At 34.8% G+C, this 57,671-nt stretch carries 59 protein-coding genes and 1 riboswitch (1 of these 60 only partly in view); of the genes, 13 read left to right on the top strand and 46 right to left on the bottom strand.

What is annotated here, in order from left to right; genetic code table 11:
• Positions 1 to 2,030, top strand: partial view of a PepSY-associated TM helix domain-containing protein gene (locus tag ACJRPK_RS05895; protein ID WP_407138947.1) — the 3' portion only. 7 nt of this gene lie to the left of the window's left edge; only the last 2,030 of its 2,037 coding nucleotides appear in the window; its start codon lies off the left edge, out of view; it ends in the stop codon at positions 2,028 to 2,030.
• A gap of 85 nt (positions 2,031 to 2,115) precedes the next feature.
• Here ACJRPK_RS05895 and ACJRPK_RS05890 read toward each other — a convergent pair whose 3' ends face one another.
• The 27 genes from ACJRPK_RS05890 to ACJRPK_RS05760 form a co-directional block, all read right to left on the bottom strand.
• On the bottom strand, positions 2,116 to 2,460 hold the full coding sequence (locus ACJRPK_RS05890) for a hypothetical protein (RefSeq protein ID WP_148782284.1): 345 nt from the start codon (positions 2,458 to 2,460) through the stop codon (positions 2,116 to 2,118).
• Between the two features lie 115 nt (positions 2,461 to 2,575).
• On the bottom strand, positions 2,576 to 3,082 hold the full coding sequence (locus ACJRPK_RS05885; protein WP_407138946.1) for a GreA/GreB family elongation factor: 507 nt from the start codon (positions 3,080 to 3,082) through the stop codon (positions 2,576 to 2,578).
• Positions 3,083 to 3,190: 108 nt separating this feature from the next.
• Positions 3,191 to 5,332, bottom strand: coding sequence for a catalase (locus tag ACJRPK_RS05880; RefSeq protein ID WP_407138945.1), 2,142 nt, complete (start codon positions 5,330 to 5,332; stop codon positions 3,191 to 3,193).
• Positions 5,333 to 5,788: 456 nt separating this feature from the next.
• Positions 5,789 to 5,920: a M57 family metalloprotease gene (locus ACJRPK_RS05875; RefSeq protein ID WP_407138943.1), complete on the bottom strand. Its 132-nt coding sequence runs from the start codon at positions 5,918 to 5,920 to the stop codon at positions 5,789 to 5,791.
• A 16-nt stretch (positions 5,921 to 5,936) separates the two neighbouring features.
• The gene (locus tag ACJRPK_RS05870) at positions 5,937 to 6,224 is read right to left on the bottom strand and encodes a type II toxin-antitoxin system RelE/ParE family toxin (protein WP_407138942.1); all 288 of its coding nucleotides are present in this window, start codon (positions 6,222 to 6,224) and stop codon (positions 5,937 to 5,939) included.
• Positions 6,217 to 6,456 carry a type II toxin-antitoxin system ParD family antitoxin gene (locus tag ACJRPK_RS05865; protein WP_407138941.1) on the bottom strand — a complete coding sequence of 80 codons (240 nt, stop codon included), beginning with the start codon at positions 6,454 to 6,456 and terminating at the stop codon, positions 6,217 to 6,219. Before ACJRPK_RS05865 ends, ACJRPK_RS05870 begins: the two co-directional genes overlap by 8 nt.
• Before the next feature lie 217 nt (positions 6,457 to 6,673).
• Complete coding sequence (locus ACJRPK_RS05860) at positions 6,674 to 7,546, bottom strand: M57 family metalloprotease (RefSeq protein ID WP_407138939.1); 873 nt, start codon at positions 7,544 to 7,546, stop codon at positions 6,674 to 6,676.
• 624 nt (positions 7,547 to 8,170) lie between these two features.
• The gene (locus ACJRPK_RS05855; protein ID WP_407138938.1) at positions 8,171 to 8,623 is read right to left on the bottom strand and encodes a GNAT family N-acetyltransferase; all 453 of its coding nucleotides are present in this window, start codon (positions 8,621 to 8,623) and stop codon (positions 8,171 to 8,173) included.
• Positions 8,623 to 9,084: a hypothetical protein gene (locus ACJRPK_RS05850; RefSeq protein ID WP_407138937.1), complete on the bottom strand. Its 462-nt coding sequence runs from the start codon at positions 9,082 to 9,084 to the stop codon at positions 8,623 to 8,625. The genes ACJRPK_RS05855 and ACJRPK_RS05850 overlap by 1 nt, the downstream gene beginning before the upstream one ends.
• A gap of 1,664 nt (positions 9,085 to 10,748) precedes the next feature.
• Complete coding sequence (gene arsB / locus ACJRPK_RS05845) at positions 10,749 to 11,798, bottom strand: ACR3 family arsenite efflux transporter (RefSeq protein ID WP_407138936.1); 1,050 nt, start codon at positions 11,796 to 11,798, stop codon at positions 10,749 to 10,751.
• Between the two features lie 3 nt (positions 11,799 to 11,801).
• The gene (locus ACJRPK_RS05840) at positions 11,802 to 12,434 is read right to left on the bottom strand and encodes a low molecular weight phosphatase family protein (RefSeq protein WP_407138935.1); all 633 of its coding nucleotides are present in this window, start codon (positions 12,432 to 12,434) and stop codon (positions 11,802 to 11,804) included.
• Positions 12,435 to 12,456: 22 nt separating this feature from the next.
• Positions 12,457 to 12,924, bottom strand: coding sequence for a DUF6428 family protein (locus ACJRPK_RS05835; protein WP_407138934.1), 468 nt, complete (start codon positions 12,922 to 12,924; stop codon positions 12,457 to 12,459).
• Positions 12,925 to 12,971: 47 nt separating this feature from the next.
• Positions 12,972 to 13,304, bottom strand: coding sequence for an ArsR/SmtB family transcription factor (locus tag ACJRPK_RS05830; protein WP_407138933.1), 333 nt, complete (start codon positions 13,302 to 13,304; stop codon positions 12,972 to 12,974).
• A gap of 386 nt (positions 13,305 to 13,690) precedes the next feature.
• Positions 13,691 to 15,052, bottom strand: a complete 1,362-nt coding sequence (locus ACJRPK_RS05825) for a pyridoxal phosphate-dependent decarboxylase family protein (protein ID WP_407138932.1) — start codon at positions 15,050 to 15,052, stop codon at positions 13,691 to 13,693.
• A gap of 213 nt (positions 15,053 to 15,265) precedes the next feature.
• A complete protein-coding gene (locus ACJRPK_RS05820; RefSeq protein ID WP_407138931.1) occupies positions 15,266 to 15,958 on the bottom strand; it encodes a hypothetical protein in 693 nt (230 codons plus the stop codon).
• Positions 15,959 to 16,044: 86 nt separating this feature from the next.
• Complete coding sequence (locus ACJRPK_RS05815) at positions 16,045 to 16,878, bottom strand: SIR2 family NAD-dependent protein deacylase (protein WP_407138930.1); 834 nt, start codon at positions 16,876 to 16,878, stop codon at positions 16,045 to 16,047.
• A 978-nt stretch (positions 16,879 to 17,856) separates the two neighbouring features.
• Entirely contained in the window at positions 17,857 to 18,306 is a 450-nt protein-coding gene (locus ACJRPK_RS05810) for a YybH family protein (protein ID WP_407138928.1), read from the bottom strand.
• Positions 18,303 to 19,697: a serine hydrolase gene (locus ACJRPK_RS05805; RefSeq protein ID WP_407138927.1), complete on the bottom strand. Its 1,395-nt coding sequence runs from the start codon at positions 19,695 to 19,697 to the stop codon at positions 18,303 to 18,305. Before ACJRPK_RS05805 ends, ACJRPK_RS05810 begins: the two co-directional genes overlap by 4 nt.
• Before the next feature lie 65 nt (positions 19,698 to 19,762).
• Positions 19,763 to 20,785 (bottom strand): serine hydrolase domain-containing protein, encoded by a 1,023-nt coding sequence (locus ACJRPK_RS05800; protein ID WP_407138926.1) that lies wholly within the window; start codon positions 20,783 to 20,785, stop codon positions 19,763 to 19,765.
• Between the two features lie 12 nt (positions 20,786 to 20,797).
• Positions 20,798 to 21,877: a serine hydrolase domain-containing protein gene (locus ACJRPK_RS05795; protein ID WP_407138924.1), complete on the bottom strand. Its 1,080-nt coding sequence runs from the start codon at positions 21,875 to 21,877 to the stop codon at positions 20,798 to 20,800.
• Between the two features lie 4 nt (positions 21,878 to 21,881).
• Entirely contained in the window at positions 21,882 to 22,301 is a 420-nt protein-coding gene (locus tag ACJRPK_RS05790; protein WP_407138923.1) for a nuclear transport factor 2 family protein, read from the bottom strand.
• A 17-nt stretch (positions 22,302 to 22,318) separates the two neighbouring features.
• Positions 22,319 to 23,089: a type 1 glutamine amidotransferase domain-containing protein gene (locus tag ACJRPK_RS05785; protein ID WP_407138922.1), complete on the bottom strand. Its 771-nt coding sequence runs from the start codon at positions 23,087 to 23,089 to the stop codon at positions 22,319 to 22,321.
• Between the two features lie 105 nt (positions 23,090 to 23,194).
• Complete coding sequence (locus ACJRPK_RS05780; RefSeq protein ID WP_407138921.1) at positions 23,195 to 24,232, bottom strand: helix-turn-helix domain-containing protein; 1,038 nt, start codon at positions 24,230 to 24,232, stop codon at positions 23,195 to 23,197.
• Positions 24,233 to 24,451: 219 nt separating this feature from the next.
• Positions 24,452 to 25,444: a UDP-3-O-(3-hydroxymyristoyl)glucosamine N-acyltransferase gene (gene lpxD / locus ACJRPK_RS05775; protein ID WP_407138920.1), complete on the bottom strand. Its 993-nt coding sequence runs from the start codon at positions 25,442 to 25,444 to the stop codon at positions 24,452 to 24,454.
• A 221-nt stretch (positions 25,445 to 25,665) separates the two neighbouring features.
• Positions 25,666 to 26,976 (bottom strand): DEAD/DEAH box helicase, encoded by a 1,311-nt coding sequence (locus ACJRPK_RS05770; protein ID WP_407138919.1) that lies wholly within the window; start codon positions 26,974 to 26,976, stop codon positions 25,666 to 25,668.
• A gap of 16 nt (positions 26,977 to 26,992) precedes the next feature.
• The gene (locus tag ACJRPK_RS05765) at positions 26,993 to 28,339 is read right to left on the bottom strand and encodes a DEAD/DEAH box helicase (protein ID WP_407138918.1); all 1,347 of its coding nucleotides are present in this window, start codon (positions 28,337 to 28,339) and stop codon (positions 26,993 to 26,995) included.
• 70 nt (positions 28,340 to 28,409) lie between these two features.
• Positions 28,410 to 28,859 carry a KTSC domain-containing protein gene (locus ACJRPK_RS05760; RefSeq protein WP_407138917.1) on the bottom strand — a complete coding sequence of 150 codons (450 nt, stop codon included), beginning with the start codon at positions 28,857 to 28,859 and terminating at the stop codon, positions 28,410 to 28,412.
• 263 nt (positions 28,860 to 29,122) lie between these two features.
• Positions 29,123 to 29,219: riboswitch (SAM-I-IV-variant riboswitch) on the top strand.
• A 51-nt stretch (positions 29,220 to 29,270) separates the two neighbouring features.
• Between ACJRPK_RS05760 and ACJRPK_RS05755 the strand changes: the two genes are divergently transcribed.
• Positions 29,271 to 30,566: a Na+/H+ antiporter NhaC family protein gene (locus ACJRPK_RS05755; RefSeq protein ID WP_407138916.1), complete on the top strand. Its 1,296-nt coding sequence runs from the start codon at positions 29,271 to 29,273 to the stop codon at positions 30,564 to 30,566.
• 71 nt (positions 30,567 to 30,637) lie between these two features.
• On the opposite strand, the gene ACJRPK_RS05750 is transcribed toward ACJRPK_RS05755, so the two are convergent.
• The 5 genes from ACJRPK_RS05750 to ACJRPK_RS05730 all read right to left on the bottom strand — a co-directional run bounded on the left by ACJRPK_RS05750 (position 30,638) and on the right by ACJRPK_RS05730 (position 35,378).
• Positions 30,638 to 32,035, bottom strand: coding sequence for an NAD-dependent succinate-semialdehyde dehydrogenase (locus tag ACJRPK_RS05750; RefSeq protein WP_407138915.1), 1,398 nt, complete (start codon positions 32,033 to 32,035; stop codon positions 30,638 to 30,640).
• A 354-nt stretch (positions 32,036 to 32,389) separates the two neighbouring features.
• Positions 32,390 to 33,439 carry an NAD(P)-dependent alcohol dehydrogenase gene (locus tag ACJRPK_RS05745; RefSeq protein WP_148783324.1) on the bottom strand — a complete coding sequence of 350 codons (1,050 nt, stop codon included), beginning with the start codon at positions 33,437 to 33,439 and terminating at the stop codon, positions 32,390 to 32,392.
• Between the two features lie 237 nt (positions 33,440 to 33,676).
• Entirely contained in the window at positions 33,677 to 33,889 is a 213-nt protein-coding gene (locus ACJRPK_RS05740) for a hypothetical protein (RefSeq protein WP_407138913.1), read from the bottom strand.
• Between the two features lie 65 nt (positions 33,890 to 33,954).
• Positions 33,955 to 34,215: a hypothetical protein gene (locus tag ACJRPK_RS05735; RefSeq protein ID WP_407138911.1), complete on the bottom strand. Its 261-nt coding sequence runs from the start codon at positions 34,213 to 34,215 to the stop codon at positions 33,955 to 33,957.
• Positions 34,216 to 34,271: 56 nt separating this feature from the next.
• On the bottom strand, positions 34,272 to 35,378 hold the full coding sequence (locus tag ACJRPK_RS05730; protein WP_407138910.1) for a trypsin-like serine peptidase: 1,107 nt from the start codon (positions 35,376 to 35,378) through the stop codon (positions 34,272 to 34,274).
• A 359-nt stretch (positions 35,379 to 35,737) separates the two neighbouring features.
• On the opposite strand from ACJRPK_RS05730, the gene ACJRPK_RS05725 reads away from it, so the two are divergent.
• On the top strand, positions 35,738 to 36,022 hold the full coding sequence (locus tag ACJRPK_RS05725; RefSeq protein ID WP_407138908.1) for a hypothetical protein: 285 nt from the start codon (positions 35,738 to 35,740) through the stop codon (positions 36,020 to 36,022).
• On the opposite strand, the gene ACJRPK_RS05720 is transcribed toward ACJRPK_RS05725, so the two are convergent.
• Positions 36,019 to 36,387 (bottom strand): DoxX family protein, encoded by a 369-nt coding sequence (locus ACJRPK_RS05720; protein WP_407138907.1) that lies wholly within the window; start codon positions 36,385 to 36,387, stop codon positions 36,019 to 36,021. The two genes, ACJRPK_RS05725 and ACJRPK_RS05720, sit on opposite strands and share 4 nt — an antisense overlap.
• A gap of 236 nt (positions 36,388 to 36,623) precedes the next feature.
• Here ACJRPK_RS05720 and ACJRPK_RS05715 point away from each other — a divergent pair, with 236 nt between their 5' ends.
• Positions 36,624 to 37,514: a hypothetical protein gene (locus ACJRPK_RS05715; protein WP_407138906.1), complete on the top strand. Its 891-nt coding sequence runs from the start codon at positions 36,624 to 36,626 to the stop codon at positions 37,512 to 37,514.
• Between the two features lie 57 nt (positions 37,515 to 37,571).
• On the opposite strand, the gene ACJRPK_RS05710 is transcribed toward ACJRPK_RS05715, so the two are convergent.
• Positions 37,572 to 37,925: a hypothetical protein gene (locus ACJRPK_RS05710; protein ID WP_407138905.1), complete on the bottom strand. Its 354-nt coding sequence runs from the start codon at positions 37,923 to 37,925 to the stop codon at positions 37,572 to 37,574.
• 115 nt (positions 37,926 to 38,040) lie between these two features.
• Here ACJRPK_RS05710 and ACJRPK_RS05705 point away from each other — a divergent pair, with 115 nt between their 5' ends.
• The 4 genes from ACJRPK_RS05705 to ACJRPK_RS05690 all read left to right on the top strand — a co-directional run bounded on the left by ACJRPK_RS05705 (position 38,041) and on the right by ACJRPK_RS05690 (position 40,361).
• A complete protein-coding gene (locus ACJRPK_RS05705; protein ID WP_148783331.1) occupies positions 38,041 to 38,238 on the top strand; it encodes a hypothetical protein in 198 nt (65 codons plus the stop codon).
• Between the two features lie 97 nt (positions 38,239 to 38,335).
• The gene (locus tag ACJRPK_RS05700; protein WP_407138904.1) at positions 38,336 to 38,632 is read left to right on the top strand and encodes a hypothetical protein; all 297 of its coding nucleotides are present in this window, start codon (positions 38,336 to 38,338) and stop codon (positions 38,630 to 38,632) included.
• A gap of 169 nt (positions 38,633 to 38,801) precedes the next feature.
• Positions 38,802 to 39,251 carry a DUF2147 domain-containing protein gene (locus ACJRPK_RS05695; RefSeq protein WP_407138903.1) on the top strand — a complete coding sequence of 150 codons (450 nt, stop codon included), beginning with the start codon at positions 38,802 to 38,804 and terminating at the stop codon, positions 39,249 to 39,251.
• Positions 39,252 to 39,281: 30 nt separating this feature from the next.
• Positions 39,282 to 40,361 carry an endonuclease/exonuclease/phosphatase family protein gene (locus ACJRPK_RS05690; RefSeq protein ID WP_407138902.1) on the top strand — a complete coding sequence of 360 codons (1,080 nt, stop codon included), beginning with the start codon at positions 39,282 to 39,284 and terminating at the stop codon, positions 40,359 to 40,361.
• Positions 40,362 to 41,016: 655 nt separating this feature from the next.
• On the opposite strand, the gene ACJRPK_RS05685 is transcribed toward ACJRPK_RS05690, so the two are convergent.
• The 4 genes from ACJRPK_RS05685 to ACJRPK_RS05670 form a co-directional block, all read right to left on the bottom strand.
• Positions 41,017 to 41,667 carry a CatA-like O-acetyltransferase gene (locus tag ACJRPK_RS05685; protein WP_407138901.1) on the bottom strand — a complete coding sequence of 217 codons (651 nt, stop codon included), beginning with the start codon at positions 41,665 to 41,667 and terminating at the stop codon, positions 41,017 to 41,019.
• On the bottom strand, positions 41,664 to 42,356 hold the full coding sequence (locus ACJRPK_RS05680; RefSeq protein WP_407138900.1) for an HAD family hydrolase: 693 nt from the start codon (positions 42,354 to 42,356) through the stop codon (positions 41,664 to 41,666). The genes ACJRPK_RS05685 and ACJRPK_RS05680 overlap by 4 nt, the downstream gene beginning before the upstream one ends.
• A 1-nt stretch (position 42,357) precedes the next feature.
• Entirely contained in the window at positions 42,358 to 44,049 is a 1,692-nt protein-coding gene (gene ettA / locus ACJRPK_RS05675) for an energy-dependent translational throttle protein EttA (protein ID WP_407138899.1), read from the bottom strand.
• 112 nt (positions 44,050 to 44,161) lie between these two features.
• A complete protein-coding gene (locus ACJRPK_RS05670) occupies positions 44,162 to 44,344 on the bottom strand; it encodes a CAL67264 family membrane protein (RefSeq protein ID WP_101449145.1) in 183 nt (60 codons plus the stop codon).
• 316 nt (positions 44,345 to 44,660) lie between these two features.
• Between ACJRPK_RS05670 and ACJRPK_RS05665 the strand changes: the two genes are divergently transcribed.
• Positions 44,661 to 46,289 carry an acyl-CoA carboxylase subunit beta gene (locus ACJRPK_RS05665; RefSeq protein WP_407138898.1) on the top strand — a complete coding sequence of 543 codons (1,629 nt, stop codon included), beginning with the start codon at positions 44,661 to 44,663 and terminating at the stop codon, positions 46,287 to 46,289.
• A gap of 7 nt (positions 46,290 to 46,296) precedes the next feature.
• Here the strand turns inward: ACJRPK_RS05665 and ACJRPK_RS05660 are convergent, their stop codons facing one another.
• From ACJRPK_RS05660 to ACJRPK_RS05630, 7 genes are all read right to left on the bottom strand, one after another.
• Positions 46,297 to 47,613, bottom strand: coding sequence for a M24 family metallopeptidase (locus ACJRPK_RS05660; protein WP_407138897.1), 1,317 nt, complete (start codon positions 47,611 to 47,613; stop codon positions 46,297 to 46,299).
• 76 nt (positions 47,614 to 47,689) lie between these two features.
• On the bottom strand, positions 47,690 to 48,790 hold the full coding sequence (locus tag ACJRPK_RS05655) for an AMP-binding protein (RefSeq protein WP_407138895.1): 1,101 nt from the start codon (positions 48,788 to 48,790) through the stop codon (positions 47,690 to 47,692).
• Between the two features lie 55 nt (positions 48,791 to 48,845).
• Positions 48,846 to 49,796, bottom strand: coding sequence for a CPBP family intramembrane glutamic endopeptidase (locus ACJRPK_RS05650; protein WP_407138893.1), 951 nt, complete (start codon positions 49,794 to 49,796; stop codon positions 48,846 to 48,848).
• A gap of 3 nt (positions 49,797 to 49,799) precedes the next feature.
• On the bottom strand, positions 49,800 to 50,843 hold the full coding sequence (locus tag ACJRPK_RS05645) for an o-succinylbenzoate synthase (protein WP_407138892.1): 1,044 nt from the start codon (positions 50,841 to 50,843) through the stop codon (positions 49,800 to 49,802).
• Positions 50,844 to 51,524 (bottom strand): metal-dependent hydrolase, encoded by a 681-nt coding sequence (locus tag ACJRPK_RS05640; protein ID WP_407138891.1) that lies wholly within the window; start codon positions 51,522 to 51,524, stop codon positions 50,844 to 50,846.
• Positions 51,525 to 51,550: 26 nt separating this feature from the next.
• A complete protein-coding gene (menA, locus tag ACJRPK_RS05635; RefSeq protein WP_407138890.1) occupies positions 51,551 to 52,504 on the bottom strand; it encodes a 1,4-dihydroxy-2-naphthoate octaprenyltransferase in 954 nt (317 codons plus the stop codon).
• A 72-nt stretch (positions 52,505 to 52,576) separates the two neighbouring features.
• Entirely contained in the window at positions 52,577 to 54,097 is a 1,521-nt protein-coding gene (locus ACJRPK_RS05630) for a hypothetical protein (RefSeq protein ID WP_407138889.1), read from the bottom strand.
• A gap of 160 nt (positions 54,098 to 54,257) precedes the next feature.
• Here ACJRPK_RS05630 and gcvT point away from each other — a divergent pair, with 160 nt between their 5' ends.
• From gcvT to ACJRPK_RS05610, 4 genes are all read left to right on the top strand, one after another.
• The gene (gene gcvT, locus ACJRPK_RS05625) at positions 54,258 to 55,340 is read left to right on the top strand and encodes a glycine cleavage system aminomethyltransferase GcvT (RefSeq protein ID WP_407138888.1); all 1,083 of its coding nucleotides are present in this window, start codon (positions 54,258 to 54,260) and stop codon (positions 55,338 to 55,340) included.
• 89 nt (positions 55,341 to 55,429) lie between these two features.
• Complete coding sequence (locus ACJRPK_RS05620; RefSeq protein ID WP_407138887.1) at positions 55,430 to 56,245, top strand: sugar nucleotide-binding protein; 816 nt, start codon at positions 55,430 to 55,432, stop codon at positions 56,243 to 56,245.
• 74 nt (positions 56,246 to 56,319) lie between these two features.
• Positions 56,320 to 57,030 carry a flavodoxin family protein gene (locus tag ACJRPK_RS05615; protein ID WP_407138886.1) on the top strand — a complete coding sequence of 237 codons (711 nt, stop codon included), beginning with the start codon at positions 56,320 to 56,322 and terminating at the stop codon, positions 57,028 to 57,030.
• 17 nt (positions 57,031 to 57,047) lie between these two features.
• Positions 57,048 to 57,470 (top strand): thiol-disulfide oxidoreductase DCC family protein, encoded by a 423-nt coding sequence (locus ACJRPK_RS05610; protein WP_407138885.1) that lies wholly within the window; start codon positions 57,048 to 57,050, stop codon positions 57,468 to 57,470.
• 19 nt (positions 57,471 to 57,489) lie between these two features.
• On the opposite strand, the gene ACJRPK_RS05605 is transcribed toward ACJRPK_RS05610, so the two are convergent.
• Positions 57,490 to 57,669, bottom strand: coding sequence for a hypothetical protein (locus tag ACJRPK_RS05605; protein WP_407138884.1), 180 nt, complete (start codon positions 57,667 to 57,669; stop codon positions 57,490 to 57,492).
• Between the last annotated feature and the right edge of the window lie 2 nt (positions 57,670 to 57,671).

Below are 57,671 nucleotides of genomic sequence, written 5' to 3'. Positions count from 1 at the left end.
AACGATCTTATAATATTTTTTTTCACACCCATACCGTTAGCGGAATTGTAATTAGTGTTGCGTTATATATCATATTCTTTGCAGGAGCCTTTGCTTTAGTCAAAGACGAAATCACTGCCTGGGAAAAGGGTAATACCGCCCCAACAGTTTCGGCTGAAGCAATTGACTATACAAAATTAGCACAAACCATAGAAGAGGATGGCTATGCACTTTACGGACGAGATATTCGTATCATACCACCGGACGCCAAAAAGGAAATTTATGTAATTTTAAGTCCGTCACAAGATTCTACCGTAGTTACGCCCACTGATAAACCGCGCTACTTCTTAGTAAATCAGGATACCTATACCATATCGCCTTATTATGGATTTTATAGTTTTGGCGAACTTTTATATCGATTACATTTTTTTCATCAAATACCTTCCATCGGGATCTATATTGCAGGATTTGTAGCATTATTTTTTCTTTTTGCTATCGTCACCGGAGTGATTATCCATTGGAAAAAAATAATATCAAACTTCAATCTTTTCAGACCAACAGCAAAACTAAAAACCGTCTGGACTGATGCGCATACGGCTCTTGGCGTTATCGGACTACCTTTTCAATTTGTTTTTGCGGTGACTAGCTGTTTTTTATGCTTGTCTGCTTTGGTTTTAGTTCCGGCAAACTTTATTTATGATTATGATCAGGAACAATTGATGCAAGACGTCAGGCCGATGAGTACTACCTACCCAATCGAGGGAAATATGGATACATCATTGGATCTTAATAGTTTTATGAAACGAGCTGCTTCAGAATGGGAAAATTTCGAAATTAATCAGGTCTATATACGCAATTATGGAGATGCTAATATGAAGTTTCAAGTGGATGGTCTTTTAAACGTTAGTGAAGAATTTGTAGGCTATGGTCGTGTCGTTTATGATATGGCCACCGATACAATTGCATCCATAAAAGATCCACATGAGCGTAATTATACCGAAGCTGTGGAAATTGCTATCAAGCGGTTACATTTTGGCGATTATGGAGGGATGTGGATCAAAACACTCTACTTCTTATTAGCGCTTTGTACATGTTTTGTGATAATCACCGGAGTACTAATTTGGCTTGAAGCGAGAAATAAAAAGAAACTTGACGTAGTACAAAAATTATATAATAGAAAAGTAGGTCATATTTATATGGCGATTTGTTTAAGTTTATTCCCAATCACTGCTTTGTCTTTCATTGTCTCCAAATTAATTCCCAGAGATTTGGATGCGTCCAGAATGACTATTTTATACAGTGTTTTCTTTTTGGGCTGGTTAGCCCTCACCATCTTTTTCAGATTTAAAAGAGATAACTACGTAACTAACAAATACACCTTACTTTCCGGAGCTGTTTTGGGCTGCATGATTCCTTTAGTTAACGGTATGGTGTCCGAAAATTGGATTTGGATTACGTTATCAAATAAAAATTATGACATCTTCACCATTGATTTATTGTGGCTAGGATTATCAACACTAGCATTCTTCATTTTTTACAAATTAAAGCGGCCAGTTCCTAAAATAGCACATCATACGCTAATACAGGCACATTATGAAAATCAAAGAGAATTAAATACAACCATACCAATAAATGAACAATCAAACACCTTACATTTTATGAAAACAAAAATTTCTATCTACTGGTTACTAATTGCTGTAGGTTTTATATTGCATCACATCTACGGACTTTTTGGCGTCTATTACAATGAGAGTTTAATGATTGAAGGGGCTACAGGAGATGTTCCTGTTGAGCATCACCTCTATCGAGTTTTATTTGAAGGCGTGGCATTTCTGTTTTGCTTGCTGACTCTGGAAGTATCCAAATACTGGTTCAAGCAAACTTCTTTCGTTTGGGCAATTTTATTAGGGGTATTTAATATATACCATTTCATTACGGCTATAGTATATGAAAGCTCCAACTTTTCTGAGATTTTAATATTAGCTATCATGGCCGTGACAAATGTATTATTAGTTATTAATTTACACAAATGGTCTAAGCAAATAGGCTAGATTACACCAGATTACCGTCTAATAATAAGTAAAAAACCTGATCGTTTGATCAGGTTTTTTGCTAAAATCTCAGTTAATATCTTAGTTATTCTACAGCTTTAATATCCGTCAGAATAAGTCGGTGCTTATATTGTTTTACCTCTGCATCCGATGGATTATTAGGATTACTTACCTCAATTTGATCTTTTTCATAAGTGATTAAGAAAGTTTTACCTATGTTTTCTTTAGCACTTAAATCAAATTTAGAAATAGCTTTTTTACTTACAAAAGTAATTTCCATTACCTTCCCGGTTTCTTTATTCGTAAAGTAATACGCCTTATCCGATTGTCCGTTGTAGGTTACTGTCGTTTCTTCAATTGGATTATTTCCTATGGCAGCAAAGCTGGTAGTCATAATCAATGTTACTACTAATAATACTATCTTGTTCATGTTAATGGGCTTTTAAAGCCGTAAATTTAACATATTTTTTAGAAATGGACTGCTATTTAAAAAATATTGACTTCAAATCCTCTAAATTATCAATTAATAACTCTTTACGAAAGCGCTACTTATACGTAATTTTTTGTATTTCAAAAACTCTGCATCCTCTTTCAAGAATTAAGGTGGCAGTATCTCCTTCAGATTTATTAATCAGTATTCTAGCCATTGGAGAGGTATAGGCTATCTTCTTTTTAGCAATATTAGCTTCATCTACCCCAACAATTTGAAAAACTTCGCTTTTTCCCGATTCCATAATTTTTAAGGTTATGGTAGCACCAAACCTCACCGTATCGTCAGTGCGATATGTGGCCGGTTGTACAACTTTGGCTGTCGCAATCCGGTGATTGAGGAGTTGTGATTGACCATCAAGCATCGCTATGGCAAATCTTCTGTCTTTTTCGTCTTCGATATGTAAAGAAGCTCTCTTAGCCAACAATGTTTTTCTCTCTGCAAGCAATAAATCCATGCCTACAGGTGTCACGTAATTCACAAAACCTTCGGGTAAATGGGCTCTGGGCGGAATTATGGGTACTTCTTCCTGATCATCTTCTTTTACAAAAGCTCTACTCATAATGCTCAAATTAAGTTATACAATTAGCGAAAGCACCTAAACTAGGACTCTTACTTATTTGTTAGTATCCGGAGATAACTTCAAAAGAGCCATCTCCGGATTCTGTTATTATACCGGAATGGAATCGGTAACTTCCATTCGATCCCAATTTCTGTGTTTTGCTATGGCATCTCTAAATGCCTTCGGCTTTTCATTAATGAAAACAGCCTGGTCATCCTTATATTCTTTCACATAAGACTTATCAATTAGCTTTTCTCCTTCCTTATCGGCTGCAATCGCTTTACAGTGCTTAAAAGCTTCATTAATGAATTTTATATATTTCGAATTTTTCAGAAGTTTTTCGACTGATTCTTCGCCTCCGGCTACATAGACCGCATCATACAATACACTTTCGGTTGTCATAATCGACGCATCTACTTCGTATTCTGTATCATGATTACATAAAACAGTACCTCCTGTTGGAGCAATCAATTTCACCATAGCGCCTTCTTTTTCCAACATTTCTTTCACCGGTTTAAATGCATCCATATTAAAACCATCAGCTACCAAAGCCGCAATTTGACGGGTAGCTACACTATCGAATTTGGTGTTTGCCTGACTTAAAGCCGGCGAACTGTCCAAGTATATCTTTTTAGGCCCGGGTTGGTGTTTATCTACATCTGCGTCTGCACCTATCGCTTGATTGATCGGACGTTCAATATCATCCGGAATTTCAATACCCAACCCATCTGAAACCTTTTTAGCCAAATCTTCATCAATCTGCTGAATTAACCACAACATTCTCTGTTGGATATGTTTATGCATACATTTGCCTAATTCAAAGGTGTAGGCATTCGCAACATGATCTTTTTCCCAAGAGGCTAAACTTCTATAAAACAAGGCAGGTTGCGAAAAATGGTCACTAAAACTTTCACTCCGGGTACGTATTTTTTTAGCATCAATACGTTCTTCATATGAATCAAATCCACCTTCAGCTATTTTAGACAAATAAGGACACCCTCCTCCAAGAGAATTAGGGAAATATGCTGTTTGTCCTTTCGGAATATCCATTTGCATATGACCGTCTCTTTGATTGTTGTGGGTGTTAACCACCGGTCGATTAATTGGGATTTGATGAAAGTTCACACTTCCAAGTCGAGATAGTTGCGTATCACGATATGAAAACAAACGTCCTTGTAATAAGGGATCATTTGAGAAATCAATTCCCGGAACAATATGACCGGGCAAGAAGGCTACCTGCTCCGTTTCTGCAAAGAAGTTTTCCGGGTTTTTATTTAACGTCATTTTACCCACAATCTTCACCGGTACCATTTCTTCAGGAATGAGTTTGGTTGCATCCAATAGATCAAAATCAAATTTATGCTCATCCTCCTGAGGTATAATTTGTAAACCTAACTCCCATTCAGGATATTCCCCCGCTTCGATAGCATCCCAGAGATCTCTACGATGAAAATCAGAGTCCGCTCCGTTAATCTTAACAGCTTCATCCCAAGTAACCGAATGCACGCCTAATTTAGGTTTCCAATGAAATTTTACAAAGTGGGACTTCCCTTCTTTATTGATAAGTCTGAAGGTATGAATACCAAATCCTTCCATCATACGGTAACTTCTCGGGATGGCACGATCACTCATTGCCCAGATATGGTTATGCAAGGTCTCGGTAGTCAGTGAGACGAAATCATAAAAAGTATCATGCGCCGAGGCTGCCTGTGGTATTTCTTTATTAGGTTCAGGCTTAACCGAATGAATCAAATCCGGGAATTTCATAGCATCTTGTATAAAAAAGATAGGCATATTGTTACCTACCAGATCCCAGGTACCTTCTTCTGTATAAAATTTAACCGCAAATCCACGTACATCACGCGCTAAATCAGGAGATCCTTTTGACCCGGCCACTGTCGAAAAGCGCACAAATACAGGGGTCTTTCTCTTAGTATCAGTAAAAATTCCTGCTTTAGTATATTCCTCAATGCTATCATAAAGCTCAAAATAACCATGTGCAGCACTTCCCCTTGCATGAACTATACGCTCCGGAATCCTTTCATGATCAAAATTATTAATCTTTTCGCGAAGCAGAAAATCCTCTAGTAAGGTGGATCCCCGTTCTCCCGATTTTAAAGAATTATTGGTGTCATTTACTTTAAGACCTTGATTAGTAGTTAAGGGCTTGTTACTTCCATCTTTGTAAGCAGCTGATAAGTCTTTAATTTTTTTAGAATCTTTTTTAGCGTTTTTTTCTTCTTTTTCCATGATTTTAAATGTGTGAATTTAAATTTTGGTTTGTTATTTTAGAGTAAACTTTATGGTGTGGTTTTGGTATTTATTTGGAAATAAATAGAACTTCTAAAGTACTATTTTAGCTATGCAGGATTTCCCAATGCTTTTATAAAAAAACAGGCATAAATGTTATTATATTCTTATTTTTTAAGGAATACTATTAAATTAACCGGGAGCAGCTAATTGTTTTTAGGAATTCTTTTATGTTTTTCAATAAAACTACAGTCTTTGAACTAAGGTTAAAACCGGAGATATCCGGACATGGTTATACCTTTTAAAAGTATACGAAACTATAAAATTCAAAGGAGTTTAAACACAGAATACCTTTACCGGCTATAAACTGAGTTCATTAGGAAAGGGAGGGTACAAAAAAAGGTAACAAATTCGATTTGCTACCTTTTTGTTTTATATACTATATCGATAGGACCGTTAATACAAAATATTTAAGGCATCTCTGTCTGAAGCAGTAAATTCACCATCTTCTCCGGTACCAAAACAACCTAGCATGATAGAGTCTGCATATGCAGACCAGGGGGTTCCGGGAATCCAGATAGCCGCCAATGAGACCTTGATTATATTACAATTTTTCGTCTCTATCTTGTCTTCCGATTATAGACATTATTTCTACGGTATTATCTTTCATCCTAAAATAAATACTGTCAGACTCACACACATATCGTCTGTAACCTTTTTTTATAAAATCAACCGACTCAAATGAGAAGGGTCGTTCTGCTATACTATCGAAATACGTAAAGAATGAATTAAAGTAAATGTCTGCTTGAATCATTCCAAATTTTTTCACTCCGTAATGATGGATCCTGATCAAGTCATTCTTGGCTTCATTACTTAAGCGGTAATTAGCCATTCATCAACGACTTTGATTCTGCTAAGATTTGTTCCTTGCTATCATTGGAGAACCCGCTATCTTCAGCTTTCTCAAGTTTAGTACGAATCCAGTCAATTTGTACTTGTTGCTTTCTAGCTTGACGTATCAAATCATTGATAAGTTCACTTTTACTAGAATATTCTTTGGTGTCCACTTGGGCTTTTAGCCATTCATCGTTCGGTTTCGTAAAGGATATACTTTGTCTTGACATATGATTGCTTTTGATGTAATAGTACACCAAAATCGAATCAAATACAAATTTTTTAAAAGTATAGAATATATTTGATGATGTGACCTGCGTCCTCTACTCTTACTTTATTGCAAAGTAAAATTATACCGGTTTAAGCGTTGGTAAGAATGATAACAAGCAAAAGGTAACAAATTCGATTTGCTACCTTTTTATTTTATATACTATATTGATAGGATCCTTAATACAAAATATTCAAGGCATCTCTGTCTGAAGCAGTAAATTCACCATCTTCTACGGTACCAAAGCAACCTAGCATAATAGAGTCAGCATATGGAGACCAAGGTGTTCCGGGAATCCAGATAGCAGCCGGACTTACTGAGGGTTCTGCAGGAAGTGGTCCCGTATATCCACAACTCCAACGATTGTACCAGTCCTGATGTCTAAAGCCAACGCTATGACCTATTTCATGACCAATTACATGCTCTACTACATTCAAACTATAGGTGCCACTATCCAATCCCGAGTTAATACGAACATAGCGATTAGGTCTACCTGCCGAAGTAGGAAAACCTGCCGATCCTCCTGCTCCTCCAATGACTCTGTACACCACCATATCTGCTTGTGATTGGTTATTGCCATAAGAAAGTGTAAAATTAAGCGTGTTAGGCAACGCATTATAATTGGCAACTGCCCAGGATAATGCCGTTCTCATCTTAGGAGTCAAGTCAAAACTGGATCCTGTACCTGTCCAACCCAACACCCGTATATTTCGATAAGGGGGTGCAACAATGAAATCAGAATGATATTGTTTATTTTTTCCATCCGATGATTTTAAATCCGGATATTCCGCCAAATCATCCACGGGAATCGTGATATCTCCGGACACCAGGTATTTCTCTTTTGATCCGTCCGGTAGTGGAATATCTTGTATAGTGACTTGTTCTATATTGACCCCCATTTTGAATAGTTTATCCAGCTGTTCTTTGGTGGGTTCTTGAGTTTCCTCCAAGTTGATCTGTTCTACCGTAGTATCAGAGAGGTCTTCTTTTTGGCAGGCTACGATGCATCCCGCGATAAAAGCGCAAAGCGCCAATGTTTTTAGATTTTTCATTTGCTTGTGGTTTTAATAATACAACATTTTGTTACTACTACCCTATGGTTTTATTACATCCATCTAAATACATAAAACAGCAAGTATTGCTATTCTTAACCCGTTATGATGGGTGGTCTTTAGGATATAATTGACGTTGGGGATAGTATACCTTTTTACAGGTTGTTTACTTATGCTACTCATCAGACATACACCGCGGTTTGCAAGACTGATGCGTGATAGATTCAAATATACTATATAACGGACCTATTAAAAATAGGCATGACGCTTATAGAAAATAATCTTACTATTAATAATCTGATATGTAAATAGTTAGCTATTTTAATTGGAGTTATTACCGCTGTATAAATAGGTAAACAGCTATTTAACCTATCAGGGAATCACCTCAAAAGTTTTAGGGGTTTGACTGAAAAATGGAGTTAATTGGGGTTGTATTACCGGTTAGAAAGGGATGCGGAGTTACTAAGAAGCTATCGTTGATGTACTTACACTGTTTTAGTGGGTTGCCTATGATTTAACTCCTTAAAATTATCAATATAGGTTGATTAGAATAGTTAATATCGAATTTGTAGACTATGAGTTGGAAAAAGGCTTTACATAGGATACCTTGTTATGTGCAGACTTTTAAATGCATAAAAAGTATCTTGCTTTAGTTTTTGATGATGCACCTATTCTATTGTAAAATTTTATCGCTCTCTTATTAAAGTCAGGTGTTTGCCATTGGATATGATTACATTTTAGTTTTTTTCCTTCAATTTTAATTCGTTCGATCAAATCCTCTCCAAGTCCAAAACCTCTAGATTTTTCATTCAAAAATAGACAGTCCATATAAATATAAAATTCAGAATCCCAAGTTGAAAATTGTTTCATATATGTAGCATATCCGATAATCTCATCTTTGTGTTCGACAACTAAACAGAATAGACTTGGTTCATCTGAAAATAGGTTTTTACTCAATAATTCTTCTTTGTTTGTTGAGTTATATTCTGTCTTTTCAAAATCCGCGTGTTGCTTACATAATTCAACCAGATTTTTTAAATCTACTTTTTTTATAAAGCGTATTTGTGGTTTTTTCATTAAATCTCGGTATTAATTACATCTTCCAAATAAATCTCAAAACTTGGAATTGGCTCTTTTTTCAATATATTATTCAGCCAGGAAGTTCTTTCGTGGTTTATAATCTCTAATTCCCAGACACAAGCTACGATTCCATTCCCAGAAATCTTTTTAAATCTATCGGGTTTTGTTGACTCAGTTAGATAGACGTTAGTATTTAACATATTCTTTCCTACCCACCAATTAATTACTGAAAATATTCCCTCTTTTCCTCTGTGAAGTATTAGAAAGCCTATTTTATCATTAGAAGAGTCAAATCCGTTATCAATAGCTAACCATTTTGGGAGTTTTTCTATAACATTCTGGTAGAAAGCATCTTGTCTAAAATCTCCATTTTGTGAAATTGTATAAATTTTTATTTTCCAATCATTAACGTTAATTAGCTCTATAAAATTTATTTTTCTTGTTTTGTATTTTTTCATTAATGCTGTTTTATTCAGCTAGCACATGACGGATAATATATTTGCAATAGCAGGGCAAAATCTTACCTTGCTTTTCGATTTTTCTCCGCATTTGTTGCTAACTTTTAATTTTAGCAGGCATTGTGCCTTACCGAAAATGCCATAACCATTCGATTCATCACCAAACTACTATTATCACATGTACGGTGTTATATGCTGACCTATTTCCATATTTCACTAAAAGTGCTCAATACTTTTTCTTTTAGCTCACTTGGAATGTCTTTGGTTTGGTCAAAGTTCAATTTTACTTGTCCTCATTGATTATGCAGTTATATTGTGAAAAAACCAGTTATGTCAAATTCTCCGTTGTATTCTTTGTTAATTTTATCAACCACTTTATTGAACTTGTCATTTTTTTCCGAATAGTCTTTTCCGTATAAAAATTCGTTTATGTTTTCCATTTAATAGTTTGGTTAATTAAAATTCCAATTAAAAATAGGAATATAATTCCGCAAGAGTATGTCAGTTTGAAAAATAAATTTTGCTCCTAACATAAATTGATTTCAATATTCTGCATTTGGTATTGGGGATTAAGTATTCAATGACTTTCACCTCATTTTTTACACTAAAATATTTATGGGACGGTTTTTAACGCAAATGAAATTTCATCCGCTATAAATACTTTTACATTTAGCATTTTATATTTGAAATTCAACACGCTAACTTCAGTATTCGCCATTATATATTCGATATTCAGCATTTAACTAGTGTCTTTTCTTTTTTGCATCGCCCAAAAAAGAAACAAAAAAGTCTAGTCTGAAAAAACTTTTGCTAAAAATAACGTTCAATCCGTTACATGAAATTAAATCAGGCTAACTAGTTTTAGCTTTGCTCATAGCAATCAAATCTACACGAGATATGTACTTCTCGTTTTAAACGAATTTCCTGTAGCCACTGCTATCCCTTCATTTTTTATGCTAAAGTTTTTATAGGACGCGTTTAACTCAGATGAAACTTAAACCGTAACAAATACTTTTACATTTAGGGGTTATTATTCTACATTCGAAATTTAAGAAGCTAACTCCTACCATTGAACATTTTATATTGGATATTCAGTATTCAATTACTTTCACTTCATTTTTTACACTAAAATTTTTATGGGACGGTTTTTAACGCAAATGAAATTTAATCCGCGGCAACTACTGTTACATTTAGCATTTTACATTTAGCAATTTACATTTGAAATTCAACACGCTAACTTCAGTATTCGCCATTATATATTCGATATTCAGTACTCAACTAGTGTCTTTTCTTTTTTGCATCGCCCAAAAAAGAAACAAAAAAGTCTAGTCTGAAAAAACTTTTGCTAAAAATAACGTTCAATCCGTTACATGAAATTAAATCAGGCTAACTAGTTTTGGCTTTGCTCATACTCATAAACTCTACGCAAAATATGTACTTCTCGTTTTAAACGAATTTCCTGTAGCCACTGCTTTCACTTCATTTTTTACGCTAAAGTTTTTATAGGACGTTTTTAACTGAAATGAAAATTAATCCGAGACAACTACTGTTACATTTAGCATTTTACATTTGAAATTCCTCACGCTAACTTCAGTATTTGATATTATATACTCAGTATTCAATGCTAAGTTATGGCCCACCGGCTTTCTCCTTTCAGTTCGGCATTAAGCGTTGGCTTCTTTTAAATAATACTTTTTCCGTAACCAGAAGGAAACGCGCACTAATAAAATTAAAGCGGGTACTTCAACTAAAGGACCAATTACTCCTGCAAATGCTTGACCCGAATTCAATCCGAATACTGCAATTGCAACTGCAATCGCTAACTCAAAATTATTTCCTGCGGCTGTAAATGCTACGGAAGCTGTTTTGTCATATTCCGCTCCTGATGCTTTGGTAAAGAAAAAACCAATGATAAACATTAATGTAAAATAGATAAGCAAAGGAACTGCAATAATCAGAACGTCCATCGGAATTTCTACAATCAGTTCTCCTTTAAGAGAGAACATAACAACAATTGTAAATAAAAGTGCTATCAAAGTTATTGGCGAAATTGCCGGAATAAATTTATTTGTGTACCAATCCTCCCCTTTTAGTTTTACTAAAATCAGCCTGCTCAAAATTCCCATTACAAACGGAATACCTAAATAAATTGCTACGCTTTCTGCAATTGTGCCGATTGAAATATCTACAATTGCCCCTTCGAATCCAAAATACGGCGGAAGAACGGTTATAAAAATCCAGGCATAAAAACTGTATGCAAACACTTGAAAAATACTATTTAAGGCTACCAAACCTGCTCCATATTCGCTACTTCCATCTGCAAGGTCGTTCCAAACCAAAACCATTGCTATACAACGAGCCAAACCAATCAGAATAAGTCCGACCATATATTCCGGATACTCTCGTAAAAAGGTAATTGCCAAAATAAACATTAGGACAGGACCAATTATCCAATTGAGAATAAGCGAAATAGAAAGTATTTTTGTATTTCTAAAAACTTTTGGCAGTAACGAGTAGTTAACTTTTGCCAAAGGTGGGTACATCATTAAAATTAAACCGATTGCAATCGGAATATTTGTAGTTCCGCTACTAAATGAGTTTATAATATTTGGAAAGGTTGGAATAAAATAGCCAAGTGCAACACCAAAAGCCATTGCAACAAATATCCAAAGTGTTAGATATCTGTCAAGAAAACTTAATTTTTTTGAAGCCATTTTTTATAAATTTATTTGAGAGAAAACGTAAAACATTTCAGTTGCTATTTGCAGACTTCTTTCCTTGTATTTTTCTGCCTGTTGTGAGGTATTGTCAAACACTTTTGGGTCTTCAAAAGTTATCGGAATACGTTTTTCTGCACCGGCAATAAAAGGACAACCACCATCCGCTTGTGAGCACGTCATAATTGCTGCGAATTCAGATTTTGGATTAAAATCATCATCTAATTTTTTTGAAAACCCAATAATTGGATGCTCATTATCCGCGTATTTAATGCTGTACACAGGGTTATCATTGTTTGAAATGGTTTTTATCTGAAACCCTGAGTCTTGCAAAGTTTCTGCTACCATTGGAAAAAGCGCAGTGGCCTCTGTTCCTCCGGAATAACAAAACACATTTTTAATATTGAAGTAGTTTGCCATGGTTTGTGCCCAAACTTGTGATAAATGACTTCTTCTTGAATTGTGCGTACAAATGAAATTAAGACGGATTACTTGGTTTTCGGAAACCTTTGACTGAATAAAATCAGTTAACGGTTGTAAAACTTCTTTTCGCTCATTTGAAATTGTTTGAGGATCTAATTCTTTGATTGAATTTTCTATTTCTGAAAATAGCGTTGGCTTTGTTGTTGTCATTTTTTTTAAAATTAAATTGGTTTTAGCAACAGTTTCCATCTGGTGAACAACAAGGTTCATTAGTAAAGTTTGATAAGTTTACTTTAGGTTTTTCTACCGGAATTCCGCATTTGTCTTTTGCCAAACAGTCAGTTTGTTTATTAGTAAGCAAGAAATGTTGTCCGTCAAAATCAAGTCCGAATTTCCCAATGGTATCCGCTTGATATTCTACTTCGATTTCCAAATCAGCTATTTTTAAAACTTTTTCAGATAGTTCGATAATATTTAATAGCTTTTCGGGATGCAATCTGTGATCGTAGTCGTTTGCATTCCAAAGTTGGAAGTTCACCACATCTTCTTTTCTTTCAGTTCCGCCACAATCAATAAAATGTTTTGTGATTTTACCAACTTCGGTGACATGAAAGTGATTTGGTACTAATTCTCCGTTTGGTAATTGAAAACCTATAGTTTCCAATTCTTTTAAAACTGATTTTGCTTGTGATAATTTCATAGCTATATTTGTTTATTGCGATTTTGCGATTAATTAAGTAAAATTTTTTAACAGCAATCTGGATTTTCGCTTACGTCTTGATTAAGAAATTCGGTCATAACAGTTTTCATTGCTATCCAATTTTCTTTATGAATGCAGTAACAAACACTTGTTCCCTCTACATTTCCTTTAATCAAGCCTAAATATTTCAGTTCTTTTAAATGTTGTGAGATTGTAGGTTGCGCTAATCCGATTTCGTTTACTAAATCTCCGCACGCGCACGAGTTAATTTTAAACAAATGTTGTAAAATTGCAACTCTTGCAGGATGTCCGAATACTTTAGCAAAAAGTGAAATTTCATTTTGCTGGTCTGTAAACATTTCGGTTTTTGCTAGTCCCATTTTTGCTCTTTATTTATTCATTGCAATATTACGATTAATATATTAATGTGCAAAGTTTTTCTCAAGCATTGTTTGAAAATAGCTCTTTTATTTATTTGTACGTTGGGTTTTGGGTTGATAAAAATAAATGTGCTGTTTAGGTGATGGAAAACTTATTACCATAACAAAAGAAATATCAAAAAGAGGATACAAATACGTTATAAAATCATCATAACCTCTATAACGAGTAGAAAGAGACGTTTATAAACTCGCAGGAACAAGGTATGTTGGAAATCTTCAACGTCATCTAGATCTATAGAATCACTTAGCAATCTCTATACAAACTAATATCGACCCGGTTTAGTCAACACGGCCTTCATGCTCGGTCGTACCGACCACATGAATGCTTAGTTGTTAGGCACTGGCAGTTTATCTATAGTCTTTTTTAATACATTCCAAACAATTTCCATATCCTTTTTTTCTGTTCGCCAATTACACAATGCAGCTCTTATTCCATTTTTGTTTTGATATTGAGTTGATGTCATAAAAACCTCTCCATTTTCAGTCAATTTACTTAAAAATGAATCTATTTTTTCTTTTGATTTTTCAAATCCATTTATAGTAAAGCAGACAACATTGAAATTTACTGGCGATAACAACGAGAAATTGTCAGATTCTTTTACTTTTTTACCTAAATAAGATGCCATTTCACAATTTCTTTCCACGATTTCTTGATATCCGCTTTTCCCATAAGCCAACAACGTAAACCAAACTGGCAATGCGCGAAGTCTTCTTGAGGTTTCTGGTGTTCTATTCATATAATCGGTCATTCCTACAAAATCACTTAAATAAGTTGCATTGCTATTTTGAAAAACATTCCGTTGTAGTTGTGGATGCTTGGTAAAATGGATTGCAGAATCGTAAGGGACGTTTAGCCACTTATGTGCATCAACAACAATAGAATCGGCGTTATTTACTCCATCAAGTAAATGGGAAAACTTGGTTGAACAGTTTGCAAAAAGCCCAAACGCACCGTCAATATGTAACCAAAAGTTGTATTTTGATTTCAATTCTACTATTTTCTTAAAATCATCGAAAGAAGTCGAGTTAACAGTTCCTGCATTGGCAACTACGATGTTTGATAAAGAAGTGTTTTTAGCTAATTTTCTTTCAAGATCTTTTATGTCAATCGCTTCAGAATTTTCTTCAGAATTTACTTTTATAAGACTGTTTCTTCCCATTCCTAACATCGAAAGAGACTTATAAATTGAAGAATGAGGTGAAGCAGAAAAGACTTTAATTTTATTTAGTTTATATAATCCAGTCTCTGCAATATCTATATTCTCGTTTTGGGCTACCCATTGTCTTGCACTCGCAAGCCCAACAAAGTTTGACATTGTTGCTCCAGAGACAAAGGAACCAAAAAAATCTTGTGACAAACCAAAAAGCTCTCTTGCCATAGCTATGGTTTCATCTTCTAATTGAACTGTAATCCCCTCTCCATTATCTTGGTCAAAAACACTGGTTAGCCAGTCTCCAACAATAGAAGCAGGTGTTGCACCTCCAACTACATAACCAAACGACCTTGGTCCACTACTTGCAGTAAGTTCTTGGTAATAGTTTTTTTCAAAATCTTTCAAAACATTTAATGTTCCTTTGCCATCAAACGGAAGCTCTCGGTAATTTTTATTTGTAGCTGGTTGTATGTTTGCAGGTCTATCATTCAACCCTACTAAATATCTATTCGAAAGATTTTTGGTTTCTTCCAATAATTTTAACAAGCTCTCTTTATCGTTAAATAATGTCTTATTCATTTTTATCAGTCCGGTTTTGTTTGCTTGTGCCTAACGTTTTTGCTTATGAGCTGTGGCGTGACTCGGCACGAACCTCTCCAGATAAAAACTGGCTTTGGAAAATCCGCAGGATTTTCAAAATGAGGACTGACCGAGCCATAGCTTATGTACGGTGTTAGCGGCTGCCTTTTATTGTTCGTCTGTTCCTTCAATTTGTCCGTTATCTTGATGTTTTCCGAGTCTATTTAAAGGTTCGATTACCATCGCAACAACGAATTGTCTTATTTGGGTTTCACTATATCCAAGTGATTTTAAAGTTTCGATTCTTTGATTTAATATTCGATTTTTCCGTTCCGCTATTTCAAGTTCTCCAATTTCTTCTTCCTGTCTGCTGCGATATTGATTGTCTTTTTTTCTTTCGTGTCTGTCCTTTATGTATTCTCTAATCTGTTGAAGAGGATTAAAAGTTCCAAGAACTTCCCAAAATCCTGGCGATTGAATGTTGACCTTTGAGATTATCAACCTTTCCGACGGCAAAACAATTTTGTTGATGTGGATATTTTGTTGAAGTTCGAGTAAGTTCGGTAAACTGTCTTTTGTTCTTTTAAAAGCAAACTCCTCAAAAAACATTTCATACATAAATGGGTCAAAAGGATAGTCCTTTCGATAATTAAAATCCTTCCAGTATCTTCTTAATCGGTTGAAGTTCTCATCAGTTTGTTTAAATCGACGTTTTCTATCGTATCTTAAAGTATCGACAATAAAGTTAAAAGCATAAATGTTGTTGTATGCGTTTTCAAGGTCGTATAGCAATGTTGTAACTTCGGCAACAGTTCCGAGTTTTTCTGCCTTAATTCGCAATGATGTGATTTCTTCTGCCATATTTTGATTTGTAGTTCGGATTTTTTTTAGGTTACCGCCAACGTTTCGTGTATGGTGTCGTAGCTATCCCGCAGGGTAGCTATGAACTATACACCTTGTTCTATGTTTTTTTCTATTTGTTCTTTTATTATCGGAAGTATATCACTACTTCTTTCTCTTACTATTATGGCTCTTTTCTTATCTTTTAGTAGTTCGGTAAAATGATTGTCCTCAATATTCATATCAACCACATATCCACCATATTTTAAAGTTGTACGAGCAATTTCTACAGGTAAATTTGTTGCTCCCGATGTACCAACTATAAATAGTACTCCGCTATTTTTAGCTACTTTCAAAGAGCTAAATTTCTTATTAGTTTTTTCATCATAATATTCGTCAAACCACAAAATATTTAATCTTAACCAATTCCCACATTCAGGACATTTTAGAGAATCAATTTCATTTTTTCTAAGATCTTCTTTAATATCTTTTCCAGTTAGATTGTTTGGAATAGGTAAGATTTCTTTGCAATCTGTTGAGCATTTTACCTCTCTATAATTTCCGTGAACTTCATAAATGTTTTCGTTTCCAGCTCTTCTATGAAGATTGTCAATATTTTGCGTTATCAAATGGAATCTATCGCCTAATATTTTTTCAAGGTTAGCAAGTATTTTGTGACTTTCATTCGGTTTAGCATTTTCAATCATTTTTTTTCTAAACAAAGTGTATTGCCAAACTTCTTCTTGATTTTCTTTAAAGTATTTATATGTCCCAAACTCTTCGGGTTTATGATACGTAGTTCCTTTAACCCAGATTCCGTCTGATCCACGGTATGTTGGAATTCCACTGTCAGCAGAAATTCCAGCTCCAGTTAGGAAAGTGAATTTATTTCGTTTCTCTTTCGATAATACTTCTTCAATTATGTCGTTTAGTTGATTCATTCAAATTGCATAGAACAATGTTATATAGTTACCATTAGTAACTATATTTCTCTTATCTCAATACTGAAAGATAATGTAAAAAAGTTATGGTTACTTAGTGGGTTATGATTTGGTTATAAAGATGTCTAAACTACAGATTTTATTTTACATAGCAGAATTTTTTATAAGCACGGGTTGTTGTTAGCCATTAGGTAAAAGTTAAGAGAGGTAGTTGGATTTAAAGTTATCAGAACCAAGAATCAGGATTCCGGAGTTATAGAAACGGGAAACAGGACGTGACTTGGGTATATTTGTAATTATCACTTTTGTATTTGATTTTCCACATTAGTGGCCACTTCTTTCAATACATTTTTACCCTAAAGTTTTTATAGGAACTTTTCTCGAATAGTGATTTCAATCCGTTACCAATACTTTTACATTTAGCATCTAGCATTTAAAATTCAGCAAATTAACTTCAGTCTTCGACATTATATATTCAGTATTCAACTAGTGTTTGCTCTTTTTTGCATCGCCCAAAAAAGAACCAAAAAAGTCTAGTCTTAAAAAACTTTTACTAAAAATAGCGATCAATCCGTTACATGAAATTAAATCAGGCTTACTAGTTCTACCTTTGCTCATACTAATAAAATCTAAGCGAGATATGTACTTCTCGTTTTGAAGGAATTTCCTGTAGCCACTCCTTTCACTACATTTTTTACGCTAAAGTTTTTATAGGACGTTTTTCACTCATACATAATTTAAGCCGTGACTAATACTTTTACATTTGGCATTTAAAATTCAACAAATTAACTTCAGTATTCAATATAAATCTTTTCTTTTTTGCATCGCCCCTCCCTTCTACTCCGCTCGGGATGACATAAAACAACCCTACCGAACGTATCTGTTCTGTACTTACAAGACAAGTAAATTAAGTGGGCGGAAAAAGTCTAGTCTTAAGAAAGTTAATACTAACTAACTTTTAAGATTTTAAACCATACATTATTTCACGCCATTCCAAATATCCAAATACATCTTCCAGTCGCCATTAATTTTTTTCCATACAATGACATATTTACCTTTCCATGAAGATATACGTCCGTCTTTGTGCTTTGTTTTGCCTTCATAATAACCGTAGTCATAAGCTGTATCACTTGCAATGCTTATTTCTGTTTGGGTTATGTTGTGGAATGTGGTACTCATGCCCTCAGGTAATGTCCAATACTCAATAATGTCTTCACCCTCTAAAATCTGTGTACCATTTGGAAATATTTTAGCGTCTTTGGTATAAGACGCAGCTATGAGCTCGTAGTTCGAAGACATAACGTATTTTGAAAAGTCCTTTGTATTCTTCAGTATGGTTTGAATGTCTTCTTTGTTTCCATTTAAGATTTGTGCCTGTACATTGGTAAGACCCATAAAAAAAGTGAGTAGTATAAGTATTATTTTCATTGTTTTATATTTTTTATTTTGACAATCATTTCTTTCGCATTAGTATTTTTTGGGTTTAATGTAACTGACTTCTTATAATTCACCAAAGCCAAATCGTATTGCTTATTTTTAAAGTACCCCTCTCCCAAACTATCGTATACATTTGCATTATCAGGAAATTCTGAAACAGCTAATTTGAATATTTCTATACTTTGATTTATCATTTTAGATGTTAATAAGTCATAACCAAGGCTGTTTAGTTCCTCTGGATTTTCAAAATCGTAAATATCAAAATTATCTCTTTTTAAGTCATGGTAATACTGAACTCCCAAATCAATATTTTCATGACATTTACTTCGGATTTGTCTGTAAATAGACCTTTTTGGCAAACTAAAAGATTTCCCTTTCATGATATTATGTACAGATTCAATTATTTCAAAAGACTTACTTTTATTGTTAGACATTAAAAGAATATTGAGGTCATTCTTGAATTCACTTATAAAAGCTGCTTCAAATTGATTGAATTGACCTCCATGTAAGTGCATAGTGAATAATTCATCAGTTGAGCCCATCACAGACTTTTGGTTTTTAAAATATTGATTTTTGAGAAGCGTTTTTAATGATTCTTTAGAAATTAATTTCTCGTTATGCAATGCAGTAATCCACGTGTTTAAATCATCGATTGATACCCATAACCAGCCTTTACTTGAAGAAGATTCATCAGCATTTTGCTTGTGTACGTCAAAGCTTCTAGCTCTATTTGGATAAGAATAATCAAGGTCGAAGCCTACATTGGACATTTTTAAAGGCGTAATAATATTTTCCGTCACAAACTCTTGAAAGGTTTTGTTTGTAACACTTTCGATGATTCTTTTTTGAAGAAAAATACTATTGTTATTATAATTAAATTCTGTCCCAGGATCAAATAGTAAACCTGGTAGACGTTGTAGATCTTCTAAAATATCTTTGTCATTTTTTACGTTTCCATAATCAATCTGAGGAATTCCGCTAACATAGTTTAAAAGATGTTTTACGGTAATTTTTTCAGACCAAGCAGGCAAACCTAAACCAAATTGAGAGAGTTTATCATCTAAATGTAAATCACCTTTCTCAATTAACATCATTATAGATACGGCAACAAATTCTTTTCCAATGGAGCCCGGACTGAAAATCGAATTTTTTGTCAGCTCAGTTTGTCCGGAACCATCTGTGTATCCGAATGATTTCTGATATACAAGAGAATCATTTCTGGTAATTAATACATTGCCATTATAAATGCCTCTTTCATAACTAATCTGCATAAGAGAATCAATAGGTTCATAGAATTTTGAAAAGGGTTGAGTTTCTTGATTTTGTGCGTTAATAAATCCTAAAAAGGATAAAAAAAGGATCAGAATTCTATATTTTTTCATATTTTTTTGATTGATTTATAATTAAAGGATCAGAAAACTTTGAGATTGTTACAGTTTTTCTACTGTTAAAGGTTAGTTACTATATCATATATCTCATCAGCCATATGTATAACATTTTCAAGCTTTCGATTCTTTAAAATTACAATGTACAGTTCATTTTTAGGATAATATCTAACAACAGCTTCATAATTTCCGCTTTCGCCGTGATGATGATGAACTTCTAATACGTCATCTTCCCATTCTAAAACTCCTAAAGGTGATTGCGAACCTTCTCTTTCTGAGAGGAGTTTTATTGAAGCTTTCGACAGCAATTGATAACTATGTAAATGATAGAGCCATTGGTATAGGTCGTTTGCCGTAAAACTCATTAAAAACTTTGGTTCTTGGATAACAAAGGGATAAGGGTTATAGTCTTCATCAAATGCAATGGCGGGTAGTTTTTCATCTTTGTAAGGTGTTTGCTTGGCAAAATAGCTATCAGTCATCTTTGCAGGTTTGAAGATATGTTTATAAACATAATCTTCGAAGGACTGTTTGCTAACCTTTTCAACGATAAGCATTAGCAACAACGGGTTATAGTTTGAGTACAGATAGTCCGATCCCGGTTCAAAAGAAAGTTCTTCTTTTTTTAAATCGCTCAACAGTGATTCTGCTGTAACCGGGTTATTGTTTTCTATATAGTTTTCCCATGGCACTTTTGGTAAACCACTGATGTATTTAAATAGTTGTTGTATGTTTACTGATGATGCCCAAGCGGGTAAATCATCTAAGTAATCACCGACATTATCATCAAGTTTTAGCCTTCCTTTTTCGTACAGCTGCATAACAGCCACTCCGGGGAATTCCTTATAGATGGAACCAACGTTAAAACGATGTGCGGCTGTCAAGGGTGTTTTGGTTTTAGGATGGGCAATACCGAAGGATTTTTCATAGATAACTGTATCACCCTTTACGACTAAGACATTGCCATTGAGTTCGCCTTTTTTATGTATCTCATCTATATAAGCCGCTACCGTTTCGTAGTTTTTACAACTAGAAAAAAAACAAACTGCGATCAGTATATAGAATTGAATTATTTTTGTCTTCATTCTACTAGATTATTATAAATTTTCAAGAATGTTATTGGCTAATTGTCCTACCCAACTTCCTCCACTTGAAGTCAGTATTACTACACCAGTATTCTTTTTTGGATTTAGGAAGTATTCACAAGCAAAGCCGTCTGCATCTCCTCCGTGTCCATACTTGATATCGTTTCCTTTCGTTTCCTTGATTAGTCCAAAACCATAGTGTAAACCTTGACCCATTTCTGATGTCTGATGGGTTAGTATAAGTGGATTTTGCGTTTCTTCTTTCCGATAAGCGTTTATCTGTTCTAAAAGTATTTTGGTCAAGTCAATCGCATTTGAGTAGATGGCACTTGCAGGTGTTGCCATACCCATATTAGAAGCTTTAGTAGCAATCTCTCTATTATCCTTTTTGTATGGTGTTACTAAAATTGATTTTTGTTCGCTGCTGAGACTTACCGCTGTATTTTTTAAATCATATGTGTCGGCCACATATTTCCTCAAGAGTTCTTTATATGAAAGACCGCTAACATTCTCGCAAATGAAACCAACAATGACATAGCCTGAATTTGAATATTGAAATTTTGAGTTTGGTTCAAATTCTAAGCTTAGTTTTTTCAAATCTGCTATTAAATCATCTTTAGAATATCCTTTCAACCAAGCTTCTCCCTCAATACGTTTGCTATAGATTGAGCAAGCATCACTTGGTATTCCTGCGGAATGATTTAATATGTTTTTTAAAGTAATTTTCGATAAGGTTTTTTTAGAATCTTCAATAATTTCATTTGGAAGATATGCTGTGATAGGTTTATCGATGTTTAGCGTTCCTTCTAGAATTAAATTGTTAACAATAATACCTGTAAACATTTTTGATTGTGAGGCTATCTGAAAAATTGAATTTTCATCAACCTTTATGCTTTCTTCCCTTGATAAGTGGCCATAACCTTTAATTAAAGCTATTTTTCCATTTTTTATAACGCCGATGGATAGACTGGGAATATTATTGTCAGCTACTACCTCTTCTATCTTTTTATCTATAGATTTTGATTCTTTTGACAGGGTATTACAACTGGTAACTATTAATAATGTGAGTAGGTAGAAAGTTAAATTCATCATTTAATTAATTTTTATTTTGTCTATTGAAAATTTTGCTTACAACCTTCCACTCCCCATCAATCTTAAGGAGGTTCATATAATCCATAAAATAAAACGTAGGATACTCAATTGTTAATTTCGCTTGCGCAGCATTTCCGCTGATATCGATGGTAATAATTTTAGCTGTTCGATTTTGTTTAGGACCTGGTGTAATCGCTTTCTCAAAAAACTCTAATGCATTGACTTCTTTATATTCTCCCTTACGCACAAACTTCATGGTGGCAGTTTCATGAAAAGCTTTTTTTAAAAGCTCAAAATCATTGTTAGTTCCGCCATCCAAATAATAGGAAATTGTTTGTTCAACCAAGGCATGTTCCACATTCTGAGCAACTGCATAGCTTGATACCAGCATGCATAAAATTAGTGCTAACTTTGTTGTTTTCATAAGTGTAGTTTACGTTATTAATGATGTTTGTTCTCAATTTTTTTTATAATTTCATTGGCCACTGATGCCGTTGCCGAAGGATCTTGACCTGTTATTAAACGGCCATCAACGACAAAGAAATTATCCCAGCCTTTTTCTGAAGAGGTATATACCCCTCCATTTTCACGAATTTTATTTTCTATAGAGAAGGGAAACTCTTGATAATACGGTGCTTTTGGGTTTTCGAACTTATCTGGGAAACCGTTTACATGCTTTCCATAATAAATGTACTGACCTTTCTTATCTTTTATATGTACAATTCCCGCAGTGCCATGACATATGGCAGAGACAACACCGTTATTTTCATAAATTTGAGCAGCTATATCTTGTAGCAGTTTGTTTTCTGGCACCCCAAACATAGCCGCTCCTCCTCCACTATAATATATCGCCTTATACTCTGATGCGGTTATATCCTCAGGTTTTAATGTATGCTTAAGTAAGCTCATAAAATTAGTATCGTAAAGGTATTTTTTTTGAATACTATCTGATGTTTTGAGATAGCCGACGGGAATGGCACCACCCTCCGGACTTACAAAATCGATATCATACCCTGCTTTCCTAAGAACATCGTAAGCGATTACAATCTCACCAAAATGATTCGCGGTATTTTGCTTCGTATTTCCATATGTATGCTGATTGGAGGTAACAAACAGAACTCTTGACGAGGGCGATGCTTGTCCGCGGATTACCGGTTCTTTACACGCGGCGACTGATAGAAGCGTTAGAAGTAGTATGTGGTATCGTTTCATGAAATACTAATTTTCCAGCAAGATGAAAAATTCAATCAAAAATTGATACGCATATTATAAATTAGAAGTACGGATTTATAATATAAGACTAATTAAAACAGATTATTAGGTGTTTACACTTCTGTAAGTAGATGGAGTTGAACCGGTTATTTTCTTAAAAGCTGTAAAAAAGGTTGATTTTGAATTGAAGCCACATTCATAGGCAATAGCTTCAATAGTCAAATTACTTTTAGTCCTCAAACAGGTTTTGGCTTCTTTAATACGGTATTCGTTAATAAAAAGAGAAAAACTTTTGTTTAGATTATCATTGAGAAATTGCGATAAGTAGTGAGGCAAAACTTGCAATAAGGTTGCCACATCCTTGAGCTTCAAATTTGGATTTTTATAAAGTTCTGCATCTTGAACAATTTGATCTAACTTAGCTTGAAAATTAGCAGCCTCCGCAGGATTTATTTTTTTATTCTCATATTTAATTGAGTCCTGATAAAACATCTTCTTTTTAGGACGTTTTAGGATCCAGAATAAAATGCCTAAATAAAATACGACCGAAAAAGATATAGCTCCAACGATATAGGATGTATACGACCCAACCGTATAACCCAACCAAATAAGTGTAGTACCCAAATAAATACTCAGTACCCAAATTTCAATATCTCTTAACGACGATCTGGATAAGAATAGGTTCTTTAAAAGCGTTTTAACCTTATACGTGGTCAAGATGATGTATATAAACCACTGTATGTAAATTAATTTAACAATCCCCTTGGACCACATCGCTTTATGATCCCAATAAGGATACAACATACCTAAAATGGAAATGATCAAAATTGCCGGTACGGTGTGAATTATCCATTGAGTTCCTTTTTTATTCTCTAAGACAGTAGTACAATAGAGGTATAAAAAAGGACCGATTAATACACAGGCAGAAAGACCGATTTGTATAAAAAGTTCCGCCAATCCCGGATTAAAATAAAAGAAAACAGATTTGATAATTCGTACACTCAGAACAAAGAGTAATGCTGAAAGAAAATAATTTGCGCGTTGCTTATCTTTAGATAAAAAAGCAAAATAAATACTTAATAAAAAACCATTGATGGCACCTAAGGCACTAAAAATAAATAAGGCTTGTTGTTCTAAATCCATATCACAAATTACTTAGTAAATATAGAAAGTAAATTTTTAAAATCAATTGGCAACATGTGGAATCCTCAGAAAGTATCGCTATGTGCTTAGATTTTAGAACGCTGACTGCGAAGAGTAAGATGTTGAAGTAAAATTGCAATTATTTTTACAACAAACAGTGCTATCAAAGTAGTAAACTCAAATAGCACTGTGTATTATTTAGATAAAATATTAATCGTATTAGGATTTAACCAATTTACGCAACGCTGCCCATTGTTTTAGCATATTCCTACCTTCTGTAGCCGGATATCCAAGAACTGTAGCACCGGCTGCAACGTCACCCATCACACCGGAACCTGCTCCTACAGTAGCACCAGAGTGAATGGTTGTGTGATCTTTTATCGAAGCACTTCCGCCAATAACCACACCATCTCCCAGGGTTACAGAACCTGCCAATCCACTATGTCCGGCCATGATGCAACTACGACCTAAAATACAGTTATGAGCAATCTGCACCAGGTTATCAATTTTACAGCCATCTCCTATTATTGTAGAACTGAATTTTGCTCTGTCTACACAAGAATTAGCTCCGATTTCTACACCATTGCCTATCACTACATTTCCAATATGTTCTATTTTTACCAAACCACGTCCATCTTCACAAGGTCGGTATCCAAATCCATCGGCACCAATGCTTACGTTATTATGAAAGATACAGTAACTTCCGATGATGGAACGTTCACGTATCACGGTTCCGGACCAAACTACCGTATGATCACCAATTTTAGAGTCGTCAAATACGGAAACATTTGGGTATAAGATCACGCCATCTCCCAAGACAACATCCTTGCCTACGTAGCATCCGGCTCCAATTTTACACCCTTTACCTAAAACAACAGATTCATGCACTGTAGCTACTGGGTGAATATCGGCTTCAAATATGGGAGCTTTCGGTTTGAATTCTTCTAACAATTTAGCCATCGCCAAATCTGCATTTTTAACTTGTATCAGAGCACGATTAGGATCTGCCTCAACCGTAAGGGATTCGTTAACGATAGCAGCAGATGCTTTGGAATCTGGCCATAATTTGGCAAATTTATGAGATCCTATAAACGTAATCTGATCTTTATTCGCGTTTTTTAATTGTTCAAGACCTGTAATTTGTTGATTGGTAGCGCCAATAAGTTTTCCTCCAACGATTGCGTTGATTTCTTCAATTGTAAATACTTTCATTCTTTTGAGATAGTGTTCGTTTTAATAGATTTAGGGTATTTAGCATGAAAATTCATAAAACTTCCTGCTTTGATGTAAATTCTAATATAGAATCTAAACCTTTTAAAAAGATCGCTCTTTTATAGTAGGCTTAGCGTCTATTAGATACATCGCATAATAACGCAATTATCTCAATAAAACAAATTCTCTTAAAAATGTAGCTAATTTTAACTTGAAAACAGTTATATCTTAGTAATTCTGACTTTCTTTTTTTTAAGTCTGCTATTATTTAATTCAGTTACCACACGGTCTGCAATAGATACAGGTACAGCAACAAAGGTACAATCTTGTTTGAGCTCAATAACGCCCAACTGATCTTTGGTCAAATTACCTTGTTTAAAAAATAATCCGGCAATATCTCCTTTGGATATCTTATCCTTTCTTCCTCCCGAGATAAATAAGGTCTGCCAATGCTGTGGTTTACGAGCTGCTTGATTTGAAATATCCGCTATTTCCGTTTCCGGAATAAAGTCACGCAATGTTTCTTCTTCCCATTTCAAAATAAAAGCGGTTCCTTTTGCATTGACACGTGCAGTGCGGCCATTACGGTGTGTAAACTCTTCTGCCGAGTATGGGAGTTGATAGTGAATGATGTATTTGAGCTCTGGAATATCAATACCTCGGGCTGCCAAATCCGTAGCTAGAAGAATTTGATGCGTTCCATTTCTAAATTTTATCAAGGATCGCTCTCTATCCTTTTGTTCCATATCTCCATGAAAGGTCCCATGATTGATATTTTTACGTTTTAAAAATGCACTTACCTCTTGAATACTATCTTTAAAATTACAAAAAATAATCCCCGGCTGACTTCCTGTATGGTTTAAAATAGCCAACAGACTGTCTAATTTATCTTTGGTTGGAGAAATGACAGTTTTAAATGTCAGTTTGGAAACTGATCCATCCAAATAATTGATAGTCTTAGGACTATCTAATTTGACAAAATTGGGGATACTCACTCCCTGTGTTGCAGAGGTCAAGATGCGTTTAGAAACATGAGGTAATTCCTTGATAATCTGTTTCATTTCGGTTTCAAAGCCAACCTCCAGAGATTTATCAAATTCGTCTAAAATTAATGTTTTTATACGCTTAGTAGAAAAACGTTCCTGTCTTAAATGATCCGCTACCCTACCTGGCGTACCGATCAAAATCGCCGGAGCATGTTTTAATTCAATTTTATCTTTGGAGCTGGATCGTCCACCATACACCGCATTTACTTTATATCCGGATCCCATATCTCTAACAACTTGTTCTATTTGTATGGCAAGTTCTCGGGAAGGAACCAATATCAAGACCTGAACATCTTCACAATCCTCGTCTAAAAGAGCTATTGTAGGTAATAAAAAAGCCAAGGTCTTACCCGTTCCCGTAGGCGACAATAAAACTACGTTATCAGTTTTTTTAATGACAGCAGTAGCCTCCTCTTGCATAGGGTTTAACTGCTGAATGTTTAATTTTTGAAGAATATCGGTTTGAGATCTTTTGCTATTGGACATAACTATATTTTGATGACTAGTGTCTGGACTTCTTTTTACTCTTTTGTTTCTCTAAATTAGGTAAAACGGTAGCATTTTGTTCTAAATAATTAGCTAAAACTTTATCAACTAACTCTTCCTTGGTTAAATGGTGAAAAATAGTGTGGATTCCATCTTTCAAAGAAGTGGAAATTTCTCTATTTGGTTTTGTTTTAAACACCTTCCTAGCCCACAACAGTGCATTGTTCTCTGCCAGATCCTCAGGTTTTGCTTTACTGTATTTTACAAAAGAAATACCCAGCTCATCCTCAAAATCCTGAATTTCATGTTCCTCTTCCTTCTGAATCACTGTTAGAGAAAATCCCTTGGCTCCTGCTCTTGCTGTTCTACCGCTACGGTGTACATAAACTTCATATACATCGGGTAAATGATAGTTTACAACATATTCGATTTCTTTTACATCAATTCCTCTTGCAGCCAAATCTGTTGCCACCAAAATTTGAATATGTCCTTCTCTAAACTGATCCATAATGCGATCACGAATCGGCTGTGATAAACTCCCGTGCAAGGCACCGGATGAAAACTTGTTTATTGCAAGGTTTTTAGCTAGTTTATTGACCGCAGCCTTTGTCTTACAGAAAATGATTCCGCGTTTCCCTCCCTGAATTGTCAGAAAATGCATTAAAACATCTAACTTCTCAATGGGTTCTACAACTACATATTGATGATCAATCCCTTGATGACCTGTGGTCTCCATATCAGATTCCACTTGCACAACATGTTTAGACATGTAATTTTGGATTAACTGCTTGATCGTTCCCGGCATCGTTGCCGTAAAAAGGAGTGTTCTTCTTTTATTTGGAAGCGCTTTTACAATTTCATCCAGTCCATCTTTTAAGGATGTTACCATTTCGTCGGCTTCATCCAAAACCAAATAATTGGCATTGCTGATGGAAATGGCTTTTCTTTTTATCAAATCAATCAAACGACCGGGTGTAGCTACGACAATATGTGTTGGCTGCTTTAGACGTTCGATTTGAGGTTTGATGGGGGTACCTCCGCAAATTGAAATTACAGACACTTCTGGCAAATACTTGGCAAAAACTTCAAGGTTCGCATGTATTTGCTGTCCTAATTCACGTGTCGGAGCAATTATGACCGCTTGAATCGAAGTATTTTCTTTATCAATTAGCTGTAATAAAGGTAAACCAAAGGCTGCTGTTTTACCTGTTCCGGTTTTTGCCAATCCAACAAAGTCTTCTGTTTGATTAAGAAGAATAGGGATGGTTTGTTTTTGAATATCTGTCGGAATGGTAATATTTTGCTCCGTTAAACTTTTTTGAAGTGACGAAGCTATACCTAAGGCTGAAAATTGTGTTGACATGAATTGAATGTATGAAAAATAAATAAGCTTTGATAAAAAGTCTTAATTATATAAGTAAGAAACGATTATATTAAGCTTCCTGAAGCGTTTTTTTTGATTTTCTATAGAGATAGGAATTGAAAATATTTCGTTTAGCAAAACGGTAAAGCTTATCAGAGTTTATCATTTTGATGTATATCGATTTGGTTACGCCAAAATACTCGTAAGTTGTTCCGTCCAAAAATGTAATTTCTAACACCATACCTTTATGCTGGTAATCAGCAATACCGGAAGCAGTAGTTGTAACTTTATAGGCGTCCAGGTTAGCAGCTATCGTTTCTGGAGCAATGCTTACTAAAAAGTGATATCCATCAATGATTTGACGGCTTTTTAATTCTGCCATCTCCTTTTGAGGATCTCCTTCTTGAAATTTGTCAGGATGCCACTCTTTTACTAGATTTCTATAGGTTTTTTTAAGATCTTTTAAATTAATTTCCTTTTCAACAGTAAACAACTTTTTGTATTCTTTTATTCGCTTCATAACCAGGCATTTTTATTGCAGGCGCGAAACTACACTTTTTTTATGGTAAGCTGCTTGTTTTTAGCAATGAATGGTGAATAAAAGTAAAAATTTGCAAAAATTTGCTAGCACCCTATTCATTTGAATTCATCAAAAACATAGACATGATATCGTTATTATCACAAAACTCTTTATGTCAAACAGATACAAACACGTACTGCTTTTATCACTATATATTTCTTACTTTCTGCTATGTACTAGCAAATAATTTCATATTTTCGCGGCTTAATTATCAAGAATCTCAAAAGAGATAGCAACCTGCAATAACGAGCAAGGTGCTACTATCGATAAGCCAATTTGATTGGAAAAAATGTTAACTGCATCTTCTCTCTCTGTGTCTTATCTCCTTTTGTTTTCTTTAAAACTAATTTAATGACACAATCTGTTAGCCAGTCTGGTAACTTTAAAGCGTTACTTCCATTATTCGTTTTTGTTTTCACTTTTCTCGGAGTAGGTATTTATCAAAATGATTTTTATGCATTACCCTCCCCCATTGCAGTTTGTTTGGGAATAATTGTAGCGTTTTTCCTCTTTAAACAAAGTATAGATACTAAAGTAGCGGCCTTCTTAAAAGGATGTGGGGATTCTAAAATAATGACTATGTGTATTATTTATTTGCTTGCAGGTGCCTTTGCTACAGTAACAAAAGCTACAGGAAGTGTGGATGATATAGTGAATATGGGACTCAATTATATTGCAATCGAATACATCTATTTAGGTGTTTTTATCATAGCCTCCTTTCTTTCTATTTCTACCGGGACATCTGTAGGAGCTATTGTGGCACTCGCTCCAATTGTTGTTGGGATCGCTGACAAAAGCGGGGTTTCATTACCGATACTATGTGGATCCTTGCTTGGGGGTTCGATGTTTGGAGATAATTTATCCGTTATATCCGATACAACGATTGCAGCAACGCAGTCCTTGGGCTGTAAAATGAGTGATAAGTTCAAAGAAAATATTAAGATAGCATTACCTGCAGCTATTATTACTATTACGATTTTATTTTTTAAAGGGTTATCTGTTAACACAACGTCTGTGATTACAGGAGAATCATATTCTTTCATAAAAATCATACCTTATCTGGTAGTAATCCTGCTATCCGTTATTGGAATTAATGTGTTTGTTGTTCTCTTATTAGGTATAGTTATCACTGGTCTTATAGGACTTGTATATCAAGATTTTACCATTCTTGAGTTTACCAAAATTAGTTATCAAGGCTTTACCAGTATGACAGAAATTTTCTTATTATCTATGCTTACAGGAGGACTAGCAGCCTTGGTGACACTCAACGGAGGCATAACTTATATTTTAGAGAAAGTAGATAGTTTTATTAAAAATAAAAGAACTGCTCAGTTCGGAATTGCAACATTAGTCGGTACGGTTAATTCTGCAATTGCGAATAACACAGTATCTATTATTATCACTGGACCAATAGCAAAAAAAATTAATGATGAGTATTGTCTGGATAACAAACAAACCGCATCAATTCTGGACATTTTTGCGTGTATTGTGCAAGGATTACTACCTTATGGGGCTCAAGTATTAATGATATTAAGTTTTGCCAAAGGTTCTATTGATTACATAGATTTGATTGCTAATACATGGTATTTGCTATTGCTTTTTGTATTTACGATAAGTTGGATATATTTGAGAAACAGGAAAAAATAAAGGTTATCTAAATTAAAATCCACACCATTAAAATATGATGTGGATTTTAGTTTGTCTACCATTTTGTAGTATTATTTATTTAATACCATTACAGCTTTTGCGTTTGTGAATTCTTTAATTCCAAAGCCACCATGCTCACGGCCATATCCTGAATCCTTTACACCACCAAAAGGCATATTAGGCTGTGCTAAACCAAACGAATTAATGAAGACCATACCAGTATCAAAATGATTTTTGGCCAAATTAATTGCCTTTTCCTCATCCTTAGAGAAAATTCCGCCACCAAGTCCATAACGGCTATCATTGGCAATTCGCATCGCATCTTCATTATCTTTTGCATGAATTAAGGATGCCACAGGTCCAAACAATTCATCATCATAAGCCGGTTGCCCCGGTTTGACATTACCCAATACGGTTGCAGGATAATAATATCCTTTTCCATCCTGGGGCTTTCCTCCTGTCAATACTTCTGCCCCATTTTCAATACTTTCTTGCACCTGATCATGTAATTTTTCTAATAAATCTTTGCGTGCCATTGGTCCAAGATCAGATGTATCACTGGTAGGATCTCCAGCTTTCACTTGTTTCATTCTGTCCACAAATGCGTTTTTGAATTCTTCATAAACCTTATCAACTACAATAAATCGTTTTGCAGCAACACACGTTTCACCATTATTATATATTCTACCATTTACACACGTTTTGGCAGCGAGCTCCACATCAGCATCGTCTAAAACTATATAGGCATCATTACTTCCTAATTCTAAAACTGTTTTTTTAAGTGCTTTACCTGCTTTTTCGCCAATAATTTTACCTGCTCCATCACTACCGGTCAATGTCACCCCGCGTACTAATTTATTTTCTATAACTTTATCTGATTGATCATGATCAATTATCAACACGGTGAACAGATCTTTTGGTAACCCTGCTTCTTCATAAATTTTTTGAAGCAATAAGCCTGATCCTGTCACATTAGCGGCATGTTTCAGTAGTACACCATTACCTGCCATTAGATTAGCTATAGTATAACGAACTGCTTGATAGGCCGGGAAATTCCACGGTTGAATTCCGTAAATAACTCCAATTGGAGCATACGACACAATACCTTTACCACCATCCGGCAATTCTCTCATATCATCCTTAAGCTCTTTGGCACCTTGCTCAGCAGTATAATCACAAATAGCCGCACACAAATCTATTTCTTGTCCGCCTTGTTTTATCAACTTACCCATTTCTTGAGTCATGAGTTCTGCAAACTCTGAGCGGTGTTTCTTTAGTCCTTCCCCAATTTTTTTTATAATTTCTCCTCTTTTTTCTAAGGATTCATGACGCCAGTCTAAGAAGGCTTCATGACAATTTTGGATAGCATTCTCCACCTCCTCATCTGTCATGTAATTATAATTTGCTATTTCTTGTTCTGTTGATGGGTTAATTGTTGCAAACCCTTTAGTCATTGTTTCACTTTCCATTGTATTTTTTTTTTAGTTTATATCCTTTAAAAAAGGATCATATTAATAGTGTGTTTTGTAAGTATGTGTATAAAATATTAGTAAATAGATGATTTCTACTTAGGCACTCTAAAATAAGAAATACTAAGGCATTAAAATAGAAATTAAGAAAGCTTATCTTATCTTTAACGAGACGTTATATATTGTTCATTCAGTGCAATAATTTTGAAGCTACGACTGATTGCAATCTTCTTTGATCATTGAACAATTGATGAGTCATAAAAATCAAAAAAGCACTCCGTAAGAGTGCTTTTTCAGAATAACAAAATATACATTAATTAACAAATAATGTTTTTAAGTATATTTTGATATATTTTAATTTTTAAGTGATTCCATATCTATTACAAAACGATATTTCACATCTGAGTTTTTAACTCTGTCGTAAGCAGTATTGATAGTATCTATGTCAATTACTTCGATATCACTGGTAATGTTATGCTTGCCACAGAAATCCAACATTTCTTGAGTTTCTTTAATTCCGCCAATTAGAGATCCTGCTACACGTTTTCTTCCCATCACTAAACTACCGCCGTGCATAGGTTCCAATGGTTCTATAGCACCTACCATCACCATAGTTGAATCTCTCTTTAATAATTGTAAATATGGGTTGATATCATGTTTGACAGGTACTGTATTTAATAGAAAATCAAACGAATTGGCATGTTTTTTCATGTCCTCATCATTTTTAGAAATCAACACTTCGTCTGCACCTAAACGTTTGGCATCTTTTTCTTTACCCGGAGATGTGGTAATCATTACCACCTTAGCTCCTAACGCATGTGCAAATTTGATTCCCATATGTCCTAAGCCTCCAAGACCAATTACACCTACTTTGTCACCTTTTTTGACTTTCCAGTGATTTAAAGGTGAATATGTAGTAATTCCTGCACATAATAAGGGAGCGACTGCTTTTTCATCTAAATTGTCAGGAATACTTAATACGAATTTTTCATCGACCACTATCATTTCGGAATAGCCTCCATAGGTATGACCGCCCAAATGTTTGTCTTTTCCATTATACGTACCAACCATCCCTTCTTCGCAGAATTGTTCAAGATCATCATTACATGCACTACAATCCTGACATGAGTCTACCATGCAACCGACACCCACAAGATCTCCTTCCTTAAAATTCTTCACATCGGAGCCAACTTCTTCAACACGACCTATAATTTCGTGCCCTGGTACTACAGGGTATTTAGAATTACCCCAATCATTTTGAACCGTGTGAATATCGCTGTGGCATACTCCACAATACGTAATTTTTATTTTGACATCATTTTTTTTAGTTTCTCTACGCTCTATAGTCATTGACTTAAGATCGCTGTCCTTTGTATCTGCCCCGTAGGCTTTAATTGTGCTCATAATATTTTTTGATTCAAATTAGCTGAATTCTTCGATGAACCAAGGGATTATTCTTACTTTAATGTAAGTTTAACACCCTTCCTAACCTAAGTCAAGAACAAAAAGATTTTAAAGACATAAATGATTTGCTTAGAAGGTATAAATGAAAAATCATCTTTAGACGAGTAGGATATGCTACATTGCCAAAAGATGATTTTAAATGCGTAGTTTAAATTTCAAAAAGCTTAAAACTAAAGTTTAAATACAACACTGATCATTTTGCACGGTTCCGTAACAAACACCTCCATTATTATTTGGAACGGCGCATCGACTTCCATCAGCATCTAGAAAATAGTAATCATAGCAACCTCTTGGGCAACGATTGGCTTGTTGCAATCCACCTTTTAGTATGGATTGCGTTTTTTTGTCTAAAATTTTTAATCCTTTAATACTTGTTAGCGAATTTTTCATAATAATTTGGTTTTAAGAATTTAACATATCTAAAATTACAAAAAAAAATTAATTCATGGTTATATTCACTTCTTTTCAAGAATTATCTGAATCTCTTTAGTACCACCATTATAAAAAAAAGAGATTTTTTTCTTTTTATATTTGTCATGAACAATACCTAACGTATAGTGGCCTATTGATAGGTTATGGTATTTAAAATGTCCTTTAGAATTACTTACCTGTGCTATATCCTTGGAATAAGAATCTTCTTTATTCAATAGTATGATAGCTTCGAATACAGGTTTATGAGAACCTTGTTCCATTATAGTTCCTCGCAATATTTGCATAATAAAAATGCTACTAATAAATAAAGAGTTACGTAGTGCAACTCTTTCTTTCCTTATTATTTATACTTATTCTTCCAGTTTTTTAGATTTTTAAAAACAGGAGATGTGATCCGAGTGGCAGAGTTGCCTAAAGAAGAACCATTTGTGTGAATACCTACCACATAACGCTTTCCATTTTTATACTTCCAAACAGGCGAGCCGCTTTGTCCTCCTGCACTATCAATATTATAGACTAGTGTTCGCGGAGTAACAAATTTTATTTTTCTGCAGTGCCACCATTGTGTCCCACTAGGTTTGTCTCCAGGATATCCCGATAGATTTACCTTCAGACCCAGTAAACTTGCAAAGCTATAATTTGCATATCCAAAATAGCCCAGTTGCTTACCATACTTGCAGTTTTTGGGCAGTATTATGGCACCGTAATCCATAATTCTCTTTTTACTCTTTGTCCAACCCTTTACCGAATGCAGATGACTGGATGAACAGGAACCAAAGGGCTTACTGGATCCATTTCTACCGGGAATGACTTCTATTTTCTTAGCCCAACCACCATGATTATGCATATACACCACATGGCCCGCAGTTATTACGGTCCGTGGACCAATTAAAAATCCTGTGCCTATCCAATTCGTACCGTCTTTTGCTGTAATTCGTAAAGAACAAATGGTACGCCAAGGATACTTTTTAGTTTGAGTGATTCGTTTACGGTCATCCTTCCCAATAACGACTTCCTCTAGCATTTTCTGTCCGCTTTCTGTTCGCATAAGTGCTACCATATCGGGATCACCATAGCTCGCGTAATATGCGTCCAGAGGTTTTGTTTCCTGAAGTGCTTGATCGTTTTCCTGCTCTAATTCGGTTACAGAATAATCATACCCACTTATTTGCTCTAAAGTCTCATTACTTTGAGTAGCTTCTAACGTAGCTTCTTCGTTATCCGAGGTATCACCGCCTTCAAAGGAATCCTCACTATCAACATCTTCTGTGTGTATGGTATCTGATTCATTGCTTACTTCTTGATAATCAGTAGCACTCGCTTCCTCGTTTTCGTCAGTTTGTATATCACTATACGCATCATCAGAAAAATTTTCTACTCCATCATAGGATTCTTCATATACAGCTTCATCGTATACTGCACTATGAGTAGTTCCATTACTTTTCATAATCAACTATTTTAATTGTTCAACTTATTTGTTACTTCTCATTTCAAAAAAACTAACTTATAAATTAACGAATTGAATATCAATAGTTTATTAACGGTAATTGGTATGTTTAAAAACCTATTTATTGAGGGGGTAATTATGGGATAAAAACAGGGAAAATCCTTTATTCAGAAAATTTAAAACTTAAATAAACGAATCATTTAAGTAGTCGTACTAAGTTTACCTAAGATTTAAGGTATATTCGTTGTGAAGAAATACTATCTTACAGACTGCCAATTATGACAATCCTAAATAGCTTAACAATTTTTAATTCAATAGCTTTTATTTTCTACGGAATTACTTGCATAGCCTCAGCTTCTATGAAGTTGGAATTTATTAGATTCGGTTTGGCCCCCTACCGAGTGGTTACAGGAATTCTTCAGATATTTGGAGGATTGGTGTTAGGGATTTCATGGTATTACAATTTTCCTTTGTTAGCATCAATCGCTGCAGGAGGTCTATCATTGTTAATGTTACTTGGCTTCGGAGTAAGACTAAAAATAAAAGATACGTTTGCACAATCTACCCCAGCCTTATTCTTTTGTATCTTAAATATTTATCTATGTTATAAATATTTTGAGTTGGCTGAAGTGATGAATGTTTAAAAAGGATAAAATGCGATTATTAAACTTAAACATAAAAAAACAAAGGCCGGTAATGATTTATATAAAGGATCTTTAATTTTTAAATGCATGATTATAGACCCAATAAGTAAAACCGATAACCCCAAAGCGGAAGGTTGCGCAAGTTGAATATACCATATTGATAGTAGTAATAAAATTGCTAATCCTACTTTTAAAATACCTATCAGATAACAGAACCACGTAGGTAGACCATATACATGAAATTCTTGTACAATCGTTTTAGCATCTCCTCCTCTCCATCGCGTTGGCTTATTATACTGAATAAGCCAAACATTTAAAATACTCAATGATACTATAAGTTTCAGTGCTAGAAGAACATAATCCATGATATTAGCTATTTAGTTGCATGCAAATTAGTCATATAATTTGAAGAATTTGATATTACAGATCCTAAGAGTCCGTTAAAATTACTTGTGTTTTTATTGAAGAACTAAACAAATTAGGAAAATTCATATAGTGTTAAAGGAGTTTTTTCCGGTTGATTTACAGTTTTTCACCCCTGGTTCAGAGACATTTATTGTTTTTAATTAGCATTAGAAATGTATATTATAAAACTAGAAAAATGAAAAGGTCCATATTTATTACAGTTTTCTTCTTTTTGATTATTGGAACATCTAACGGAGAAGCTCAGATTTTAAAAAGGTTAGTCAAAAAAGTTAAAGGAACTCTCGAGCAGAAGACGGAAGAAAAGGCAGAACATAGCATTAACCAAGCCATTGATAGTCTATATAATTTTGAAAACAAGAAGAACAAAAAATCTTCCCCAGGAAATGATGACTCAATAAATGAGAACACCAGCAAATCCGGCCAACAAACCATATTAAACAATATCATCAATGCAGAAAAACCGACCATCAAGAATACCTATTTATTTACGACAAAAGTCATCATTGAGATTACAGATTTAAAAAAGAAGAAAAGTAAACCAATGCTATTCACTCAACACTATGGGAAGATGGAAGTTTTGAACGACTTCGAAGAAAGTAATACGGCTATGATAACAGATTTTGATAATAAGGCACTCATTCTTCTGGATACAAAACAAAATACAGCACAAATACAATCGCTATCCTGGATGGAAAATGTCCTGATAAAATCTAAAAAACAAGAAAACAAGGATGATAGATTCGCTATTACTAAAACTGGGAAAGAAAGAGAGATCAATGGTTATTTATGTTTTGAATATGTTATCAACGCTGAGGCCTCAAAAATGTTAGCTTGGTTTGCTCCAGAAGTGACATTTAACTACAATGACTACCTAAGTGGACTTAATAAACTACTTAAAAATAATGTGACATTCGATAGGTTGACTCATGAAAAAATCGGTTATATGATGGAAATGACTCTACTCAACAAAAATGATGAGCAAATCACCAAAATGCTCGTTAAAGATGTGAAACAAGTCACAACAAAAATTGCAATGCAGAATTTTAAAGTAATTGAATTATTTTAAATAAAAAAAGCGGAAGTCGTTATAACCTCCGCTAAACATATACGATATGTAGTTATGCTACTTCTCTGCTAACAGGAAAAATTCATTGTTTGCAAGGGGTGCTACACTATACCCTTCAACATTATCAAGACGTTTCAGATAGTTTTCAGCTTCTGAAAATGCTGTTTCCATTGCACTCACTTTAGAATTGCCTTTAACGGAAATACTTTTTACAAGAATATCACCATTGGTATACGTAATAGTAATTTTCCATCGCTTAACAGTGTGAAAATTATTGGATTCTTTACTACTCGCTTTTGCTTCGCTTTTTTCTGTTTTTTTCTTTTTCTCATTGAAAGTTGATTCAAAAGAATTCGCAAAACTACTTGTGATTAAAAAAATTGAAATACTAATAGTTAGTAAGAGTTTCATGGTTGTAAGATTTATGATTTGTTCAAAACGAATATACAAGTTTTATTTGATTAATCAAGTATTTTTTTAATAAAAATTTATTTGAATAGTATTTTTTATTATTTACCTTTGTAATATGATTAATAAGAAGTTAAAGCGGCTTTTAAAAAAAAGTAAAGGCACTAAAACCGTATATGGGATTTCTAAAACTCTTGGGGTGAGTCCGCAAGCAGGTGATTATGTGGTTAAACAAAAGGATTTGGCCAAGGATTTTGCTAGAATCCAAAAAATTGCAGACTACATGGGTGTGGACATTAGAGACATTATTGATTAGTGCACTCTCTTAATTATAGTTAATCTTTGTTTAGTTCACGTTAATCTCTACTAGTAATTCGGCTAAGTCATTTATCTTTAAGAAAAAAGATATTGATATGAAAAAGGAGAAAGAAAACACCAAAGATTTGCCGTACAATCCAGAAATTACGAAGCATGATAAGGATATTCTAGAGCAGCGGAATGCAGGTATCCGTAAAGATGGTGGTGATGATATGGATTTATTACATCGTAAAGACGCCGTAGATTTTTCCGGAAAAGATTTAGATGTACCAGGTAGCAAAGAGGCTAAAAAAGGAAATGGGCCACGGGGTCTTAATGATGAGGAAAACAAACTACATAGTCAGGGTGGTGAGACTAAAAACAATCTTGAAAGAGATGATTCAGCAAGATAAAATAGAAATTTTCACATACAACTAATAAAAAGGACCATATGGGTCCTTTTGTCATTTATATATTATAGAAAATGCTAGTCTCATTATAGAGAACATTTAAAGAAATTTAAGCTCAAAAAATAATATAAATTAATTTAACTACCTTTCCTTCTTTATTGGTAAGATATATATGATTTATAAAATTATTCTAAGTTGTTTTCTACTATTCTACTCTTCTTCATCAGTAAGTCGTGATTCTTACATAGGAAACTGGCAAATAGAAGGTGGATCGATTATTCATATCTATCGAAATGAAGATGTTTTTAGTGGAAAAATCCTTAAAAGAGCTGAACACCCAATTTCCAACCTAAACGGTTTGGATAACAAAAACCCTGATATAGGTTTAAGAGACCGACAATTAATTGGAATTGATATCCTGGAAAACTTAACATATGATGAAGGAGTTCTATCCGGGGGAACTATTTATAACGCGGATAGCGGACATAGTTATGCTGTTAAGCTATGGATATATCCGGAAGATATGAATATATGTTATATTCGTGCCTACAAAGGTTTTCTGTTCAAAACTTTTGAAGCGACTAGAGTAGATACAGGACATGTTTTTGCTAAACAGAAATAACTTAACTAATTCAACCACAGTTTGCGCCTTATGAAATTAAAACATTTTTTAAGAGGATTTGGTATTATCGCTATTATTCTGACCATATTTCCTTTTGTAGCTGTAGATGTTTGGTGGGTTCGATCCTTTGATTTTCCTCACTTACAGTTAACTTTTCTCACATTAATTGCAGCGCTCACCTATTTTCTTGCTTTTGATATAAGGAAAATTGTTGATTATGTTTTTGTAAGTGTTCTTTTTGCTTGCTTCTTTTTTCAGGCTGTTAAAATTTACCCCTATACCACATTTGCTGCGTATGAAGTTTTAGATACGGTAGATAATAGCAACCTAATTAATATCTATGCTGCGAATGTACTTCAAGATAATACAGAAACATTCAAGGTTGTACAGGATATAGAACAGTTTAATGCAGACTTAGTGGTCCTTACCGAAACCAATACTTTCTGGAAAAATCAACTAAATAAAAAGCTGGATATTGATTATCCTTATAAAATAGAGGTACCGTTGGAAAACACCTATGGAATGATTCTGTATTCTAAATTTAAATTGGTTGAACCTCAAGTGCATTACTTAATTGAAGATACCATACCTTCCATTGACACCAAAATGGTCTTACCATCCAGAGATACTATACAAATTTACGCAATACATCCGGCACCTCCGGTACCACAGCATAACCCATCCTCTGTCGATCGCGATGCAGAAATGATGAAAACAGCACGATTTGCGCGTAACTCAAAATATCCTGTCATTGTATTGGGTGATTTTAATGATGTGGCATGGTCAGAAACCACTAAATTATTTCAGCGTGTTAGTGGATTACTGGATATGAGAAAAGGACGCGGACTGTTTAACACCTATAATGCTAACAGTTATATCATGAAATGGCCGTTGGATCATGTATTTACCGATGCCGGTTTTAGAGCTAAAAAAGTTGCTATGGGAAATCATATAGGCTCTGATCATTATCCTTTTTTTACTACCATTAGTTTCGAACCGACTATAGCAAAAGAACAAAAATTACCACCCGCCACCAAAGAGGAGTTGAAACAAGCTTTTACCGAAATTCTTAAGGAAAAAGAACAGACACAGGAAGAACTACATGACTAACTGAAATAGCACTTTTTGACTATTACAAACCTTTGTAAAGTTAATATTTCTGTTACAATGGAAGTAAATTATTTGTATATATCAAATTTAAAAGGACACAGAAAAGCAACAAAGCATAACTAGATACAACCCTGTCTTTTTTTACGGTTACTTGTTTTTATGCTGTACCAATATTTAAAATAGGTAAAGAAAATCTCATATAAAATAACTACCGTCTGTTGTCTACTTTCATTTTGTATCCATTCGAAATTTTAATAACAACTCCGTAAAAAAATAGTATAAAATGACAGAATCTATTCTTTTCTATGCTTCAAACATCCTGAACATATTTACAGGTTTAATAGAAGAAAAAGCATAAAGATGAATTCAAAAAACTGATACATTTTTTCGATTCTTAGGGATCAAAACTAAAGGATCAGAATACATAGAGAACTATCAAAATACTTCAAAACTTTTTACAGATCGTAATCGTACGGGTGTCGGCGAACACAGAAAACTTCCTTTGAAGTACGTTAGAAGAATAATTAAAAAGTTGTGGTGTTACTTCTGAAATTTCTAAAAAAAAGCAGCTATTATAAGTTAAATAGCTGCTTTTCTACCCATATACTATTGTGTATAAACTTAAAGTTTTACTTTAAATTATTTACATAAACACCTATAAACCAGTATATTTATAGTTATCTAAAAACAATTGAAATTTCTCCAAATACTGTCCGATGTGATATCCATCCATTAATCCATGATGTACATAAATTGCTACCGGTAACAGTACGCGATCCCCCTCTTTTTTATATTTTCCAAATGAAATTTTAGGGACACTATCTGTATGTGAATAATTGCGTGCATGAGTCAATCCTGAAAATGTATACCATGGTATCGACGAATAGTGAATTGTATCTAATCGCTTAGCATCCTCATTAAATCTCAACCCTTCACTACCCTGCACCAAGGCTATTTCTTTTTTTGCTGCAGCTTCAAAAGTTTCAAAATTGTCATGGAATGGCACAAAAGAAAAACCAAAGGAATGATCTTCTCTTCCTATCGTTGGAGACGCATGAATCTGATCATATACATAGACAGCATCATCCTCTATGCGGTATCTAAATTCGTCTATGGTATTAGCTGCCTTTAAGGAGCAATATAAATAATAAAGGAAATGAGAGGTGTTCATTTCTTTGGCCGTATGATACCCTTTAGTAAAATCCACTTCAGTTACAATACCAAAAAAAGGTTCATCAAACGAAGAAAAGAACTGATAATGTTCTTTTCTATTCCATTGTTCAATATGTAAACGTGTTCGCTTCATAAGTACTGAAACAATTCGGTTGCCTTGCTTAAACTTCTAAAATTAGGATGCTTCACCTCTTCTTCAACCATTTCATGAATCCAGGTGGTGTGAAATGGTATATGAATCGCATGCGCTCCAATATTAAGCACAGGCAAAACATCTGATTTCAAAGAATTACCAATCATTAAAAACTCATTAGGTGCTACATCAAGATGTTTTACCAATTTAGTATACTGTTTTTCTGTCTTATCAGAGACAATCTCGATATGATGGAAATACGATTCTAATCCCGATTTAATGAGTTTTCGCTCTTGATCAAGTAAATCACCTTTGGTAGCCATTACAAGCTTGTAATCCCCGTTTAATTGCTTTAGAGTGTCTTCAATCCCATCAATCAATTCTACGGGCTCGTCCAGCATTTCTTTCCCTTTAGCAATAATTTTTTGGATAAGCGCTATGGGCGTATTGTTATTAGAAATCTCAATAGCAGCCTCTATCAAAGAAAGTGTAAAAGGTTTGATACCATATCCATAAAGTGGTAGGTTTTTCATTTCCACTTCAAACAGCAGCTTATTGGCTTCGTCTTTTGGTAAGTACGCTTGCAAAAGTTCACAAAACTCATCTTCTGCTTTTCTAAATAAAGGCTCATTGACCCATAAGGTATCATCAGCATCAAATGCGATGACTTTAATTTCTCTAAAAGGCATATTATCGTACCAATTTTTTGTATTTGATTCGTTTTGGCATTAAATCTCCACCCAAACGTTTTTTCTTGTTTTCCTCATAGTCAGAGAAGCTTCCTTCAAAGAAATATACTTGTGAATCACCTTCAAATGCCAAAATATGGGTGCAAATTCTATCCAGGAACCATCTATCATGCGAAATTACTACAGCACATCCTGCAAAATTCTCCAAGCCCTCTTCCAGTGCTCGAAGTGTATTTACATCCAAGTCATTGGTAGGTTCATCCAATAGTAAAACGTTTCCTTCTTCTTTAAGTGTCATCGCCAAATGTAAACGGTTACGCTCTCCACCTGATAAGGTTGAAACTTTTTTATTTTGTTCGCTTCCGCTAAAATTAAATCTACTTAGATACGCTCTGGAATTTACCTGACGACCACCCATCATGATCAACTCTTGCTCATCGCTGAAGTTTTGCCAAATGGTTTTATCCGAATCGATATTAGAGTGACTTTGATCAACATACGCAATTTTTGCAGTCTCTCCTACATTGAACTCCCCTTTATCAGGTTGTTCCTCACCCATTATCATCTTAAAAATAGTTGTTTTACCGGCACCATTCGGACCAATTACACCCACTATTCCTGCTTGAGGAAGATTGAAATTAAGGTCTTCGTAAAGTAATTTATCCCCAAAAGCTTTGCTTACTCCTTTCGCTTCAATTACATTAGTTCCTAATCTTGGACCATTTGGAATGTAAATTTCTAATTTTTCGTCAACTTGCTTTTGATCCTGACTCAATAGCTTATCGTAATTACTAAGACGCGCTTTTTGTTTAGCCTGACGTCCTTTAGGAGCCATACGTGCCCACTCCAACTCGCGTTCTAATGTCTTTTGTCTTTTGCTGGCTTGCTTCTGTTCTTGCGCAAGTCTTTTAGATTTTTGATCCAACCATGAAGAATAATTTCCTTTCCAGGGAATCCCTTCTCCTCTATCCAACTCAAGAATCCAACCGGCAACATTATCCAAAAAGTAACGATCATGCGTTACTGCGATCACCGTCCCTTTATATTGTTGTAAATGATGCTCTAACCAATGTACAGATTCTGCATCCAAGTGGTTTGTTGGCTCATCTAATAGCAACACTTCCGGTTCCTGCAATAATAATCTACACAACGCTACACGACGTTTTTCTCCTCCAGACAAGACCGCTATTTTCTTATCCGGTTCTGGCGTACGCAGCGCATCCATCGCAATTTCCAGTTTAGTATCTAATTCCCAAGCATTACTGGCATCAATTTGATCCTGTAATTTAGCTTGCTTATCCATGAGTTCCTGCATTTTATCTGCATCCTCATAAACCTCCGGCAAACCGAACATATCATTGATCTTGTTGTACTCATCTAGCACTGCAACCGTTTCAGCTGCACCCTCTTTCACAATCTCTAAGACTGTTTTTTCAGGATCTAATTGAGGTTCTTGCTCTAAGTATCCGACAGAATATCCCGGTGAAAAAACCACGTCTCCTTGAAAATTTTTATCTATTCCGGCAATAATTTTCAATAAAGTGGACTTACCCGAACCATTAAGTCCAAGGATACCAATTTTTGCTCCGTAGAAAAAACTTAAATGAATATTCTTAAGTACTGGAGTATTAGCGCTCTTATAAGTCTTTGTAACTCCAGACATAGAAAAGATAACCTTCTTATCGTCTGACATTGATTTGTGTTTTTTAAATAATTAAAAGATACCACACAGGTGCATGGTATTATATTGTTGTAAAATTAAGGTATATGCTACTCTTTTTATAATATAGCGACTCAAATATGTATTAAACTCTTCCTTTCAAAGCATTAAAAACCCATGCAATAGCAAAAAAACCAACACCCACAGCGGCAAAACCATATCCGGAAACATCACGATATCTAAATGCACCTAACGCAATTAAAGCTAAACCAACAAGTATCATAATAAAAGTGGCCCAAGCCAAAACAGTATTTTTATTCATTCCCATAAATAGTAATTTTTTCGATAAAATAACATACGCTTTACACTTATAGCGCATGAATTACAAATATCGACATTTTATCGTCAAAACACAGTGTTTTATAGAGTTCTTGATACGGTTTAAAAGCTTATCGATTGAAGATTAGCTTCTTAAACGACACCTTTTTTAAAAGCTTTAGAAACTTTATTACCGAAACTGTAAACTTGAATCCGGTGAATCTCAGAATTAGAATTAAATAAATCGTAAAATAACCAGTAATCCTGTAAGAAATCGTTTTCAAAATCGTGCTTTTTTGTATTTTCGTGCAAACATTTTGCACATTATGGACATAAAATTTAATAAAAACGAAGATCACAATAAATTACTCCTTTCTGATTTAAAAAGAAAATTAGCGCAAGTTAAACTAGGTGGCGGCGAGAAACGTATTGAAAAGCTACATAGCAAGGGTAAAATGTCTGCTCGCGAACGCATTTCATATCTTTTGGACAAAAATACAGATGCCATTGAGATTGCTGCGTTTGCCGGGGATGAGATGTATGAAGAGCATGGAGGATGTCCATCAGGGGGTGTTGTGGTTAAAATTGGTTATGTAAGTGGTAAACAATGTATCGTGGTTGCTAATGATGCTACGGTGAAAGCCGGAGCCTGGTTCCCGATTACAGGAAAGAAAAATCTAAGAGCTCAGGAAATAGCTATAGAAAATAAACTACCGATAATTTACCTTGTTGATAGTGCCGGCGTATACCTACCTATGCAAGATGAAATTTTTCCTGACAAGGAACATTTTGGAAGGATATTTCGTAACAATGCTGTAATGAGTAGCATGGGTATTACACAAATTTCTGCTGTTATGGGGAGTTGTGTAGCCGGTGGTGCTTATCTACCAATTATGAGTGACGAAGCGCTTATCGTTGACAAAACAGGAAGTATCTTTCTAGCAGGAAGCTATTTAGTTAAAGCTGCTATTGGAGAAACCATCGATAATGAAACCTTAGGTGGAGCTACCACGCATTGCGAAATTTCTGGGGTTACCGATTATAAATCTAAGGATGACAAAGATGCTTTGGATACCATAAAGAATATTATGTCAAAAATCGGAGATTACGATAAAGCTGGTTTTAATCGTGCTAAATCGCTCCTACCGAAGGAAAATCAGGAAGATATTTACGGCATATTACCAAAAGCTCGTAATGAACCTTATGATATGATGGAGATCATAACGAGATTAGTTGATGGTTCGGATTTCGAAGAATACAAAGCCGGTTACGGACAAACTATCATTACCGGATATGCCAGAATTGATGGATGGGCAGTTGGTATTGTTGCTAATCAACGTAAAATTGTAAAAACCAAAAAAGGTGAAATGCAGTTTGGTGGTGTGATTTATTCAGATTCCGCCGATAAGGCCACTCGTTTTATTGCTAATTGTAATCAAAAGAAAATTCCGCTAGTATTCTTACAGGATGTAACAGGCTTTATGGTGGGTAGTAAAAGTGAACATGGCGGCATTATCAAAGATGGTGCAAAGATGGTAAACGCGGTAAGCAATAGTGTAGTACCAAAATTTACTGTGGTTGTCGGAAACTCTTATGGCGCAGGTAATTATGCTATGTGTGGTAAAGCATATGATCCACGATTAATATGTGCTTGGCCAAGTGCAGAACTTGCTGTGATGGGTGGTGCTCAAGCTGCTAAAGTATTGCTGCAAATTGAAACTGCCTCTTTAAAAAATAAAGGAAAAACTATTACTGCAGAAGATGAAAAAGCAATGTTTGACAAAATAAAAGCACGTTACGATAAACAGACTTCTCCCTATTATGCTGCGGCACGCATTTGGACTGATGGGATTATAGATCCCCTTGATACACGTAAATGGATTAGTATGGGTATCGAAGCGGCTGACCACGCTCCTATTGAAAAGCCTTTTAATTTAGGAGTAATACAAGTCTAATCAGAAGCTAGCGTTTGGGGATTGAGATCAGCTCCGTTTGTCTCCCATTGACATAGCGAAAACCATCTTCTCCCCAAAAGCCAGCTTCTTCAAGCATAATTCTAATATCTTTGTTCCATTCTGGAACGTTCACCGTTGTATTTAATTCAATTGCATAAACGGTATTTGGATATAAGGGATAATCACCTGTACCTTTTACACCTTTTTGTGCATCCCACATACCAATTGCAGGCCCTGCCGAATGCCCATAAAGACCTAAAGGATGAGTGTAAATAGATGGCTTTAATCCATCTGATTTTGAGATACTTAGTGACTTTAAAAGTATTTCGTTACCGGTCTGATTTGTCTTAAAATTATCAGTTAAATGATCTTGTACTTTGTTTCCATTTGTAAACACTGTTTTAAGGTAGTCCGGAACCTCGTTTTCATAATTCTTGAGTACATAGGCATGTTGTTGACAATCGGTATTAAGTCCCAAATAGGTAATTCCGAAATCACAATGTATCAAATCTCCGGGCTGAATAACATCTTTATCCTGACGACTCGAAAAAGCTTCTTTTTCTGAAAGCAAGACAGCATCCTTTCGCTGGATATCAACGGTAGGATGAAACCATGTTTCTAATCCCATATCAGTTACTTTTTGTCGTAACCACCATACAACATCATCGGTTGTTGTTTTTCCCGGTTTGATAACATTCGTACTAAAAGCTTCTGCTATGATAGTATGTGTGATAGATACAAGTTCCTTATAAATTTCCATTTCTTCAGGAATACGAGTTTCAATCCAACGGACCGCTAATTTTTCGGCAGAGGTAATTTTGTTTTTATAAGCTTCGGGTAAGTTCTTAACGAGTAAATCATAATCTGTTTTAACCAACCCATCGGCGATGTTAAAATCATTGGACATATTGACTCCAATTTTTTTTGGTTTTTTTTCTTCGATCAAAGCAGTCAATGCTAACCATTGATTTGGTTGTTCTTCTTTGTTCCAAGCGGCATCGATAAGGTTACCAACATCATATCGTGCTATAGCTTGTTTTGAGAAAGTATTTTTCGCACTGTCGCGATAAAATACTATAATCGTTCTTCTTCTAGCATTTAACCAGGTAGATGGAAGCATAGTTTTTAAAACAGGATCTTCATTATATTCTCTGGCGATAAGTACCCACATGTCTATCTCGGTTTCATCCATCAAAACCGGTAACAGACTATCTAAACGTTTTTCTAAAATTCTATCCTTGAGACTTGCTCGATCACGCTCACTAATAACTTGGGATAGACCAGAAAAACTGATTAAGTAGATCATTAGAAATAAATACTTCATCTTAAAGTGGATTTGATTAGTGAGCAGAATATAGTAATTATATACGAAATATACGGGATCAATATCAGCAACTACCTTAGCGTAATGCTACTGTCTTGGCCCGTTGAATTTTACCTGTGTCTGTCTCAACAAATTGCGGAATGCAAAAAATTTGCTTGGGTACCTCGTACCGGGATAAGGTGGAAATGTTTGCTATCCCCTCTTTTATTGAGCTTACTAGTGTTTCTGAAGGCGCTGATTCGATGATTAGGATGAGTTGTTCCCCAAGAACCGCATCAGGTAAACTTGCTACAAAAAAACGATGGGTAATAAGAAGTTGTAATTTGGCTTCAATTGCTTCTGGAAACAACTTGATACCGCCGCTATTAATCACATTGTCATAACGTCCCTTCCAGTCAAATTTTTTATACGATTTGAGCTCCACTACATCGTTAGTGATAAGTTGTTTATCATGTAATAAAGGAGCATTAATAACTAAACAATTACGCTCATCAATCGCTATCGAAATATTAGGTAAGGTTTTGAAATAAATATTCTTTTTTCGCTCTCGTTTTTTAGCATTCACCCTGCGTGCAGCAATATGTGAAACCGTCTCAGTCATTCCGTAGGTTTCAAATATCTTAGTTTTACTTGCCTGAACTAAGGATTTGAGATTTTCAGAAATAACGCCACCCCCTACGATAAGCTTATTAATGAGGTGAAGTCTGTTTATAGAATTATCCAATTGCAAAGGTACCATTGCACAAAAATCATATTGTTTATAAACCGTATCTAACGGATTACTCTTTGGAGGTACGCAATCTAGCTTCCACCCTAATACCATTGCTCTTACCAACATCATTTTACCTGCAATATAGGTCGCTGATAAACAAAGTAATGCAGTTGTCTCACTATCAAGTTTAAAAAATTCACCTGTAGCTTTAGCACTGTTAACCATTTGCTCTTTTAGAACTTTAATTGTTTTTGGTTTTCCAGTGGAGCCGGATGTTTTGACTATTATAAAAGATTTTGAGTCTAACCACTCTAACAAGAAATAACCTATATCCTGTTCGTAAGGTTCCCCTTCTTTTATAAATGTATAAGCGATTTCTTTTAGCCCATCGCTGTCTAGCTTTTGTTTGTTCAATTCAAAAGCCTTGTGAATAGGAAATCTTAATATGGGTTGTGGTTCATACATATCCAAATTTCAATTTAAATAATGGCTATCATGTTATGAAATTATGAAAAATTAGCTAAATCTCTGTTATTTCTTTTGACTTTGGAGCTTTAATTGTACCTATTAAACGCTCTTTCCAATGGCTCCACCGGTATTTTTTGGAAAAAATAAAAAGATATATAGGATAGATTATAAGTATTGGAAGTACGATATCTATTCCTCCTGATGGCTCTGAAATATCCAGAAAAATTGCATCCGTCTGAAAAACACTCCAGTTTGTAGTTACCATTACAGCTGCCATAATATTGTTTGCTGCATGAAATCCTAAGGCAAGTTCCATTCCTTCATCCATAAGCGTTATCACCCCTAGAAGTAAACCTGTACCGATATAAAAGACCATCATGATATTTCCAAGTTTAGCCACTTCGGGATTAGCACCGTGCAAAAGTCCAAATATTATAGAGGTCAACACTAAGGGCACCCATCTGTTTCTAGCTAAGATCCCAAACCATTGCATCAGATAACCTCTAAATAAATATTCTTCAAAACTTGTTTGAAGCGGTAACAACAGAAAAGAAATAACCAGTAATATGAGAAAAGGTACCAAGTTGAAATTCCAAACAAAAATTTCAGGTTCGATGACATAATTAATACCAAAAAAGACAATGTTGGTTATCGCTACCAATAAGAATGCAAAACGTATTCTACTCCAATCTATGGATGATCGTGTGGTAGTTACGTCAATAATTTTTTTATGATGAATAGCTTTTATGCTCAAAAAGATAGCTGCTAAACCAACAGCGAAGCTAAAAATCATAAGCACCAAGAACAGATTACTATCAATACCCAATGACATAAACGAACTTTCTGCAGCTTCAATGAACGCCATGGTATCTCCGGCCGCTATAAAAGCTACGATTACTAAAGGAATTAAACCTAAGATCTGCCATCCAAAAAATATCAGTACTAATCCTATAATATACCGCCAAATTTCATTTTTCCCTCTGAAGCCCTGTTCTATAAACATCTGTTATTTCTTTAAATATGGTACGTCCCACTCAAAAGGAGCGCGATAAAATAGTTTTCCATTTTCTACATGTAATGGAGATTGAAAGTTATTAGTATATAAGGCTCCTGTACCCAACCCCTGCGGAAGATTACTTTGTAATGTATAGGTATACTGTGCGATTGCGTTGAGACCAACATTACTCTCCAAAGCACTTGTTATCCACCAATCAATATGCTTTTCCTCTGCTAGATTTATCCATTCCTGAGTCCCTTTAAATCCACCTATCAAACTTGGTTTTAGTATGATATATTGTGGTTGTATCCGATCTAAAAGTTCTTTCTTATCGCTCAACTCGAATATACCAATTAGCTCCTCGTCCAGAGCTATCGGCAGCGGAGTCTTTTTACAAAGTGCATGCATATCATCAATCTGACCTGCTTTAATTGGTTGTTCGATACTATGCAAATCAAATCGCGACAATCGCTCAAGTCGATTGAGTGCATTAGCTGGATCAAAAGCCCCGTTGGCATCTACACGAATCTCTATAGTGTCTGAGGAGTATTGCGTTCTTATATAGTTCAAAAGTTCTAACTCTTTGTCAAAATCAATTGCACCTATTTTTAACTTAATGCAGTTAAAACCTTGATCTAGTTTTTCTTTAATCTGTGCTTTCATAAAGGATTTCTCCCCCATCCATATCAAGCCGTTAATCGGAATAGCGTCCTTACCTCCTGTAAATGTTGAAGGGAAAAGTGTAAAGGGATGCTCGCTTTCCAGTGATTTAAAAGCCATTTCTACACCAAATTGAATACTCGGAAACTCCTTCAACGCTGCCCAAAGCTTATTCTTGCCTAACGAAATATTAGCACAAACCCATTTTAGAGTATCTTCATAATCCGGTCGGTCATCGACACTCAAGGTTCGCAAGATTCCACATTCGCCAATACCTGTCTTTTTACCATCACTAAGTAGTAGAAACCAGGTTTCTTTAGTTTTTAAAATACCGCGTGAGGTTCCGCTGGGTCGTTTAAAGTTGAGTATGTATTTTTTGTAGGTTGCTACCATTTACACCGTGATACTTTCGCCGATATCCAACAACATTAAGTCTTTATCTTTCTCAAAAAACTTTCGTTTGGCTTCATCATGATCAATCTCTATATACCCAAAAGTATCATAGTGCACCCCTAATACTTTGTCGCATTCTACAAAGTCGCTAGCTAGTATGGCATCATACACGCCCATGGTAAAATTATCACCAATGGGTAAAATAGCCAGATCCAGTCGGGTGAATAGAGGAATAAGCTTCATATCCATTGTTAGTGCAGTATCTCCGGCAATATAAATATTCTTATGTTCTCCTTGGATCACAAAGCCTCCTGGTTGTCCGCCATAACTTCCGTCAGGAAAACTACTGGTATGAATAGCATTCACATATTTGACCTTACCAAATTCGAAATCCCAAACTCCCCCGTGGTTCATAGGATGAACTTCGAATCCTTTTTCCTGGTAATGCATAGCGATCTCATAATTGGATACAATGACTGCATCATTATTTTTTGCAATTGCTTCTGCATCCAATATATGGTCCTGATGCGCATGGGTTAAGAGGATATAATCAGCTTTAATCGTGTTGATATCTATTTTATCTTTAGATAAGGGATTTTCCGAAATAAAGGGATCTACTAAAACGTGACAATCATCGATTTCCAGTAGTAGACTATTTTGACCGTAAAAAGTAATTTTCATGTGTGAAATAATTTAAGAATTGAAAATTATAAAATTTGACCAAAACAAAATAGTATCGCTAGCAAAAATGTTGTTAAAGCCACTTTTTTCAATTCAGGGTCAAGTAATACTGAACTTTCTGTTTTATAAACCTTTCTAAGATGCAAAATCAAAGGAATGAAAGCTATAAAAAACAATGCGTTAACACTAACGGTGCTAGTTAAAACATAATGTAAAGTGAGACTGATCATAGCCCCAACGATAAGTATATAATGATAGCTTTTGGCTTTTACAAGACCTAATTTTACTACTAGCGTATTTTTACCTGCTTTCTTATCACCCGAATAATCTCGCATATTGTTTAAATTAAGTACTGCTGTGCTTAACAAGCCTATGGCAATTGCAGGAAAAATTAGATAAAAGTGTATGCTTTTGGTAAACAAAAAGAACGTACCAATGACGCTCACTAATCCAAAAAAGATAAAAACAAAAACATCTCCAAAACCTCTATATCCATAAGCGGAATTTCCTACAGTGTACTTTATAGCCGCTGCTATTGCAAACAATCCCAGGAAAAAGAAAAACACAGAATACCCAAAATTATCTTTTCCAAAAGCAGTATAAATAAGTAGTATTGCTACAACAAGCGTTGCAATAGAAGTAAAAATGACACCTCTTTTCATCTCATGATCAGATAAGATTCCACTCTGCACGGCACGCATGGGTCCCACCCTGTCTTCATTATCCGTTCCTTTTATTCCATCTCCATAATCATTCGCAAAATTTGATAGAATCTGTAATCCTAAGGTGGTTGCAATAGCTAACCAAAAAATTTCACTGGTATAAAATGAAAAATATGTGATTTCACTATATAAAGATGTTTCTCCAATTGCTCTCAAATATCGTTCGTTATACAGGGAGGCTCCTACCAAAATTCCTGAAACAGACAATGGTAAGGTGCGTAATCTTGCTGCAGAGATCCAAGCTTTTAATTTAATCATCCTATAAATTTGAGGTCAAAGTAACAGTATTTTTTTTAAAAATAAAGATTTTACATCCAACAACCTTAGCTGCTAAATAATTGTTTCGACAAGTCCGTTTTTTATACATAGCCAGAAATAGTTCCAGAATGATTTTGTTTTATCCCGGGTCACTTCAATATCTCTCTCATTAACAATTCCTTTATCTTCTTTACGATCAATTATTAGATTGGAAATAAAAGTCAACACTGATTTTTTACGTCTCCCATCCTCTTTTAAAATCTGTATATCAAATGCATCGAATTTCATTGCAGTATTCCCTTGAGCTGTATGTTTATTACCACTAAAATTAAAATACAATGCATCTAAGCTTCCTTCTGCTTCTATATTTAAAGCAGGTTTGATAAATGCATTCATAGACGATGCATCTACATTTTTGATATTTCCTCTTATACTAAAGGGATCCTCAGTTTTTTCTACATCAAAACTCCAATCAATTTCAATAGGCGCCTGATTCATAAATCTGCTGGTTATTCTCACAGCTATTTCCGAATTAACTGAAGGTTGTACTGTATTGATTGGACTCACCGCCATACTGAGGTCATTAAAAGAAAGCTTTCCGGGATGATCTGCGTTTTCTAAATGCTCTATATATTCAATTTTGCCAGATTGAAGTTCAATCGAATCAATAGCAATACCCATATTCATAGTTCGTAAAAGCTCACTGTACATTGGTTTTATAGATGGATCATCAGGTAAACGTTTGTCTCTATAGACGTCTAAGTTGAATTGATCTAACTTTATAAAATTACTAGTAAAAATAAGTCGATCGTCTACTTCATCTAGTTCAGGGGATTCGATTTGCACTTGCCTACCATCGAGCCTCATGTGATCACGTTCCTGTGTCAAGGTATCGCTAAAAGCACTTCTCGAGAGTAACGGAGTAATGGATAGTGAATCTGCTAACCACCTATTTTGACTCATAGTAAAGCTGCGAAGCTCAAAGGAATGATACGGATCCAGTACTGTTCTCACGTTTACTATCTTTCCTTTATACGTTCCATAGCTAAAAGGTATTTTACGTGACGCTATCTCATTGTTTGAATTGATTTTAGTAAATCGCAAGGTTTGAATTAAAAAACTGGTTTTAGATGATTTTTGAAGTGAATCTATACCGACGTGTACCCTTGCGTTTCTTATGTTAATTTCCTCTATATTTAAATCAAATGATTTTGGCTTACCTATCCCTGCTTCAACTGATTTTTTATCCTTGTTACGATAATAGATATTCGCGTTAGTAAGAGTCACTTCCTCAATGACAATTTCCTCATATTTCCATAATTTCCAAAAACTAAGCCCCAGTATTTCGAACTTCTCACCAGTTCCCGATGCTCCATTGTCACTGTCAAATTCTACACTCTTTAACGAAATGTTACCTAGTACGGGTTCCACATGAACAGAAGAATAAGAAATTTGGATTTCATCATTCTTCAGTTCGGCTAAGGCATCTTTTATTTTATGCTCTAACCATACACCTACTAAAAAATATAGAATAAATAATAACGCTGTACTATAAATAATTATAATTAGTGATTTTCTATGTTTTATTTTCATACAGATGGACGGCTACTAGCGTTTGGCTGTCCAATATAATGCAAACCGCTTGAATTAAATGCAGCATTTAGAAGAGTATAACATTATATCACATAAAAGCATTGCAAAGGATTATAAAGTTTTTTACTTTCGGCATCAATTAGATTAAAAGCAAGAATTAATGAAAAATACCGCCTTAACAGAAATTCATAAAGCACTTGGTGCCAAAATCGTTCCTTTTGCAGGATATAACATGCCCGTTTCTTATGAAGGTGTAACGGTAGAACATGAAACCGTACGAAAAAGTGTTGGTGTGTTTGATGTATCACATATGGGTGAATTTTTGATCACCGGACCAAATGCTTTAGAGCTTATACAGAAAGTAACTAGTAATGATGCTTCAAAATTGGTGAATGGTAAAGCACAATATAGCTGTTTTCCAAACGACAAAGGAGGTATTGTGGATGATTTAATTGTCTATAAACTAGAGGATGAAAAATACCTACTGGTTGTTAATGCTTCTAATATTGAAAAGGATTGGAACTGGATCAGTAAGCACAATACAATGAACGCAGTTATGCGTGACATATCTGATGACTACTCATTACTAGCCATCCAAGGACCTAAAGCTGCTGAAGCAATGCAAAGCTTAACTTCGGTTGATCTCTCTGCTATGAAATTCTATACGTTCGAAGTTGCTCCATTTGCAGACATCCCAAATGTTATTATTTCGGCAACGGGATATACTGGTAGTGGTGGATTCGAAATTTACTGTAAAAACGCTGAAGTTGAGCAAGTTTGGAATAAAGTAATGGAAGCCGGTAAAGCTTTTGGAATTAAACCTATAGGATTGGCTGCACGTGACACCTTACGATTAGAAATGGGGTACTGTTTATACGGAAACGATATCAATGACACTACCTCTCCTATCGAAGCAGGTTTGGGTTGGATCACAAAATTTAGCAAAGACTTCATTAATGCCGAAGCGATTGCAAAAGAAAAAGAAGCTGGGCCTTCCAAAAAACTGGTTGGTTTTACTTTAGATGAAAAAGGAATACCGCGTCACGATTATGATATCGTGAATGAGTCTGGCGAAAAAATCGGTGTAGTAACTTCAGGAACCATGTCTCCGTCAATCGGAGTAGGAATTGGCTTGGGGTATGTTCCGGTAGCTTATGCTAAACCAGATAGTAAGGTTTTTATACAGATTCGCAAGAAAGCTATACCTGCCACGGTAACAAAATTACCATTTTATAAAGGTTAAATTTATAGGATATCTTTACAATATTGTTAAGTTTCAGCGTTGTCATATAAACAATTCTGAAACTTAATTATTTTAAAACTAGAGCGTATTTGAAGAAGATTTTAATCATTGGCGGTAGTGGATTTATAGGAAATGCGCTTTATAAGGAGCTCAACTCCTATTTTGATACGTATGCTACTTATCGAACGGACAACCCGGCATTCGAAAAAAATCAAAAATTTTTTCAGTATGATATGGAGTTGGAGGATATTTCTATTCTGTTGGATAATCTTAGACCGACATATATCATTTCTGCGATTCGTGGTAATTTTAATGCGCAATTAGATGCACATCAGCGCATTATTCAATGGATTAAAACTCATCAAAGTAAATTGATTTTTATTTCTAGCGCTAACGTTTTTGATGCCTTTAGTAATTATCCGTCGTATGAATACGATAAGACATTGAGTGATAGTGTCTACGGACGCTTTAAAATCAAAATTGAAAACGCGTTGATGCGATTGCCTACCCATAAATATGTAATCGCCCGTGTACCTATGGTATTTGGATCCAACGCTCCAAGAATACAAGAGATCAAGACTTTGCATGAGCTACACGCTCCTATAGAAATTTTTCCAAATGTTATTCTTAATGCTACTTCAATATCAAAACTCACACAACAAATTCATTATATAATCAATAGAAGTAAAAAAGGAATTTTTCATTTAGGAAGTACTGATTTGTACTATCACTTTGACTTGATTAAAGAAATTTGCGACACATTAGAATTACAGGATCCAATTTTTAAGCAAGTATACGATTCTAACAATGATCGTTATTTAGCTGTATTACCTAAGGACAATAAGTTACCAAAAAATTTACAGATTACTACGCAGGAAGTTATTACTTCTGTGGTAATTCAATAACGTTAAGAATTATCTAAATTTCTACCCGTGGAGTAATAGAGCAGCTTAATTTTATAACTTTAAAGAAAAAAGTTATGAAACAGCCCGATTTTTCTGAATTGAAAGCTTTGTTTATTAATTGTACGCTCAAAAAATCACCAAGGCAAAGTCATACACAGGGACTTATTGAAGTTTCTAAAAAAATATTTGAAAAAGAAGGGGTTGATGTCGAAGTCATTCGGGCAGTTGATTATGATATTCCCTATGGCGTTTTACCGGATATGACCGAAGAAGATGCCGAATATGATGCTTGGCCAGCCTTGTTTGAAAAAGTAATGAATGCAGATATTCTAATTTTGGGAACACCAATTTGGTTAGGAGAACGTTCTTCTGTATGTACAAAGATTATTGAACGTCTGTATGGTATGAGCGGAAAACAAAACGATAAAGGTCAGTATATATTCTACGGGAAGGTTGGCGGTTGTATTATTACCGGTAACGAAGATGGCGTAAAACACTGTGCAATGAGTATGTTGTATTCTCTTCAACATATAGGTTATAGTATTCCTCCGCAAGCTGATTGTGGTTGGATTGGAGAGGTAGGTCCTGGTCCAAGTTATCTGGACGAAGAATCCGGAGCTAAAGACAATGAATTTACGAATCGAAATACTACCTTTATGACCTATAACTTACTTCATCTGGCTAATATGATGAAAACAAATAATGGGTACCCTAGCTATGGGAATTCAAGAGCACAATGGGATGATGGAACCCGATGGAATTTTGAAAATCCTGAATATCGATAAAATTTAAATACTAGGCTATGAGCGTGAATATACCTGAAGGAACCAAATTAATTTTATTTGACGGTGTTTGCAATCTTTGCAATAGCGCTATCAATTTTATTATCTCTCATGATAAAAAGAAAATATTTCGCTATGCATCTTTACAAAGTTCGATTGGACAACAATTTCTTAACGATAGAAATCTGGATGCTAAAGCCTTAGATTCCATTATCCTTATTGAGCCTAATGTTGCCTACCATCATAAATCTACCGCAGCATTAGAAATTGCTAAACATCTTAACGGTTTATATCCAGCGCTCTCCATCTTCTTAATACTTCCAAAAACATTTAGAGATTGGATCTACGATATAGTTGCCAAAAACCGTTATAAATGGTTCGGAAAAAAAGATAATTGTCAAATCCCTACACCCGAATTAAAAAGCCTATTTATGGATCAATAGATACCGTGTCAGCCACTCTTCATTTGGGATTGGACTCGTGGTCGCTTACTCCTGTAGTGCTCTGTTGTTTAATCTTAGATAATTTTTGCTGTAATTCCGTAGACTCTTTGTCCAATTTATTAATATTCTCTAGGTGTACTATACTTAAGCAGATGACTGCAAAAGACAGTAAAGCAATGGGTAGAAATAATCGTTTCATCT

The organism is Aquimarina sp. 2-A2, assembly GCF_045505135.1.
GTDB lineage: Bacteria > Bacteroidota > Bacteroidia > Flavobacteriales > Flavobacteriaceae > Aquimarina > Aquimarina intermedia.
Note: the sequence above shows the minus strand (reverse complement) of the source record. Positions and strands in the feature narration are given on the sequence as shown.

What these genes read in the sequence shown, in the direction of transcription:
- ACJRPK_RS05890 (WP_148782284.1), bottom strand. Translation starts at nt 2,460, where the DNA reads ATGAACAAGATAGTATTATTAGTAGTAACATTGATTATGACTACCAGC.
- ACJRPK_RS05885 (WP_407138946.1), bottom strand. Translation starts at nt 3,082, where the DNA reads ATGAGTAGAGCTTTTGTAAAAGAAGATGATCAGGAAGAAGTACCCATA.
- ACJRPK_RS05880 (WP_407138945.1), bottom strand. Translation starts at nt 5,332, where the DNA reads ATGGAAAAAGAAGAAAAAAACGCTAAAAAAGATTCTAAAAAAATTAAA.
- ACJRPK_RS05870 (WP_407138942.1), bottom strand. Translation starts at nt 6,224, where the DNA reads ATGGCTAATTACCGCTTAAGTAATGAAGCCAAGAATGACTTGATCAGG.
- ACJRPK_RS05865 (WP_407138941.1), bottom strand. Translation starts at nt 6,456, where the DNA reads ATGTCAAGACAAAGTATATCCTTTACGAAACCGAACGATGAATGGCTA.
- ACJRPK_RS05860 (WP_407138939.1), bottom strand. Translation starts at nt 7,546, where the DNA reads ATGAAAAATCTAAAAACATTGGCGCTTTGCGCTTTTATCGCGGGATGC.
- ACJRPK_RS05855 (WP_407138938.1), bottom strand. Translation starts at nt 8,623, where the DNA reads ATGAAAAAACCACAAATACGCTTTATAAAAAAAGTAGATTTAAAAAAT.
- ACJRPK_RS05850 (WP_407138937.1), bottom strand. Translation starts at nt 9,084, where the DNA reads ATGAAAAAATACAAAACAAGAAAAATAAATTTTATAGAGCTAATTAAC.
- arsB (WP_407138936.1), bottom strand. Translation starts at nt 11,798, where the DNA reads ATGGCTTCAAAAAAATTAAGTTTTCTTGACAGATATCTAACACTTTGG.
- ACJRPK_RS05840 (WP_407138935.1), bottom strand. Translation starts at nt 12,434, where the DNA reads ATGACAACAACAAAGCCAACGCTATTTTCAGAAATAGAAAATTCAATC.
- ACJRPK_RS05835 (WP_407138934.1), bottom strand. Translation starts at nt 12,924, where the DNA reads ATGAAATTATCACAAGCAAAATCAGTTTTAAAAGAATTGGAAACTATA.
- ACJRPK_RS05830 (WP_407138933.1), bottom strand. Translation starts at nt 13,304, where the DNA reads ATGGGACTAGCAAAAACCGAAATGTTTACAGACCAGCAAAATGAAATT.
- ACJRPK_RS05820 (WP_407138931.1), bottom strand. Translation starts at nt 15,958, where the DNA reads ATGGCAGAAGAAATCACATCATTGCGAATTAAGGCAGAAAAACTCGGA.
- ACJRPK_RS05815 (WP_407138930.1), bottom strand. Translation starts at nt 16,878, where the DNA reads ATGAATCAACTAAACGACATAATTGAAGAAGTATTATCGAAAGAGAAA.
- ACJRPK_RS05810 (WP_407138928.1), bottom strand. Translation starts at nt 18,306, where the DNA reads ATGAAAATAATACTTATACTACTCACTTTTTTTATGGGTCTTACCAAT.
- ACJRPK_RS05805 (WP_407138927.1), bottom strand. Translation starts at nt 19,697, where the DNA reads ATGAAAAAATATAGAATTCTGATCCTTTTTTTATCCTTTTTAGGATTT.
- ACJRPK_RS05800 (WP_407138926.1), bottom strand. Translation starts at nt 20,785, where the DNA reads ATGAAGACAAAAATAATTCAATTCTATATACTGATCGCAGTTTGTTTT.
- ACJRPK_RS05795 (WP_407138924.1), bottom strand. Translation starts at nt 21,877, where the DNA reads ATGATGAATTTAACTTTCTACCTACTCACATTATTAATAGTTACCAGT.
- ACJRPK_RS05790 (WP_407138923.1), bottom strand. Translation starts at nt 22,301, where the DNA reads ATGAAAACAACAAAGTTAGCACTAATTTTATGCATGCTGGTATCAAGC.
- ACJRPK_RS05785 (WP_407138922.1), bottom strand. Translation starts at nt 23,089, where the DNA reads ATGAAACGATACCACATACTACTTCTAACGCTTCTATCAGTCGCCGCG.
- ACJRPK_RS05780 (WP_407138921.1), bottom strand. Translation starts at nt 24,232, where the DNA reads ATGGATTTAGAACAACAAGCCTTATTTATTTTTAGTGCCTTAGGTGCC.
- lpxD (WP_407138920.1), bottom strand. Translation starts at nt 25,444, where the DNA reads ATGAAAGTATTTACAATTGAAGAAATCAACGCAATCGTTGGAGGAAAA.
- ACJRPK_RS05770 (WP_407138919.1), bottom strand. Translation starts at nt 26,976, where the DNA reads ATGTCCAATAGCAAAAGATCTCAAACCGATATTCTTCAAAAATTAAAC.
- ACJRPK_RS05765 (WP_407138918.1), bottom strand. Translation starts at nt 28,339, where the DNA reads ATGTCAACACAATTTTCAGCCTTAGGTATAGCTTCGTCACTTCAAAAA.
- ACJRPK_RS05760 (WP_407138917.1), bottom strand. Translation starts at nt 28,859, where the DNA reads ATGAAGCGAATAAAAGAATACAAAAAGTTGTTTACTGTTGAAAAGGAA.
- ACJRPK_RS05755 (WP_407138916.1), top strand. Translation starts at nt 29,271, where the DNA reads ATGACACAATCTGTTAGCCAGTCTGGTAACTTTAAAGCGTTACTTCCA.
- ACJRPK_RS05750 (WP_407138915.1), bottom strand. Translation starts at nt 32,035, where the DNA reads ATGGAAAGTGAAACAATGACTAAAGGGTTTGCAACAATTAACCCATCA.
- ACJRPK_RS05745 (WP_148783324.1), bottom strand. Translation starts at nt 33,439, where the DNA reads ATGAGCACAATTAAAGCCTACGGGGCAGATACAAAGGACAGCGATCTT.
- ACJRPK_RS05740 (WP_407138913.1), bottom strand. Translation starts at nt 33,889, where the DNA reads ATGAAAAATTCGCTAACAAGTATTAAAGGATTAAAAATTTTAGACAAA.
- ACJRPK_RS05735 (WP_407138911.1), bottom strand. Translation starts at nt 34,215, where the DNA reads ATGCAAATATTGCGAGGAACTATAATGGAACAAGGTTCTCATAAACCT.
- ACJRPK_RS05730 (WP_407138910.1), bottom strand. Translation starts at nt 35,378, where the DNA reads ATGAAAAGTAATGGAACTACTCATAGTGCAGTATACGATGAAGCTGTA.
- ACJRPK_RS05725 (WP_407138908.1), top strand. Translation starts at nt 35,738, where the DNA reads ATGAAGTTGGAATTTATTAGATTCGGTTTGGCCCCCTACCGAGTGGTT.
- ACJRPK_RS05720 (WP_407138907.1), bottom strand. Translation starts at nt 36,387, where the DNA reads ATGGATTATGTTCTTCTAGCACTGAAACTTATAGTATCATTGAGTATT.
- ACJRPK_RS05715 (WP_407138906.1), top strand. Translation starts at nt 36,624, where the DNA reads ATGAAAAGGTCCATATTTATTACAGTTTTCTTCTTTTTGATTATTGGA.
- ACJRPK_RS05710 (WP_407138905.1), bottom strand. Translation starts at nt 37,925, where the DNA reads ATGAAACTCTTACTAACTATTAGTATTTCAATTTTTTTAATCACAAGT.
- ACJRPK_RS05705 (WP_148783331.1), top strand. Translation starts at nt 38,041, where the DNA reads ATGATTAATAAGAAGTTAAAGCGGCTTTTAAAAAAAAGTAAAGGCACT.
- ACJRPK_RS05700 (WP_407138904.1), top strand. Translation starts at nt 38,336, where the DNA reads ATGAAAAAGGAGAAAGAAAACACCAAAGATTTGCCGTACAATCCAGAA.
- ACJRPK_RS05695 (WP_407138903.1), top strand. Translation starts at nt 38,802, where the DNA reads ATGATTTATAAAATTATTCTAAGTTGTTTTCTACTATTCTACTCTTCT.
- ACJRPK_RS05690 (WP_407138902.1), top strand. Translation starts at nt 39,282, where the DNA reads ATGAAATTAAAACATTTTTTAAGAGGATTTGGTATTATCGCTATTATT.
- ACJRPK_RS05685 (WP_407138901.1), bottom strand. Translation starts at nt 41,667, where the DNA reads ATGAAGCGAACACGTTTACATATTGAACAATGGAATAGAAAAGAACAT.
- ACJRPK_RS05680 (WP_407138900.1), bottom strand. Translation starts at nt 42,356, where the DNA reads ATGCCTTTTAGAGAAATTAAAGTCATCGCATTTGATGCTGATGATACC.
- ettA (WP_407138899.1), bottom strand. Translation starts at nt 44,049, where the DNA reads ATGTCAGACGATAAGAAGGTTATCTTTTCTATGTCTGGAGTTACAAAG.
- ACJRPK_RS05670 (WP_101449145.1), bottom strand. Translation starts at nt 44,344, where the DNA reads ATGGGAATGAATAAAAATACTGTTTTGGCTTGGGCCACTTTTATTATG.
- ACJRPK_RS05665 (WP_407138898.1), top strand. Translation starts at nt 44,661, where the DNA reads ATGGACATAAAATTTAATAAAAACGAAGATCACAATAAATTACTCCTT.
- ACJRPK_RS05660 (WP_407138897.1), bottom strand. Translation starts at nt 47,613, where the DNA reads ATGAAGTATTTATTTCTAATGATCTACTTAATCAGTTTTTCTGGTCTA.
- ACJRPK_RS05655 (WP_407138895.1), bottom strand. Translation starts at nt 48,790, where the DNA reads ATGTATGAACCACAACCCATATTAAGATTTCCTATTCACAAGGCTTTT.
- ACJRPK_RS05650 (WP_407138893.1), bottom strand. Translation starts at nt 49,796, where the DNA reads ATGTTTATAGAACAGGGCTTCAGAGGGAAAAATGAAATTTGGCGGTAT.
- ACJRPK_RS05645 (WP_407138892.1), bottom strand. Translation starts at nt 50,843, where the DNA reads ATGGTAGCAACCTACAAAAAATACATACTCAACTTTAAACGACCCAGC.
- ACJRPK_RS05640 (WP_407138891.1), bottom strand. Translation starts at nt 51,524, where the DNA reads ATGAAAATTACTTTTTACGGTCAAAATAGTCTACTACTGGAAATCGAT.
- menA (WP_407138890.1), bottom strand. Translation starts at nt 52,504, where the DNA reads ATGATTAAATTAAAAGCTTGGATCTCTGCAGCAAGATTACGCACCTTA.
- ACJRPK_RS05630 (WP_407138889.1), bottom strand. Translation starts at nt 54,097, where the DNA reads ATGAAAATAAAACATAGAAAATCACTAATTATAATTATTTATAGTACA.
- gcvT (WP_407138888.1), top strand. Translation starts at nt 54,258, where the DNA reads ATGAAAAATACCGCCTTAACAGAAATTCATAAAGCACTTGGTGCCAAA.
- ACJRPK_RS05615 (WP_407138886.1), top strand. Translation starts at nt 56,320, where the DNA reads ATGAAACAGCCCGATTTTTCTGAATTGAAAGCTTTGTTTATTAATTGT.
- ACJRPK_RS05610 (WP_407138885.1), top strand. Translation starts at nt 57,048, where the DNA reads ATGAGCGTGAATATACCTGAAGGAACCAAATTAATTTTATTTGACGGT.
- ACJRPK_RS05605 (WP_407138884.1), bottom strand. Translation starts at nt 57,669, where the DNA reads ATGAAACGATTATTTCTACCCATTGCTTTACTGTCTTTTGCAGTCATC.